We start from the raw sequence: 55,679 nt of genomic DNA on the forward strand, positions 1-55,679 counted from the left end.
CAAGGAAGCCGTCCATGCTGGCGAGGCGCACCGCCTCGGCGAGTTCCGTCGCCGAAGCCTCGGGCCGCGCGAAGCGGATATTGTCCCGGATGGAGCCGGCGAAGATCACCGGCTTCTGTCCGATCCAGGCGGTGAGGCGGGACAGCGCCTGCGGCACGATGCTCGCGATGTCCATGCCGTTCAGCAGCACGCGACCCTGATCGGGGCGGACGAAGCCGAGCAGCACCTCGATGACCGTCGATTTGCCGGCACCCGATGGCCCGGCCAGAACCAGCACCCCTCCGGCCGGCAGGCGGAAGCTCACGCCGTCCAGCGCCGGGCCGCGCGCCTTGTCCCAGGTCAGGTGCACGTCCTCGAACGCGACGGAAATGCCGTGCGCCGCGACCGTCACCGGCGCGGCCGCCGGCGGCTCGGCGCGCTGCATCGCATCCGTCTCGCCGGCCGGGAGCGCGATCAGCGCCTCGGCGGCGGCGCCGCCGGCGCCACGGTCCTGATAGGCGAGCGCGAAGGTGCGGAGCGGCGCGAACATCTCCGGCACCAGCAGTAGCAGGAACAGCGCGCGTCCGGCCTGCTGCACCATGGCAGCCCCCGGTGCCGCCTGCAGGATCAGTCCGCCCTGGTGGATGGCGATGCCGATGAGGGCGACAGCGGCCGCGCAATCCAGCGCGGCGGAGGAGAGGAAGGCGGTGCGCAGCACGCGCATGGTGCGCTGGCGCAGTTCGTCGGCCGAACGCCGCAGGGCCTCCGCCTCGTCCTGCGTGCGGCCGGCCAGGACGATGGTGCCGATCCCGCGAATCCGGTCGAGGAACCGGGCTTCGAGTCGCATCATGGCGGCAAGCTGCGAGCGGCCGGCGATGGAGGCGCCGATGCCGGCAATGGCCTGGGCGAAGGGTACGAAGATGCCACAGGCGGCGAGGATGAGCGCCGAGATCGGGTCGGCGATGGCCGCGGCGATGACGATCAGGATCGGCCCGAGCAAGGCCATCTGGGCGGCCGGCACCCAGCGGGCGAAGAAGCCGTCCAATGCTTCGATACGGTCGACGACGATGCCGGCGAAATGCGCGCTATGGCCCTGGCGCAGCAGGCTCGGCCCGATGGAGAGCAGGCGGGCCAGCGTCTCGCTGCGCAAGCGGCGGCGCCCGGCGGCGCCGGCTGCGAAGGCAGCGCCGTCCGCCGCGATCGTGACCAGCGCGCGGGCCAGCGCCGCGACCGCGAAGACGATGGCGGCAAGGAAGACGGGCTGTCCGTTGCGTTCGATGAGGGCGCGCAGCAGATCCGCCGCGGCGACGGCCTGGAGAATGGCGAGCAGCGTTCCGATGAGCTGGAACAGAAGTGCGCCCGAGGCCGCCCTGCGGCCGATCGCCCCCTGCTGGCGGAGCCAGGCAGAGGCTGCTTTCTTTCTCGCGTCCATGGCCTTGCGGCATAGCGCGGCGGGGCGCGTCTGCCCAGCGCCAAAACCGCCCCATTTCTGCTACAATTTCGTTAGGTTACGGCACGCCGATCATAAAAAAGGGGCGAAGCGGTGGCCCGCCTCGCCCCTTGCCATGGGGGAAGGTTCCTCCCGGTGGTTAGGCCGGCTCCTGCGTATGTGCTTCGAGGAACCACAGCGCCTTGTCGAGATCGCGCGAGGCGGCGGTGAAGATGTCGGCCGTATCAGCGTCCCCCGCTTCGTCGGTGTCGTCGATGGCGCGGCGAGTCGCGTTTGCGACGGCGCCATAACGCTCGATCAGCGCCGCGAGATGATCCTCGATCTTGTAGATGTTGGTCGGGTAGGGCGGCACGGTGGACTGGCCCGCGACGATCTGGCTGGTGCCGAGGGCGGTGCCGCCGAGCTGGGCGACGCGTTCGGCTACCGTGTCGACATGCTCGTCCAGCTGGTCGCGGAACCCGTCGAGCATCTCGTGAATGGCGATGAAGCGCGGGCCCTTGAGGTTCCAATGGGCCTGCTTGGTGATCAGCGCGAGGTCGATCATATCGGCGAGGCGGGCGTTGAGGATTTCGATCGCGACCTTCTTGGCATTGCCTTCGAGATCGTTGACCGTCTTGTGGTTGTGCGTCGGGGCCTTGCTCACGTCGTTCATCTCCACTGTCTGTCGAAGTCGGACCGTCCTTGCTCGTGAGATGGGCCTCCGCCGCGGTGCGTCAATGCGCGCGGTTGAGGGTGTAGGTGCCCACCTCGATCAGAGCGTCGCGCAAGGGCGAGGGCGGAAACAGGGACAGCGCGTCCTGCCCGGCCCGGACGAAATCGGCCGCGCGCTCCAGCGTCCGTGCGATCGCCGCATGGCATTCCAGCAGGCGCATCGCCTCGGCCAGATCCGTCTCGCCCTGCGTGCCGTCTTCCAGCGTGCGGCGCCAGAAGTCGCGCTCCTCCTCCGTCCCCGCCTGATAGGCGATGAGCACCGGCAGGGTGATCTTGCCTTCGCGGAAATCGTCTCCGACCGTCTTGCCCAGCACCGCCTGGTCGGCCGCATAGTCGAGCGCGTCGTCCACGAGCTGGAAGGCGATGCCGAGATTCATGCCGAAGGTCGCCAGCGCGTCCTCCTCCGCGGGCGGCCGGCCGGCGACGACGGCGCCGACCTGGGCCGCTGCCGAGAACAGCGCTGCGGTCTTGCCGCGCACCACGTCCAGATAGCGCTCTTCGGTCGTCGTCAGATCGTGCTGCGTGACGAGTTGCAGCACCTCGCCCTCGGCGATGGTGGCGGAGGCCGCGCAGAGGATGCGCAGCACGTGCAGCGAGCCGTCCTCCACCATCAATTCGAAGGCACGGGCGAACATGAAATCACCCACCAGCACCGGCGTCTTGTTGTCGAAGACGGCATTGGCCGAGGCGAGGCCGCGGCGCAGGCGGCTCTCGTCCACCACGTCGTCATGCAGCAGGGTCGCGGTGTGGATGAATTCGACGCAGGCGGCGAGCTGGACGTGGCGGCTGCCTTCGGTATAGCCGCACATCCGGGCCGCGGCGAGCGTCAGCAGGGGCCGCATGCGCTTGCCGCCGGCCGCCACGATGTGGGCCGCCACCTGGCCGATGAGATCGACCGGGCTGTCCATGCGGGCGACGATGGCCCGGTTGCAGGCTTCCATGTCCGTCTGCAGCAAGGCGAGCAGTTTGGCGAGCGCGTCCGGCGCGGACGCGGCCTCAAGGTCGTCGGTCAAGGATGTCATCCCGGCAGTCATGCCCAAACTCAAGCCCTTCCGGTAGGGGGTCTTCTTCCGGCACCTCGGAAAAGGCGTCTCCGGTCCGGCCGCCACAGGGCCAACTTCGCCATCGCACAAAATCCGCGCGCTCGCTACCACCCGTCGGGAGACGGCGCCTCAACCCGTGGTGACCGGCAGCGGCGGAGGAAGCGGAGATGCAGCAGGCGGCGGTGACGCAGGGTCATCTGCTCAATGGCCGGATCCTCTATGCCCAGCCGAAGGATGGCTACCGCACGGGGATCGAGCCGGTCCTACTGGCCGCGGCCGTGCCGGCCCGCCCCGGCGCGCAGGTGCTGGAAGCGGGCACCGGAGCGGGCGCGGGGCTGCTATGCCTCGCCGCCCGCGTGCCGGGGATCACCGGCCTCGGCATCGAGATCGAGCCGCGGATGGCGGCGCTGGCCGCCCGGAACCTCACCGCCAACGGCCTCGCCAGGCTCAGCATCCGGACGGCGGACGTGCTGGAGATCGCGGGCAATTGGGCGGCCGCGGGCGGCCCCTTCGACCACGCCTTCGCCAACCCTCCCTGGCATCAGGCCGATGGCACGCCCTCTCCGGTGCCGCTGCGCGCCCGCGCCAAGGTGGCCGAGACCGGGCTTGCCGCCGTCTGGACGCAGGCCCTCGGCCGGGCACTCCGGCCGCGCGGCACCCTCACCCTGATCCTGCCGGCGCGCCAGGTGCCGGAGGCGCTGACCGCCCTACCCGCCGCCGGCTGCGGCTCGCCCCGCCTCTTCCCGCTCTGGCCGCGTGCGGGCCAGCCGGCGCGCATCCTGATCCTGCAAGCGGTTCGCGGTGGACGGGCCGAGTTCCGGATGGAGGCCGGACTGGTCCTGCACGAGGGCACGGGTTACACGCCCGCGGCCGATGCGGTACTGCGCGAGGGCGCTGCCCTGACCCTCGGCTAAGCCAGGGCCCTATTTCTTTTTCGTAAAGATATGCAGGTGCGGTGTCGGATCGTCACATTTTCATTTCTTGAGATAACAAAAGAACCCGCCTGAGACGCCTGTCAGGTCACTCGAATTTTACCTTTCTCCCGTTATCAGACCCTAACGCCGCCCGGCGCTATGCACGCCTGAACGGGATTGAGGAGAGCCTGAGTGAAGAACGCACCGATCACCGCCAAGATCATGCTCATCCTGGGCATCTTCGGGCTTTTCGTCCTCGGCATCGCTTTCTACGCAACAGGCGAGATGAAGGTCATCGGCGGAAGCTACGAACGGCTGCTCAACGGCGAGAGCCGAGGGGCGCTGTATCTGGCACGGAGTTCTCGTGCGTTGCAGACGGCGCGGGCCGCGATTGCGGATCTCATGCTGTCCGTCACGCCCGAGGGCAACCAGGCGGCCTTGACGGCCCTGGCCAAGTCGACCGCCGACTTCAAGACCTTCATCGACACGGCGATTGCCGCCGTGCCATCCAGCGCCCCGACGCTCCTCCCGCTGAAGGCCAAGGCGCTGGACGCGATCACGAATGCCTGCGCGCCCGTGATCGCACGGGGGCGGGCGGCGACTGCGGCGACGGACGTGATGGCGGTACAAAGAGATTTCCTCGGCACCTGCCAGCCGCTCTTTCCGCCGCTATCGGACAGCTTCAAGGTTGCGACGGACAGCATCGTCAATGGTGCGCAGACGAAGGTAGGATCCCTCCGCGGCGTTACGCAGCACACCATCTTCCTGACCTTCAGCGGCATCATTCTGGGCCTCATCATCATGGCCGCGATTGGTTTCTTCGGCGCACGCGCCTGGATCATTCGGCCCATCCGCGCGCAGATCGACGTCATGGGGCGGTTGTCGAAGGGTGACTATACCACCGAGGTCGCGGGGGTGGAGCGCAAGGATGAGGTGGGGGCGATCGCCCGTGCCGTCGCGCTCTTCCGCGATGCAGGGCGGGAGAAGGTGCGTCTGGAAGCGGAGACGGCGGAGCAGCGGGCGCATGCGGAGGCGCAGCGCGCCGAGCAGGAAGCGCAGCGCGCCCATGCCGCGCAGCAGGCGACCCTGGTCGTGGATTCCCTTGCCATGGGCCTCGAGAAACTCGCCGGCGGCGATCTTCTCTTCCGCCTCGAGCAGGCCTTCAGCACCGAATACGAAAAGCTGCGCCGCGACTTCAATGCCGCCATGGATAAGCTGCAGCAGACCATGAAGGCCATCTCCACCAATACCCAGGGCGTGCGCGCCGGCGCCGGCGAAATCAGCCAGGCCTCGGACGATCTCTCCCGGCGCACGGAACAGCAGGCCGCGAGCCTCGAAGAAACCGCCGCCGCGCTCGACCAGATCACCGCAACGGTCAAGCGCACGGCGGAGAATGCGAACGAAGCGCGCAACACCGCCTCCGCCGCCAAGACCGACGCCGAACAATCCGGCCAGGTGGTACGCGAGACCGTCACCGCCATGACCGGCATCGAAACCTCCTCCAAGCAGATCGGCAACATCATCGGCGTCATCGACGAAATCGCCTTCCAGACCAATCTCCTCGCCCTCAATGCGGGTGTGGAGGCCGCACGAGCGGGCGAAGCCGGCCGCGGCTTCGCGGTCGTCGCGACCGAAGTGCGGGCGCTCGCGCAGCGCTCGGCCGATGCCGCGAAGGAGATCAAGACGCTCATCTCCGCCTCCAGCCGGGAGGTGGAGAGCGGGGTGCGGCTCGTCGGCGAAACCGGCCGCGCGCTCGACCGCATCGCCGAGCAGGTCACCCGTCTCAACGGCCTCATCAGCGACATCGCGAGTTCGGCGCAGGAACAGTCCACCGGCCTCGCCGAAGTCAATGGCGCGATGAACCAGATGGATCAGGTGACGCAGCAGAACGCCGCGATGGTGGAGGAAGCAACCGCGGCGAGCCACAGCCTGGCCAAGGAAGCCGAGACGCTGAGCCACCTCGTCGCCCAGTTCCGCATCGGCGATACGGGCGACGCCGCCTCCGCCCCGCCGCACGCCGCCGCTGCGCGCCGCCCGGCTGCCCGCCCCGCCCCCGCTCCGGCAAGCAAGGCACCGGCCCGCGCCGCAGCTCCGGCGCGGTCTGCCCCCGCCATGGCCGCCGCAGACGAGGAAGGCTGGAACGAGTTCTAGGCGAATATTCCAGTCCCGGTTCTCTTCAACACCGGTGTGGCGCGCCACACCGGTTCCTTCACAGACTTTTCATCCGACTTCGCAATAAAACTGTTTTCCTCTTGTGCGGTGGGCCATGAAGATAACTCAGAAGATCTCTCTCAGCTTCGCGATCATCAGCCTTCTCGTCGTTCTGCTCACCGTGCTGGTGCTGCGCAATCTCGGTTCGCTTGTTCAGGCGGACAATTGGAATACCCACAGCTATCAGGTGCTCCTCCAGGCCGACAATCTCCTGGAATCCATGATCAATCAAGAAACCGGCGTGCGCGGCTATCTGATCAGTGGCAACCCGGCCTTTCTCGACCCCTATCACAAGGGCGGTGCCGCCTACAAAGACGCCTATGGCCAGCTGCGGCATCTTACGGCGGACAATGCCGCGCAGCAGCAGCGGCTGGACGCGATCCAGAGCTTCGCCGATGATTGGAAGCACAACATCGCCGAGCGCGAAATCAACCTGATGGACAGTTCAGCGACGGCCGCCCAGGCGCGATCGATCGAAGCGAATGGCGCCGGCAAAAAGGCGATGGACGGGCTGCGCGGTGTCCTCTCCGACTTCATCCAGGCCGAAGCCGGGCTATTGGATGTTCGCGCGGCCACCAAGATTTCCGCCGAAACGACGACGCGCTGGGTGATGATCCTCGGTAGCCTCATCACCATTCTTGCCTCCATCGGCTTCGGCATCTTCGCCAATCGTAGCATCGCCCGTCCCGCCACCCGGCTGACCGGCGTCATGCTGCATCTCGCCGACGGCGATCATGCCGTCGACATCCCAGGCCTCGGGCGGAAGGACGAAATCGGCCAGATGGCCAAGGCGGTCGAGGTATTCAAGCAGAACGCCGTCGAGAAGGTGCGTCTGGAAGCGGAGACGGCGGAGCAGCGGGCGCATGCGGAAGCGCAGCGCGCCGAGCAGGAAGCCCAGCGCGCCCATGCCGCGCAGCAGGCGACCCTCGTCGTGGATTCTCTTGCCATGGGCCTCGAGAAACTCGCCGGCGGCGATCTCCTCTTCCGTCTCGAACAGGCCTTCAGCACCGAATACGAAAAGCTACGCCGCGACTTCAATGCCGCCATGGACAAGCTGCAGCAGACCATGAAGGCCATCTCCACCAATACCCAGGGCGTGCGCGCCGGCGCCGGCGAAATCAGCCAGGCCTCCGACGATCTCTCCCGCCGCACCGAACAGCAGGCCGCGAGCCTCGAAGAAACCGCCGCCGCGCTCGACCAGATCACCGCGACGGTCAAGCGCACGGCGGAAAATGCGAACGAAGCGCGCAACACCGCCTCCGCCGCCAAGACCGATGCCGAGCAATCCGGCCAGGTGGTACGCGAGACCGTCACCGCCATGACCGGCATCGAAACCTCCTCCAAGCAGATCGGCAACATCATCGGCGTCATCGATGAAATCGCCTTCCAGACCAATCTCCTCGCCCTCAATGCGGGTGTGGAGGCCGCACGAGCGGGCGAAGCCGGCCGGGGCTTCGCGGTCGTCGCCACCGAAGTGCGGGCGCTCGCGCAGCGCTCGGCCGATGCCGCGAAGGAGATCAAGACGCTCATCTCCGCCTCCAGCCGGGAGGTGGAGAGCGGGGTGCGGCTCGTCGGCGAAACCGGCCGCGCGCTCGACCGCATCGCCGAGCAGGTCACCCGTCTCAACGGCCTCATCAGCGACATCGCGAGTTCGGCGCAGGAACAGTCCACCGGCCTCGCCGAAGTCAATGGCGCGATGAACCAGATGGATCAGGTGACGCAGCAGAACGCCGCGATGGTGGAGGAAGCAACCGCGGCGAGCCACAGCCTGGCCAAGGAAGCCGAGACGCTGAGCCACCTCGTCGCCCAGTTCCGCATCGGCGATACGGGCGACGCCGCCTCCGCCCCGCCGCACGCCGCCGCTGCGCGCCGCCCGGCTGCCCGCCCCGCCCCCGCTCCGGCAAGCAAGGCACCGGCCCGCGCCTCCACCGCGGCCCCTGCCCGCGCCGCAGCTCCGGCGCGGTCTGCCCCCGCCATGGCCGCCGCAGACGAAGAAGGCTGGAACGAGTTCTGAAGCCGGCCGCGCCTGAAGCCGGCCGCGCCTGAAGCCGGCCGCGCCTCAGCCCACGGGAGGCACCTCTGCGGCCGCAATCTCGAGAGCGCGGCGCGCCATGGCCAGCGCTCCCTCGCGGGAGCGGGCTGCGCCCACAAAGCGCCGCACATGCACGAAGACGGCATCCGGCACGGCGCTGGCCTCGGCCAGCGCCTGGGCTTCCAGCCCTGCCCAGGCCTCCGGCAGGGGCACGCGCTGGGCGAAGGAATCCTTCTCCGGCGGCATGGTGTCGATCATCCAATTGCCGTTGGAGGCGGGGCTGACGCAGAAGACCACCGGCAGATCATGGGCGAAGACGGTGTTCTTCCAGGGCATACCCTGCTCCAGCACCAGAATGCGCGGATCGGCCGCCGCCGCATGCGCGGCCAGCACGATGCCATCGGCCGAAAGCCGCGCCCGCAGCCCATCCACGCGCCGCCGCAGCACGCCCTCGGCGAAGACAGAGGCCTCGAGAAAGCCGGCGTCACCCGCGCCCGGCCCATTCGCCTCCGGGCTGTCCCAAAGCGGGTTGAAATCGCCCACCAGGCGGCCGAGCCCCAGACCGTCATCGACCAGCGGCCCCCGCAACGATACGCCGTTGTCGAGCTCGTCGATCCGTCGCAGCATCGTCGAATCGAGTTCGGCGGCGATGGCCTCGGCCATCGCCGGGGGCGCGTCGGCGCCGAGCAGGGCGGAGACGGCCTGCACGCCATAGACCTGCCAGATCAGCCCGGCGGAGGAATAGGGCGTGCCGTCGGCGCGCAACGGCGCACCGCGCTGGTGATGATCGAAGCGGCAGGCCGCGGCATCGTAGATCAGGCCGACGTCCCAGACGATGTCGCCGCTTTCGATGAGCGCACGGTCGCGCGTCCGCAGCAGGCGATGATCCTCCCCCACCCGCCCTAAGCCGAGAGCGAGGCGCAGCACCGCATAGGCGAAAACCTCGTCGCAATGAAATTTGCCGCTATGGGTAACGAGAAGCGGGCGCTGGTCGCCTGTGGGCATCGTGCAGGTCCGTGAAACAGTCTTGGGTCACGCTGCCATAGCGCAAGACGGCCCGCAGGTCTCCTCCTCCTTCCGAAGGCGTCAGGCGGAGTAGATCGACCCCGTCACCGGTTCGACGAAGACCACCTCATCCTGCACCGCGCGGATGCCGGGCACCGTCTCCACCGCGACGCGCAGCGCCGGGCGCAGACGCTCGTCATGGATCACGCCTTGCAGCAGGGCCATGCCGTCCTCCACCGCGACCGCGACGCTCGCATTGTCGAAGAGACCGGCGCGCTCCAAGGCCCGGCGCGCCGCGTCGGCCAGTGCGTCATCCGAGGCGGCGGGGTCACCGGAGGCAATTTCGGCCAGCCGGCGGCCCAGCGCGCGGATCAGATCGGCGCGGGACACGATGCCCACCAGCCGGTCGCCCTGCACCACCGGGACACGGCGGATGTGCTTGCTCTCCATCAGCCGCACCACCTCAACGAGCGACGCCTCTTCCGTGATGGTCACCACCCGCTCCGTCATCAGGTCGCTCACCCGGCGACTGTGGCTGCGCACGTAGTCCAGCGCCTGGCGACCGGAGCCGAAGAGCAGATCGAAGAGAGACCGGCGCGCGGGCTCCTCGGTCGAGGTCTCCACCCGGCGCAGCAGATCGCCTTCGGTGATGATGCCTGCCAACGCGCCGTCGGCCGCCACCACGGGCACGCCGGAGGCGTGGCGCGCCAGCATCACGGCGATCACCGCCTCGATCGTCGCGTCCGGCCTGACCGTTGCGACGTCCCGGGTCATGATGTCTTGCACGCGCATCGGCTGCTCCTTCCCGCTGGCGAAGAGAAATGTGCGCCCGGCCCGTCGCGCTCCGCCTTGATGTCGATCAATCGGCGGCGGGGCGAGGCCGTGGCGACACAGGGCGCCACAAAAAACGGCGGCACCCGCAGGTGCCGCCGTTCGTCGTCGGAACCGCCCGCTCGGGGCGGCGGGCCGCGATCAAACCTTCAGGTTGACCGCTGCCATCTTGCCCTTCTGGCCGCGCTCCAGATCGAAGCTGACCTTCTGGCCCTCGTTCAGCCCCCCCAGGCCGGCACGCTGCACGGCGGAGATGTGCACGAACACATCAGCGCCGCCTTCTTCCGGCTGAATGAAGCCATAGCCCTTGGTAGCATTGAACCACTTAACCGTGCCGACCGACATCGGGTCTCTCCTCGCACCTGGCAACCCGCAACATGCGGGCCAAACTGACTTTTACATTTGGGGGGGAAGGCGCGCGGTGCGCGGAAGGCCCGCAGACCGAAACACTTATAGCCCAGGATGAAAAAGCGCCGCGTGAATCTATGACCGGTTCCCGGCCGGATGGCTAGGCCAAAAAACACGCCGGCCAGCGCCTTTTTCGAGGCCGGCTGTGAAAATTCGATAAGCTCATGAGCAAAAGAGATTGGCCGTGCCCGGCCGGGTCGGTGTCATCATCGGAGGATGATCCGGCTCCGCGCCGGAGCGATTGGAACGGCGGGGCCCGGCAGGGCTGCCTGCGCGGGGAGCGTGGCGATGAGCGACTATGGTGCGATCAAGGCGGCGCTGCAGGCACGCCCGGCACGGCATTCCCTGCCGCAGCGCCTCTACAACGACGAGGCGGTCTTCGCCTTCGACCAGAAGGCGCTGTTCCATCGCAGCTGGATTCTCATCGGCTTCGAGGTCGAATTCCCGGCCGCCGGCAGCTATCAGTCCCTCAAGATCGGCGGAGCGCCGATCATCGTCATCCGCGGCAAGGATGGCGTGTTGCGCGGCTTCCATAACACCTGCCGCCATCGCGGCGCGGAACTCTGCCCCGAGGGCACGGGGAAGGCCGCGCGGCTGGTCTGCCCCTACCACCAATGGACCTATGATCTCGCAGGCAAGCTGATCTTCGCCGGCCGCATGGGGGACGGTTTCGATCCGGCCGCGCATGGGCTGGCGCCGATCCACGTCGAAACCCTCGAAGGCACGGTCTATGTCTGCCTCGCCGAAACACCGCCCGATTTCGCCCCCTATCGGGAGGCCGTCGGGCCGATGCTGGCAGCGCATGATTTCCACAATGCGAAGATCGCGCATGAGGCGACGCTGGTCGAAAAGGCCAATTGGAAGCTGGTGATGGAGAATGCGCGCGAGTGCTATCATTGCGCCGGCCGCCATCCCGAACTCGCCGTCACCTTCCCGATCTTTGCCAAGGGCAATTTCGAGCAGGTGACCGAGCACGAAGCCGCCTTCGACCGCCGCATGGCTGAACTCGGCCTGCCCAGCGCGCCGGTGGAAGGCGAGTGGTGGCAGGCGGCGCGTTTCCCGCTCAATCCCGGCATGGTTTCGATGACGATGGATGGCGGCCGTGGCGTCTCCAAGCTCATGTGTCCGGTGGGCGACGGCGACATCGGCAGCCTGCGCTGGGCCATCGAGCCGCATAGCTTCTGCCATTCGACCGGCGACTTCACCTTCATGTTCACGGTCATTCCGGTCAGCCCGAAGGAGACCCTGGCGCTGGGCAAATGGCTCGTCCACAAGGATGCCGTCGAAGGGGTGGACTACGATCTCGCCAATCTGGTGAAGCTCTGGGACGTCACCAATCTCGAGGACCGGGATCTGTGCGAGCTCAATCAGCGCGGTGTGGACAGCCCCGCCTATCGCCCCGGCCCCTATTCGGAGGTGGCGGAATCGCTCGTGGAGCGATTCACCAGCCACTACGTCCGGCAGGCGCTGGCCTATATCGCCGAGGCCGAGGCGGCAAACCCCGGCGCCGCCACGATGCTCGCGGCCGATTGAGTGGCAGACCACCCCGCCCCTTGGGCCGGTGGTGCCGATCGGCTCCGCTGCCTCTCCGTCGCGCAGGAAGCGCCGGGTGTGAAGACCTTCCGCTTCGCGCCGACGAGTGGGGCGCCCGTGCATTTCCACGCCGGCCAGTTCGTGACCCTGAACTTGCCCCTGCCCGCCGGCCCTGCCTGGCGCTGCTTCACCATCGCCTCCTCCCCCCTGCAGACGGAGGCGATCGACCTCACCATCAAGGCGCAAGGTGGCGGCGAAACGCTGAACGCGTCGGCAACCGCCTGGATGCATGCGCAACTGGCCCCGGGCATGCTGCTGGAGGCGAAGCCGCCAACCGGCCCCTTCTGCCTGATGCATCCACCGGAGCTGCCGCTGCTGCTGGTTTCGGCCGGCAGCGGCGCTACCCCTATGGTCGCGATCGCGCGCTTCCTGCGCGACCGCGGGGACCGCACCCCGGTCCACTACGTGCATCTCGGGCGAAGCGAAGCCGATTGGCTGTTCCGGCCCGAGATCGAAGCGATCGCGGCGGACCTCGGCACCTGGCAGGTTGACTGGCTGACGAGTGCGGCCGGCCGGCCGGATGCCGCGCATTTCGCCCGCCTCACGCCCGATCTCGCGCGGCGGGAGGTGTTCTGCTGCGGTCCGGCAGGTTTCATGGCGGCGGTGGAAGAGGCCCATGCCCGCGCGGGCGGCCCAGCGGCGCGCTTCCGGAAAGAAGCCTTCACCGCCATTCCCATCCCCGAAATGGCGGCGACCGCACCCACGGATGATGGCGCAACCACCTTCACCCTGCGCTTCGAGCCTTCGGGAAAGGAGACGGCCACTGGCCCCGGAGAGACGGTGCTGGCCGCCGCCGCCCGCCTCGGCCTCGCCATTCCTTACGCCTGTGGTGACGGCATCTGCGGGACCTGCCGCATCCGCAAGAGATCGGGGGAGGTCGAGATGAACCATCAAGGCGGGATCGAGGAGGAGGAGATCGCCGACGGCGAGATACTCGCCTGCTGCAGCTATCCCCGCTCGCCCCTCGTGCTGGAGCTTTGATCATGACCAACGACAAGACCCATAAAACGGATGGCCTGTCGCTCGAAACCCTCGCCATCGGAGCGGGCTACGACCCGGCGGAGCATAACGGCTCGGCCAAGCCGCCGATCTACATGACCTCGACCTTCGTCTACCCCTCCGCCGCCGTGGCGCGCGCCGTCCACCAGGCCTTCTTCGACGGCGCGGTGCCGGAGAAATCCGGCAAGAACGGCTTCATCTATGCGCGGCTCGACCATCCCAATCTGGTGATGGCGCAAACCCGTATCGCGCTGCTGGACCGGGCCGAGGATTCGGCCCTCTTCTCCTCCGGCATGGCCGCCGTCTCCACCCTGGCGCAATGCTTCCTCCGGCCTGGGGACAGTGTCCTGCACAGCCGCCCCATCTATGGCGGCACGGACATGCTGCTGCACACGCACATGACGGAGATGGGCGTGCACCCGGTGGGCTTCACCAACGGCGTGGACGAAGCACATCTCACGCAGATGGCCGATGCCGCCATGGCGAAGGGCCCTCTGACCCTGATCATGGTGGAAAGCCCGGCCAACCCCACCTGCGCCATCGCCGACATCGCGCTGATCTCGCGCATCGCCGACCGCGTGGCGCTCGCGCAAGGCCGGCGGCCGATCATCTCGGTGGACAACACCTTCCTCGGCCCCTTCCTGCAGAGCCCGCTGGAACATGGCGCCGACCTCTGCCTCACCTCTCTCACCAAATATGCCGGCGGCCACAGTGATTTCATGGGCGGCAGCATCAGCGGCTCGAACGCCCTCGTCGGCCGTCTGAAGAAACTGCGCACCCTCATGGGCAACCATGCCGATCCGCATAACTGCTGGATGCTGCTGCGTTCGGTGGAAACGATGGCGCTCCGCACCGAACGCGCGGTCGCCAATGCCCGCGCCATCGCGACCTTCCTGCGCGACCATCCAAAGGTGACGCGCATCACCTATCTCGGCTTTCTCGAAGAAGGCACGCCCGAACGCGCGGTCTATGACCGGCAATGCGCCGCACCGGGCTCCACCTTCTCCTTCGACACGGAAGGCGGCGAAGCCGGTGCCTTCCGTTTCCTCGACCGGCTGAAGCTGTTGCGTTTCGCGGTCTCCCTGGGCGGCACGGAGACGCTGATCTGTCATCCAGCGACCACCACCCACTACGCGGTGCCGGAGGAGGCGCGGCGCGCGGTCAACATCGGCCCCGCCACCATGCGCGTCTCCGTCGGCATCGAAACGGCCGAGGACCTCATCGCCGATCTCGCCCAAGCCCTGGAGGCCGTGTGAATGGAAAACGAGACCAATCCCACCGATCAGCACGCGATCGGCGAAAAGCACACCCGGGCCGCGGAAGAGACCGAACTTCTGGTGATCGGCGCGGGTGAAGCCGGCATCACCGCCGCCCTCACCGCCGCGCGCGCCGGTGCGCGCGTCACCCTAGTCGACGAAAATCCGGTGGGCGCCGGGCTGATCGGCATGGACGTGCCGCTGCTCTATGGCAACCGCTGGACAGCGGCGGTGCAGAACCAGGGCCGCATGCTGGAACAGGTGCTTGCCGCCTCCCCCGGCCTGGAAGAGGCCTTCGAGGCGGGGGTGGACGTCCGGCTCGCGACCTATGCTTGGGGCGCCTTCGTCGCGGGCCCCAATCTTCGCTCCCTACCCGAGCCCGTCGTCGGCCTCGCCGACGAGACCCGCTCCTGGCTCATCGGCTTCCGCCGCCTGATCATCGCGAGCGGCGCCCGCGATCTCGTCTATTCCTTCAAGGGTTTCGAGACGCCCGGTGTCCTCGGCGCGCTCGGCATGGCGTCGCTCATCCAGCGCTATGCCGCCTTCAATGGCCGCCGCATCGTCATCCTCGGTAGCGGGGATCTTGCGGTCGCAACCGCGACCCTGGCGCTGGACGCCGGCCTCGACGTCGCCGCTATGGTCGAAGTGCGAGACGCGCCGCAGGCCGATGTCTCGGCGCTCACCGCCCGCGGCGTCGAAATCGTCACCGGCCAGGTCCTTCTCGAAGCCGAGGGCACCGCGGAAGGCGTCACCGCCGCGCGGCTCGTCCCCGTCGCCGGCGGAGACGCGCGCCGTATTGCCTGCGACACGATCTGCCTGGCCATCGGCGCCGTGCCAGTGATCGACCTCGCCGATGTCGCGGGCGCGAAGATGACGCGCGCCGATGGCGCCTTCGTGCCCGGCACGTTGCCGCCCGGCGTCTTCGTCGCCGGCGACGCCGCCGGCCTCGGCGGCGATGCCGCGGCCTCCGGCCGCGCCGCAGCGGCCGCGGCGCTCGCCTCCCTCGGCTATGAAGGGACGGCCGAGCCGCAGCCGGCGGCGCGGCCCGTTCTGCCGGCCGACACCGATGCCTACCGTCTCGATTGGATGCGCGCGCTGCTCGCGACCGGCGGCCAGGACGTCGTCGCCTGCACCTGCGAGGAGGTGACGCGGCGCGACCTGCTGGAGGTGCAGCCGCCGCGCTACCTCGCCGCGCCGACCGAGCGGCACAACAGTCTCACGAGTCTCGCAGCCGATGGACCGGTCAACCAGGACCAGATCAAGCGGCTCACACGCGCCTGCATGGGCCCCTGCCAGGCGCGCCGCTGCCGCGAACAGGTAGCGATGATCATGGCCCTCGGCGCCGATCGGCCGCTCGGCTCCATCGCGCTCGCAGGCTACCGCGCGCCGGTGCGGCCCCTGCCCCTCGGCGTTCTCGCCGCGGCCGAGGAATGCGCGGAGATGGTCGCAGGCTGGAACGTCTGGTTCGGCATCCGCACGCAATGGATTCCCTATGACGACATCGGCACGGAGCGCGAAATCGCGCGCGCCGGCCGCATGAGCCATTTCTGAGAGGCCCGCGCGATGTCCGACATCAAGAAGAGCGCCTCCGTCATCGTCGTCGGTGGTGGCGTCACCGGCCTCTCCGCCGCCTGGTGGCTGGCGCGGGACGGCGTGGACGTGCTGGTCATCGACAAGGGGATCGTCGGCTGGGAGGCGTCGGGCCGTAACGGCGGCGGCTGCACCCATTACCAGAGCCCACTGTTTCACGAGGAGCAGCGCCTCTGGCCGCAGATGGACGAACTGCTCGGCTATCCGACCGAATACCGTCGTGAGCGCGTGATCATGGCGCTGTCGGAAGAACAGCTCGCGCAATACAAAGATCACGGCGATATCTGCGCCGGCATGGGCTACCAGTATGAAGTGCTGGACCCGCAGCAGACGCGGGAGCTCGTGCCCTTCGCGGGGGACAACGTCGTCGGTGCGGTGCATTATCATTTCGGAGGCCAGGCCAATCCGCAGCGCACGGTGCAGGCCTATGCCTGGGCCTTGCAGGATCTCGGCGGCCGTATCCTGCAGCACACCGCCGTTTCCGCCCTCGTCATCGAGGGTGGCCGCGTCACCGGCGTCGAAACCTCCCTCGGCCGCTTCGACTGCGACCATCTGGTGCTGGCAGCCGGCCCGCAATCGGGCGCCCTGCTCGCCTCCATCGGCCTGCATTTGCCCGTGGCGCCGGCGCGGGCGGAAATGATCGTCACCGAACCCCTGCCCCTGATGAGGATCGGCGGGGTGGACGGCAATGGCCTCTACGGACGCCAGACGCTGCGCGGCAACCTCGCCTATGGCGGCGGCCCGCATGAATGGCTGGCCGATACCCCGCCCGAGGGTGGGCCGATCACGCGGCCGGCGACGCAGCTTTTGCAGAACCTCTCGAAACGACTGGTCGAACTCTTTCCGAAGGCAGCGCATGTCCGCGTCATCCGCTCCTGGGCCGGCATCATCGAAAACACGCCGGACGGGCGCCCGGTCATCGAGCGGCTCTCCGACCCGGGCAACCTCACGATCTGCACCATGAGTTCGGTGGGCTTCGGCCTGTCGCCTGCCACCGGCCACGCCATTCGAGACCTCGTGATCGACGGCCGCTGCAGCTTCGCCGAGATCGGCAAGCTGAGCCTCGGCCGCTTCGCCAACCTGCCGCGTGACTGGCGCGTAAGGCAGGGTTGGGTTCCACCGGCCTTTCAGGAGACGCCGTTTCAGGATTATGAATCGGCCCGAGCGTGAACGAGGGCAAGGCCATGGCAGCCAAGGGACGGGTTCTCATCATCGGTGCCGGCATCGCGGGGCTCGCGACAGCCTGGCGCCTGCAAAAGCGCGGTTTCGAGGTCGAAATCTTCGAACAGGGTCCGATCCCGAATCCGATGGGTTCCTCCTGGGACGAGCACCGCATCACCCGCCATGCCTATGGCGAGTTCACGGGCTATGCCCATCTCATGCCTCATGCCTACACCCTGTGGCGGGAGCTGTGGAAAGACCTCGGCGCCTCGCATTACGAGCCGACCGGCGCCACCTATTTCCTGCGCGGCGATTCGCCCTGGTATCACGGCACCACCGAATCCCTCGGCGAGATGAACATCCAGTTTCGCGACCTGCCGCTGCACAAGGCCGAGCGGCGCTACCCGATGATCAAGCTCGACGAGGTCACCAAGGTGATCGAGACGAACGGCGCCGGGCTGCTCTTCCCCTTCCGCATCGTCCGCGGCCTGATCAACATGCTCGGCGCAGGCGGCGCCACCTTCCACGCCATGCACAAGGTCACGGCGATCGACGCCGAGCGCGGCACCTTGACTGCGAATGGCCGCAGCTTCTCAGGCGACCGCATCGTCATCGCGGCCGGCGCCTGGGCCGACCGGCTGGTGCCAGACCTGGCGCCGGAGGCCGTCCCCTCCCGCCAGGCGGTGATGTTCCTGCTGCCGCCGCCCGATTTCGTGGAGGCCTGGTCGGAAGCCCCGGTGATGGCCGATATCGGAGACGCCTCCAGCTGCTACGTGCTGCCGCCGCATCGCGGCACGCGCCTGAAGATCGGCGACCACGTCTTCACCCGCCGTGGGGATGCGGACCAGGACCGCATGGCGACTGACGAGGACGTGGCGCGGCTCCTCAGCGCTCTTCAACTCGTGCTGCGCGATTTCGACCGCTACCAGATCCTGGAACGCAAGGCCTGCTACTACACGGTGACCGAGGACGAGCACTTCATCCAGCGGCCGGTGGGCGCCCGCGGCTGGCTGATCAGCGCCTGCTCGGGCCATGGGTTCAAGCTCGGCACGGTGACGGGCGAACTTGCGGCCCAGGCGCTGGCTGGCGAGCGACCCGCCGAGGACATCACGGAAATCGCTGCCGGCCGCCGCCGCCTGACGTGACGTGCGTGGTGATTGCCGCGGCCTCGGCGCGGGCGTAGCTTCCTTCCGTGCCAAGAACGGCATGGCATTCGCTGAATGAGGACCGCCCCGAGGGCGGCAGGACATGACCGACGCCTATACAGAGACGACGCGGGGCATTCGCGTGACCGTCCGCGCCTTCTATCTCGAGGACCAGTCGCAGCCCGAGGAAGGCCGGTACGTCTGGGCCTATCGCGTGACCATTGAGAACCAGGGGCAGGAGACGGTGCAGCTCGTCAGCCGCAGCTGGCACATCACCAACGGGGTGGGCCGGGTGCAGCACGTCCATGGCGAGGGGGTGGTGGGCGAACAGCCCGTGCTCGATCCGGGGGAGAGCTTCGAATATACCTCAGGCACGCCGCTCGATACGCCAACGGGCTTCATGGCGGGCGCCTATCACATGCTGGCGCCGGCCTCCGGTGAAACCTTCGATGCGCGCATCCCGGCCTTCAGCCTGGATAGCCCGCATCAGGACCTGCGGCTGCATTGAGCGGCAGAGGCTGCCGCCGAGGGGCGGCGGCGGGGCAGGCCCGGCCTGCGCTCAGGCCGCTGGCATGGCCAGCAGATCGATCCTTTTCGCGGCGGGAACATACGGGGCGCGGCGATAGGTGCGGCTTGCCGCTTCCCTGACGTCCGATAGCGCCGTGAAGAGTTGGCCGTCCATTTCCTTCAAGCGGGAATCGACCCCGACGAAGCGGTAGCGGTCCCCATAGCGGGCGGCGGCACCGACGAATATTCCGTCGATCTCGATGACGTGGGACTGTTTCACCGTAGTCTCCTGGCGAAGTCTGAGGCTGCCCGCGGCTCCCTTTTCTGGGCTGCCACGGTCAGCTGGGCTCTAATGGAATTGGGGGGCGCCGGAAAGAAAACTATTTGTGACCAGTGATCTATAACACTGATTTAATGTCACATTTGAGCTATGACACGACAACTCTCGTGAGCGTCGGTCGGTCACGGACCCTGCGTTACGCACGGTCATCCGGGTCGCCGATCCTGCGCGGCGGGCGCACCCCGCGACGGGCTTGCGCGTCGCTCAAATTGTCTGCATGCCCGTGCCGTCAATACACCGATCCTCGCATGGCCGACAGGCCGGGCGCTCGTATGTCACCCCACTGTCACCGGCCCATAGATCACAATGCTGGTTAAAAAGAGCTTCAGCATCGCCGGCCATCGCACCTCCGTCGCCCTCGAACCGGAATTCTGGGCGGTGCTGGAGCAGGCGGCGCGCGTGCGGGACGAACCGCTCGCCGCCTTGGTGATGGGGGTGGATGCCGCACGGGCGCCGGAACGGCCGCTCGCCTCAGCTCTCCGACTGCGCGCCCTGCAAGAGGCTCAGTCGGGTCTGATCACCGAGGGGTAGCGACGGCGGTCGGAACCGGGGCCGGCGCGCGCACCAGCCAGGCGGAGGGCTTGGCGACGGGCCCCTGCAGCACCGCCGTCATCGCATCCGCGCCGCCTGCCGGCTGCAGGGTGAGATCGAGATTGCATACCCCGCGCACGAGATCGATCTGCCCCTTCGCTGCCATGTGGCCGGCCTGCCCCGTCAGGTCGAAAGCATCGACCGAGAGATCCCCCTGCGCGATCGACAGGCTGCCGCGCATCGTGTCGAAGGGCGTCGTGCCGGAAAACAGCGCAGTGTCGTGAATGCGCGCCTTGAGGTCACCCGCCGTCGTCGCGGCAAGGGCGCGTTGCTCCTCCGTGACCTGCGCTAGGCGGATGCCGGAGAGCGTGCCCTGCCCCGCCGTGAACCCGGCTTTGCCCGTCAGGCTGGCAAGCCAGGAGGCGAGGCTGTAGCCCTGCGTCCGCAGTTGCGCCTGCGCATCGAACTCTCCGGCCGTGACGGGCACCGGCAGCCAGTCGGCAAGGCTGCGTGCGCCGACGTCTCCATGCATGGCAAGGCTCGCGCCCGCAAGGCCGAGATCGGCCGAAAGGGTCGGCGGTGTGCCGCTTTCGAGCTTCATCGTGCCGAACAGCGTGCCGCCGGAAAACTCGGCCCGCTCGATGGCGAGCCGCAGCACGCCGCCCGTCACGTCGGCATAGGCGCCGACCTTCTGCACCAGCGGCGTCAGGCCCTGGGTGATGCGCCCGACCTTGAGGGAGAGCCCCGCCTGCCAGCCCCCGATTAGCCCGAGCGGCAGCGGGTCGTTCAGCGTCAGCGCGGGCCAGGGCAGCGTGTCCAAGGTCAGTGCGCCAAGGATTTTCCGCTCCTCCGGCGGCCGTGCGTGGGCGAGCGCGAGCCGCCCGCTGCCGTGCAGCAGGCCGAGGCTGAAGGTAAGCGGGGAGACCGACCAGCCGGCGTGGTCGGCCGTCGCATCGGCCACGACCGAGAGCGATCCCTCCCCGAGCCAAGTGCCGGATTGCCCATAGCCGAGCTGGGTGAGCAGACGCCGCGCGCTCGGGTGCTGCACCGTCAGCACGCCGGTCCAGCCGCCCTTTTGCATGTCGAGCACAGGCTGTGCGGAGAATGCGAGATCGCCCAGCGTGCCCTGCACGGACAGCGCGAGCGCATTCGGCGGCCCGGCGGCCGTCAGGCTGGCTGCGAGCGGCGCCTGCCAGAAGCTCGGATCGAAACTGCTGAGCGGCCGCGGCAGCAGGGAAGCGAGCGGGCTCGCATGCGGGGCGGCCAGCACGACGCGGGCGTCGCGCACGGTGCCCTTGGGGTCCAGTGCGCCAGCCGCGAGAATCTGCATGCCGCCATATTGGCCGGCGAACTGCCGGAGATTGAGACCTTTCGTGCCCAGATCGGCGTCGACCACGGCATGGTCGATCCGGGCACCACCGAGCCAGAGCTGCTGTGCCGAGAGCTGTAGATCGGCCGCGGTGCCGGACAGCGCCTGGGCCAGTTCGGCCGGCTTCGGCAGGCTCGAGAGCCAGGCCGGCGGCAGCCATTGGGTGAGATCGATGCGGCCGAAGGAGAGGCCTGCCGAAATGCGCGCCGAGTTCCCCCGGCTGAGCACGAGGCCGCCCGTCACCGTCGTATCGTTCACCTGGCCCTCGATCCCGGTCAGCGCCACCCGCGCCGGATCGGCATTCACCTTGGCGTCGAGCGCCAGCGTGTCGAGACCGAGCAGCGCGCCCGTGAGATCGGGCAGGAATTTCGCCTCCGTCAGCCAATGCAGGGTGACGAGCGGGGTCGGCAGGTCGAGCTTGATCCGCCCGCTGAAGGCCGCGGCGCCCGGGTCGTAGAGACCAGCCAGCGTCAAGGCCGCTTCGCCGGGCAGCGTCGCCTGCAGGGCATCGACGCGCAGCCGCCGCGCCGAGGTCTGCAGCTTCACGCCGAAATGGCGCAGCAGCCCGTCGCCGTAGACCGCCGCATCCGCCTCGAGATCGAGCGCCATCGGCACGGCGGCGGCGCTGCTCTTAGGAAAGGCGGCGAGCCAGGGGCCAAGATCGAGTAGCGGCGTGTGCAGGCTGACGGTGAGGTTCGGCTTGTCCAGGCTCGCCGCCCGGCTCGGGGTCAGCCGCAGCTTGGCCTTGCCGGCCGCCGGCATCGTGCCAAGGGTTAGATGCAAGTCGGTCAGACGCAGCTGGCGGCCATCCGCCTGCAGCGCGCCCGTCGCATCGAAGGGCTGTGCCGGCGCCGGGAAGAACCGCGCGAGATCGCTGCCATGGGCGGTGAACTGCCCGTCGATCAGCCCATCCGTCGTCATGCGGCCGCGGAAATCGACGGTGCTCGACGCATTGCCCGGGTTCTGCAGCGCGATGCGCAGCGGCGCGGCGCCGTCCGACCCGGTCCAGGACAAGGCGAGATTCGCCTTCCAAGGCATGCCGCCGGCCTGCGCCGTACCGTCGATGGCGAGGGCCGTGTCCGCCCCGCCGGTGACGACGCTGACATCGGCATCGGTGACGCGCAGCGCGCCGATGGAGAAGGTGCCGTTGCTGATGTCGGCCGAAAGCGCGGCGAGCCAGGGCGGCGGCTCGATGGACAGCGGGCCGCCCGGCACCGGCCAGGGCAATTGCACGTCGGGATGATCGAGCACGAGATGCGTGACGGCGATCCGGCCGGTCAGCAGGGCGCCGAGCGACAGGTTGAGTGTCAGCGTGTCGGCGGTCATGTGCAGGCTGTCCGCATCGTCCCGCACTTCCACCTTCTCGGCGGTGATCGAGGGCTGGGGCAGCAGGCTGAGATGGATCGCGCCGTCGATGTCCACGTCGCGGCCGATGAGCTCGCTCGCGACCGCGGCGACAGCCCCGCGATGGGCACTCCAGTCGAGCAGGCGGGGGCCGATCCAGAGCAGCCCGACCAGCAGGACGAGAGCGCAGACCAGCACCGGCAGCAGCGGCCGGGGCCGACGCCGCCGTCGTTCAGGGACTCTGCGCGGGGCTCTCACCGTGCCGCCGCCTCCGCCGCCCGGCCATCGAGGCCGCGATGGCACACCCGGCCCTTCCCTGCGGTCCCCGCCTCCCGGCTGGGCTCGGTTTTCCGTTTCATCGTCATCTGTGTCCGAACTGTCGCCGCTCCGTGCCTTCGGCCCGGCCGGGCGCCGCGCAGAGCCTGTCGTCATACCGGCCCGAAGCCGCGACGAACAGGCGGTTGTTGCCCTTTCCGCCCCCTGCACCTGCGCAAATCGACGTAAACGGCGGCACGCGCTGCGCCTTCGCCTCCCGCCTGCTTGTGATATCGCCCTGGGCGCCGGGTCGTGTTAAAGCCGGGTCATGCTATGGGGAAAGATCATCGGCGGCGTCGCTGGCTTCGCCGTCGGGGGTCCGGCTGGCGCGGTGATGGGCGCAGCCTTGGGGCATGCCGCAGACAGCGGTGCCCTGCCGCAGATTCGCCGCGGCCTGAAGGGCGTGTTGCCCAATGGCGGTTCCGCGCCGCTCAATTCCGCCCGCCTCGCCGCCATGCTGGGCCAGCGTGACCAGCTCTTCGCCATCGCCGCCGTCAGCCTGTCGGCCAAGCTCGCCAAATGCGACGGGCCGGTGAACCGGCAGGAGATCGACGCCTTCAAGCGCAGCTTCCACGTCCCGCCGCAGAACGTACCGCTGATCGGCCGCCTCTTCGACGAGGCGCGGCAGACCGCCCAGGGCTTCGAGCCCTTCGCCGACGAACTCGCCCTCGCCTTCGAAGCGGATAATCGCGTGCTGTTGGAAGAGGTGCTGCGCGCCCTCTTCGTCATCGCCCGGGCGGACGGCCCGGTGAATGCGGCCGAGACACGCTTCCTGCAGGAGGTGCATCGCCGTCTGCGGCTCGACCGCATGGCCTGGGACCAGGCTATGGCAGGCGAACAGCGGGCGCGGGCGACCGATGACGGCGACCCCTATGCCGAACTCGGCCTGACGCGGAGCGCAAGCAACGATCAGTTGCGCGAGGCGCGGAAGCGGCTGATGCGGGAGAACCATCCGGACAGTCTGGCCGCCCGCGGCGTGCCACCGGAATTCGTGGCCCGCGCGACGGAACGCGCCGCACGGGTAAATGCGGCCTGGGACCGCATCAAGCGCGAACGCGGGCTGTGACGCCGCGCGCCGCGCTTCGGCGGGTTCGTCAGAACCCGCCCATCATCGACCGCACGTAGAGTTCCGCGATCAGGCGCTGCAGCGCGCCGAGCAGGAGAATCGCGATCAGCGGGCTGATATCGATATTGCCGAGATAAGGGATGACGCGGCGAATCGGATTGAGGATCGGCGCCGTCACCCGGTCGAGGAAATCCATCACCGTCCAGACGATGCGATTGCGCGTGTCGACCACGCCGAAGGATGCGAGCGTGCTCAGCACCGCGGCGATGATGATGGCCCAGATATAGAGGCTGATCACCTTTTCGATCAGCCAGAAGAGAGCGTTCATAAGGTCCTTTTTCCTTCCGGCGCCGGCGGACCCTACCGGGCCGCCAGGAGCCATGCAACCGACGGCCAGGGGGGTCCGCTTGACATCACGGCTCATCCCCCGCATTAACCCGCCCACGGGAACGGGGCTGTAGCTCAGCTGGGAGAGCGCGTCGTTCGCAATGACGAGGTCAGGGGTTCGATCCCCCTCAGCTCCACCATTCCCGATCTTCCTTTAACAATATTATCAGATCTTTGACGCGCGATGCTGCGTGGCCACCTCAAGATTTGGCCATGATCGCGCCATATCCTCGTCACGTCGCCCCGGTCATCTTTGCCGTATGGAACAGCGCGACGAGACTATTCCCGGACAGAAAGCTCTGGCCGCCGCCGCCACGGTCGCCGAGAGCTACTTGACCCAGCCCGGCAAGGGCGGAGAGACGCCGCACGCAGCCCGTTTCGAGTGGCAGGCGGTACTGCTCCGCTACCTGCCGGACCCACGGGGCCCGCAACACGCCGTCAAGCGCTTCGGGCTCCGCTGAGCCCTGCGGTCTCCTCACGGCGTCACTCAGAAATCGGCAATCCTTCCTTGATAAGACAGACGGGCCTTCCCGGACCTCGTTCCGGAAGCTAAACTGTTTTCGGTAGCGTCTACTTCATGGGATGGCTTCGGCCCGGTGACACGGCCGGAGAGGAAGGGGTCTGCGTGATTGAGAGGAACACGATCGTCGCCCTTCTGCTCGACATGTTCACCTCCGCCCCCGTGCCGATCTGCATCTCCCTGGCCGGCCCCAATTCCCGCTACCTCCAGGTGAACGACGCCTATCTCGCGCTCGTCGGCCGCACCTGGGAGGAGCTGCGCGAACAGGATCTGGTCGCGTCCGGTGCCGCCGTGCCGAGCCCCGAGCGCGAACGCCGCATGCGGCTTCTGGAAGAGCATGGAAGCTACTCCCAGGAGGAAGCGACCATCCGCCATGCGGATGGCCGGCTGTTCTACTGTCTCATCTCCGCCCGCCGCGCGACCGTCGACGGGGAGAGTTACGATGTCGAGATTTTCCTCGACATCACCGAACGCAAGCGGCTGGAGCGGGAGCTCGAATCCTATCTCCGCCACGGCACCACCGGCTGACGGAGGGGCCGGCGGCTCATCGTCCCTGCTTGACCCGGACAGGACCGGCCGCTCTGCTCGGCGGCAGATGCGACCGGAGAAGGTGGCGGCAGGTGGACAGGTCCGAGCTGACGGAGCACATGCGGCGCAGCGAAGCAGTGACGGACATCCGCTTCGCGCAGAGCGACTGGGCGGACCTGGACTGCGAAGGCGCGCAGTTCCGCGACTGTGTCTTCGGCGAAGCGCAGTTTGCCGGGACGCATTTTTCGGATGCCCACTTCACGCGGTGCCGATTCCCGAAGGCGCGTTTCGCCCAAGCCGTGCTCACGGGCGCGCACTTTGCCGAATGCAGCTTCGCCGCCCCCGACCAGGCGATGGGCGGCCCGGCTTTTTTCATGAGCGACTTGCGGCAGGCCAGGTTCACCGCCTGCGACCTGTCCTTCGCACGGTTCGAGCGGTCGGATCTCTACGCGATCGTCTTCGACCAGTGCCAGCTGCGCGGCGCGCGATTCGCCCAGGTCGATTTCAGCCACGCCTTCGGCCGCAAACGGGTCCAGACCCAGGCGACGTTCCGGCATTGCGGTCTCGAGCTCGCCGATCTGGCCGAAGCGTCACTCCCCGGCGCGGATTTCACCGGCAGCCGGCTGCGGGAGACGGACCTCTCCGCCGCCCAGCTGTCAGGCGCCACGTTCCGGGATGCCGACCTGTTCCAGGCCGTGCTGGATGGAGCGGCGCTGGATGGTGCGGAGCTGTGCGGCGCCGAGATCAGCGGGCTCCGGCTGCTCAGCCTCGCGCGCTTCGCCGGGCTGAAGATCACCCAGAGCCAGCAGCATGTTCTCCTGGACGGCCTCGGCATCGACGTCCTGCCCGAGCCCTGATAGCCAGGATCGTCGCGAGGCGCGGAGCACATCATGGAAGGCTTCTGGCAGGATTTCGCGGCGGCGCGCGCCCCCGGGCCGCCCTACGGGGACCGCTACACGGTCGCGATCGGCACCCGGCTGCTGGATCTGCCGATTCGGCCGCTGCCCCAGCCGGGCCGCGCCGTCGCCTCTCTCATCGCCAACCAGGCGAGTTTCACCGTCCTCGACGCGCTGACGGCTGAGATGCTCCCGCTGGCGCGTGGCTTCGCCCCCGATGTCGTCGTCGGCCTGCCGACCCTCGGCCTCGCCTTCGCACCCACCCTCGCCCGCCTGCTCGACCACGGCCATTTCGTGCCGCTCGGCTATTCCCGCAAGTTTTGGTACGAGGACGGGCTCTCGGTGCCCATCCGCTCCATCACCTCCCCGGATGCGGCCAAGCGTCTCTACCTCGACCCGCTGATCCTGCCGCGCCTCGCCGGGAAGCGCGTCTTGATCGTGGATGACGTGGCGAGCACCGGCCGCTCGCTCCAGGCCGCGCGCACCCTGATGCAGAGTGCCGGTGTCAACGTGGCAGGCGCCGTCGTCGCCATGCGCCAGGGCGACGCGGACCCTGCGCAAGATCCCTTCCCCATCGCCCATGTCTTCGCGACCCCGCGCTTCACCCGCCGGGCGGATGGCTGGTGGCCGGAGAATCAGGGCTGAGGCAGGTGGCAGACGGCCTCGATGTTGTGGCCGTCCGGATCGAGCACGAAGGCGCCATAGTAGTCTGCATGGTAGTGGGGACGCAGGCCGGGGGCGCCATGGTCCCGGCCACCGGCCGCGAGGGCGGCGGCGTGGAAGCGGTCCACCGTCGTGCGGTCGGCGACGGTGAAGGCGACATGCGTCCCGGTGAGCGGTCCCGGTTTGAGACCGATCCAGAAGAAGGCTTTCTCGCGATCGCCAAAGCCCGCGTAATCGGCCCCGTCGCTCGCCATTTCGGCGAGGCCCAGCGGCGCCAGCGCTGCCGTATAGAAGGCCCGCGCCCGGGCCAGATCGGTGACCCCGATCGTCACATGGTCGAGCATCTCCGCCCTCCCCTCGATGGAAGACGGGAGGCTAGCACGGAGGCACCGCAGGGATCTGCCAAGTTTCGATGGACGCGCCCCTTCCATCGTCACCCGCTGTGGCGCCCAAACGACGTCGGGGCGCCCGAGGGGGTAGGTGCCCGGCACAAGGCCGGGCACGACGATTCTAAGGAGAGCTTCCCTTAGACCCAGCCCAGCTCGATGGGGGCGTGGCAACCGAGCCGCGCTGACGCCGCTGCCGCCGGCTCAGTCCTTCAGGCGCTCGATCTTCGCGCCGACGGCCGAGAGCTTGCCCTCGACATCCTCATAGCCGCGGTCGAGGTGGTAGACGCGGCTGACGATGGTCTCTCCCTTCGCGGCAAGCCCGGCGAGGATGAGGGAGGAGGAGGCCCGCAGGTCCGTCGCCATCACCGGCGCGCCGGTCAGCTGCGGCACGCCCCGCACGATCGCGGAGGCCCCGTGCACGTTTACCCGCGCGCCCATGCGGGTCAGTTCCGAGACGTGCATGAAGCGGTTCTCGAAGATCGATTCGGTGATCATCGAGGCGCCTTCGGCCACCGTCATCAGGGCCATGAACTGGGCCTGCATGTCGGTCGGGAAGCCGGGATAGGGTTCCGTCATCACGTCCGCACCGTGCAGCCCGTTGCGGCGCTGCACGCGGATGCCGTCCGGCGTTTCCTCGACGGCGATGCCCGCCTCTTCCAGCACACGGGTGACGGCGCCGAGATGATCGAGCCGCGCATCCCGCAGCAGCACCTCGCCGCCAGCAATGGCTACTGCGCAAGCATAGGTGCCGGTCTCGATCCGGTCGGGGATGATGGCATGGGTCGCGCCATGCAGGCGCTCCACGCCCTCCACCACCAGCTCGCCCGTGCCGATGCCCGAGATGCGGGCGCCCATGGCGGTCAGGCAGTGGCAGAGGTCGATGATCTCGGGTTCGCGCGCCGCGTTGCGCAGCACCGTCTGGCCATCCGCGAGGCTCGCCGCCATCAGCAGGTTCTCGGTGGCGCCGACGGAGACCATGGGGAAGATGATGGTGGCACCCTTGAGCCGGCCCGGGACCTTCGCCACGACGTAGCCGCCTTCGAGCGCGATCTCGGCGCCCATCTGCTCGAGCCCCCGCAGATGCAGATCGACCGGGCGGGTGCCGATGGCACAGCCCCCGGGCAGCGACACCCGCGCCTCGCCGCAGCGCGCGAGCAGCGGCCCGAGCACGAGGATGGAGGCGCGCATCTTGCGCACGATGTCGTACGGCGCCTCGGTATTGGTGATGGCGCCGCCGAGCGACAGCACGCGGCCTTCGCCATCCGTCTTCTCGACGGCGATACCGTGACCGGCCAGGAGGTCGCCCATGGTCACGATGTCGGCGAGGCGCGGCACGCGCGTCAGCACCAGCCGCTCGTCCGTCAGCAGGCCCGCGGCCATCAGGGGAAGGGCGGCATTCTTCGCGCCGCCGATGGGAATCTCGCCGTGCAGCGGCTGCCCGCCCACGATCCGGATGCGATCCATCGCTCTGTCAGTCCGGCTGGGTCAGCTCACATGCGCGGAAGCGCGACGCCGCGCTGCCCCATGTATTTGCCGGCCTTGTCGGCATAGCTGACTTCGGGCGCGCCTTCCCCACGCAGGAAGAGGAACTGGCAGATCCCCTCGCCCGCGTAGATCTTGGCCGGCAGCGGCGTGGTGTTGCTGATCTCGATCGTCACCTGGCCTTCCCACTCCGGCTCCAGCGGCGTCACGTTCACGATGATGCCGCAGCGCGCATAGGTGGACTTGCCGAGGCAGATCACCAGCACATCGCGCGGGATGCGGAAGTATTCCACCGTATGGGCGAGCGCGAAGCTGTTGGGCGGGATGATGCAGACCGGCGTCTTGCGATCCACGAAGCTCGACGGGTTGAAGGCCTTGGGGTCCACCACCGCCGAATCGACGTTGGTGAAGATCTTGAAGTCGTCCGCAACCCGCGCGTCATAGCCAAAGGAGGATAGGCCGTAGCTGACGATGCCGTCGCGCTTCTGGGTCTCGACGAAGGGATCGATCATCCCCTTTTCGGTGGCCAGGCGGCGAATCTCGTGATCGGGCAGAACGGGCATAGGGCGGGACTCCGGCGGGACTCGAAGGGCTCAGGCCACGCGGCCCGACGCTCCCTCTAGCTCACTCTGAAATATCTTGAAACAACTTGTGGGTGAGGTTGGGCGCGGCCGCATCCGTCTCCGGCGCCTCCTCGCGGCCGCGTTCCTGCGCCTTGCGGCGGCGCAGATTGGCGCGCAGCGCCGCGGCCCTGCGCGCCTCGCGTTCGGCCTGAGCGGCGCGCGCCGCTTCCCCCAGACGGGGCTTGGGTTTGTTCGCGTCTTCCACGCCGCCGATGTGAAGCGGCCGCCTGGCGATGTCAATTTTCTTGAAAGCCTGCCCCTTCCCGCCGCGTGTTTTTGTCGCCAGCCCAGGAGAGCGTGGCATAGGCTTCTCCGAAACGAGGAGGCGGAGCGCGGTGCAGGAACACGAGTACGCGGCGGAACTGGCGAAGCTCGAGCATCGGGAGGGCGGCTACAAGCATGGCTTGAGCAATCGTCAGATCCAGATGATCGCGATCGGCGGCGCGATCGGCACCGGCCTGTTCCTAGGCGCCGGGGCGCGCCTCCAGATGGCGGGGCCGGCCCTCGCCCTGGTCTATCTCGCCTGCGGCATCATCGCCTTCCTCATCCTCCGTGCGCTGGGCGAACTCGTGATGCATCGCCCGACCTCGGGCAGCTTCGTCTCCTATGCACGGGAGTTTCTCGGCGAGCGCGCCTCCTACGTCGCGGGTTGGCTCTACTTCCTCAACTGGGCGATGACCGGCATCGTCGATATCACCGCCGTCGCCCTCTACATGCATTACTGGCCGGTCTTCGGGCCCGTGCCGCAATGGGTCTTCGCGCTCATCGCCCTCGTCGTCGTCACCGGCACCAACCTCGTCGGCGTCCGCTGGTTCGGCGAGATGGAGTTCTGGTTCGCCATCCTCAAGGTGGCGGCCCTCGTCCTCTTCCTGATCTTCGCGCTCGTGGTGCTCGGCACCGGCATGAAGGTCGGCGACCATCATGCGGGCTTCGCCATGATCTCCCACAATGGCGGCGTCTTTCCCCACGGTCTGCTGCCGGCGATCGTCATGACCCAGGGGGTGATCTTCGCCTATGCCGGGGTCGAGATCCTGGGCGTCGCCGCGGGGGAGACTCAGGATGCGCGGCGCGTGCTGCCACGCGCCATCAACAGCGTCATCTGGCGCATCGCGATCTTCTACGTGGGCTCCGTCGTGCTGCTGGTGCTGCTGCTGCCCTGGTCCGCCTATCGCGCCGGGCAGAGCCCCTTCGTCACCTTCTTCCACACCTTCGGCATCAGCGGCACCGGCAGCGTGATGAACGTCATCGTCATCACCGCCGCCCTCTCCAGCCTCAATTCCGGCCTCTATTCCACGGGCCGCGTGCTGCGCTCCCTCGCCATCGGCGGCTCCGCGCCGCCGATGCTCGCAAAGCTCAACAGCCACGCCATCCCCTATTACGGCATCATCGTCACCGTGAGCGTGTACCTCGTAGGCGTGGTGCTGAACTACCTGGTGCCGAGCGAGGTCTTCGAACTGGTCCTGAACGTCGCCTCCCTCGGCGTGCTCAGCACCTGGGCCTTCATTCTGCTCTGCCAGATGCGGCTGCGCCGGCTTGTGCACCGCGGCGTGGTGCCACCCGTCGCCTTCCGTATGCCTTGGGCACCGGTGACCTCCTGGATCGCCCTGCTCTTCCTTGCCGCCGTTCTGGTGCTGATGGCCTTCGACTGGCCCGACGGCACGGTGACGGTCGCCGCCATTCCGGTCATCGCCGTCATCCTCGCCATCGGCTGGGTGCTGCTGCGACGCCGCGCAGAGGTGATGAGTTCCACCTTGCCCTCGGCGACGCTGACGCGCCGCGTCTTCGATCCGGATGGGCGACGGTGAGAGGGAAGACCCGCGGATTGGGGGGTTGCGCGGCAGCGGGCGACCCCCTATGAAGCGCGCCACACGCCGTGGCGCGCTGCTGTAGCTCAGTGGTAGAGCACTCCCTTGGTAAGGGAGAGGTCGAGAGTTCAATCCCCTCCAGCAGCACCATTCCTGATCGGGCCTGATCCTTCAGCCCGGATCTTCTCGCAGCCGCCGCACCTCCCATCTCCCGGTCATGCTGCGTGTGCTGGCGGTCCTCGCCCTTCTTCTCGGCCTGCCCGCCCTCGCCTTCTGGCGCGGCTGGGTGCCAGCCCCCTACAATCCGTTTCGCCCATTGGACGTGGCCGCTCCCCTCACCGTCGTGACGCCGCTGAAACTGCGCCTGCTCGAGTCCCGGCCCGCACTGTGCCGCGCGGCCCTGGCGCATCTCGCCTTCGCCACCCGGCCGGTGCCGGATACGCATCCGGCCCCAGGCTGCGGCCTGACGGAGGCTGTCCGCTTGTCGCAAGGCGAAAGCCCCGTCGCCCTCGATCCGTCGAGCTTCCTCGCCTCCTGCCCGCTTGCCGTGGAATGGGCGCTCTTTACCCGACAAGTCGTGGAGCCTGCGGCGGAGACCGCGTTCGGGCAGCGTGTTGCCGCCCTTCACCATCTCGGCAGCTACAACTGCCGCAACGTCCGGGACGGGCAGGACAGGTCGGCGCATGCGACGGCGGAGGCCATCGATTTCTCGGGCGTCACCCTCGCCAGCGGCCGGAAGCTCATGGTCAAGGACTGGAGCAAGGGCGGTGAGGACGGCGCCTTCCTGCACCGGTTGCGGAACGGTGCCTGCCGGATCTTCGGCCTCGTCCTGTCCCCGGACTTCAACGCCGACCACGCGAGCCATCTGCATTTGCAAGCGACCGGCTGGGGCTTCTGCCACTGATGGACGGTCAGCAGCCGCGTTTCAGCCTGCTTGCCGATGGTCAGGCTTTTCGATGATGCTGTGTCTCGCGGAGGGCGTCGTAGCCAGGCGTCAGCCGCCGTACTCGGCGTCCGAGACGTGCTCCATCCAGTCGACGGGGCTGCCGTTCAGCTTCTCCTGAATGGCGATGTGGCTCATGGCGGTGGCGGCCGTCGCGCCATGCCAGTGCTTCTCACCCGGCGGAATCCACACCACGTCGCCCGGCCGGATGGTCTCGCGCGGACCGCCGAGCCGCTGCACCCAGCCGCAGCCCGCCGTCACGATCAGCGTCTGGCCAAGGGGATGGGTGTGCCAGGCGGTGCGGGCCCCTGGTTCGAAGGTGACGTGGGCCATGGCGACGCGCGCGGGTTCGGTCGGCGCCGCCAGCGGATCGATGCGAACGGTACCAGTGAAATACTCGGCCGGGCCGCGCCCTGAGGGCTGGGCGCCTGCGCGGATGATGTCCATCTCTGTGTCCTTCGCTGCCGGGCCCATCGCCCGCCGTGAAGGTATAGCGCGGAGACCGGCCGCGGGGCAGCGGCCGGTCCCCGCCGCGCACTGAGCTGCAGGCGGTTACGGGGCGGAGGCGACCACCGCAGGCTGCGTCAGATGGCCACAGGCCAGCGCGAAGCCGTGGCCCGTCGGCTGTGCCGGCTGCCAGGGATGCTGCTGATAGCTGAGCCCCACCAGGCTGCCGGTGGCCATGCGGCCGGAATAGAGTTCCGCAGACAGCGCCCGCTCGCGCGCCGCCGCGCAATTGTATTCGACCTGGATCTTGGCGGAGCGTGCCTGCGCCTGGCCTACCGGCTCCGCCTGCGCGAAATTCTGCATCCGCCAGATCACGGCATAGTCGTCCTTGCGGATCACCGACTGGGTGTTGACGAAGCTGGCGTTGCTCGTGCCGGTCGCAATCCAGTGGTCGGGTGCGGGAGCGTCAGCCGCGATGGCGTAGGCGCACCCGAAGCCGCTCAGAACCGTCGCGAGAAGCGCTGCGCGCGAGATGATCATGGCTGCCCTCGGAAAAATAGAACGCTCCGCCGATATAGACTGTCGTGAGGTTCGCAACAGCGGTCCTGTCTCCGCCTCCCGGTCTTGTGACGAAAAGATGGCAAGCCCATGTGGGGCTGGACGGCAGAGGGCCGCATCCTCCCCATAGGCTGCAGCAATTTTCGGGTCCGGGTGGCGTGCCGCCGGGCCGGCGCAAGGAGTGTCCCATGAATAGTGCCTTCTCGAACGGCGACCACGAGGAAGACGATCTCGACCAGTGGTCCAATGCCATCGGGGACGACGATGCGCTGGATCAGCTATGGGAGGCCCTGATCGCCGCGACCGCCGAGGCTGGCCCGAAGGAGATGGAAAGCGTGCTTGGCCGCTACCTCTCCGGCCTCGGCGCCCGCTCCCGCCGCACGACGGAAGGGCTCATTCTGGCAGTGATGGCCGCCACGGCCGGCGATGACGCGAATTGGGAGGACTGGCGCGTCATCCTGCATCGCCATTTCGCGCTGGACGAGCGGATGGAGGTGAGCGTCGCCGCCGCCATCCTCCTTGAATGGCGAAAGACGGAGATCGCACCCGACTGGCACTCCCAGCCGGAGCAGGTCATGGAGCGCGTCCTCGCCTCCTACGTCCGCGACATGCATAGCAGCCTCTCGCTCCTCGACAAGCCCGAGGAGGCGAGCGCCGCGGCCAGTGATCTCGCCATGCTCGCAAGCCAGCTCTTCGACTTCGCGATCGCCCTCGAAGGCGGCCGGCAGGAGGAGTTGCAGAATTCGGCAGAAAGCGCGCGCCTCCTCTCCGACCTCGAGCGCACGCTGGGCGAGCGGGCGGAGGATCAGCCGAAGGCCGTCGCCGCCGATCTCGGCAAGGCGCGGGCCTTGCTCGAAGTGACGATGCGCCAGCTTGAGATCGACGGTGGGGTCGTGCATTAGCGGTCGGCTGACGCGGCGGGTCACCATCCGCCGCGTCACCTCCCTCTGCCCGAAGGATTTCCATGGCCCTGCTCCGCCGGGTCGCCACCGTCGGCGGCTATACGATGATCAGCCGCGTGCTCGGCTTCGTGCGCGAAATCCTCACCGCCTCGGCGCTCGGCGCCGGCGCCACGAGCGACGCCTTCTTCGTGGCCCTGCGCCTGCCCAACCTCTTCCGCACCCTCTTCGCCGAAGGCGCCTTCTCCGCCGCCTTCGTCCCTCTCTTCTCCGGCATGATCGCCAAGGAGGGGCATGAGCCGGCGATGCGCTTCGCGCAGGATACCTTCTCCGGCCTGCTCACCGCGCTGACCGTCTTCCTCATCCTGGGTGAGGTCTTCACGCCCGCCATCCTGCACGTGGTGGCGCCGGGTTTCGACGCCGATCCCGAGCATTTCCGCCTGACCGTGGAACTGACCCGGATCACCTTCCCCTATCTCGCCTTCATCTCCCTCGCCTCCTTCCAGGGCGGGCTGCTCAACGCGGTGGACCGCTTCGCCGCCACCGCCGCGACCTCCATTCTGCTCAACCTCTTCCTCATCGCCGTGTTGCTGCATTACCCGGTGACGGGGCAGTCGCTCTCCTGGGCCGTCACCGCGTCAGGCGTCGCGCAATGCCTGTGGCTCTCCTGGTCATGCCGGCGGGCCGGGCTGAAGCTCGGCTGGCCGCGCCTGCATGTCTCGCCAGAACTTCGCCGGCTGCTGCGCATCATGCTGCCCGGCGTCTTCGGCGCGGGGGCGACGCAGCTCAATCTGATGGTCTCGACCGCCATCGCCTCCCTCGCGCCGACAGGTTCCGTCTCCTACCTCGCCTATGCCGACCGGCTGAACCAGCTGCCCCTCGGCGTCGTCGGCATCGCGGTCGCCACGGCGATCCTGCCCACCCTCTCCCGCCATATTCGCCGCGGAGAAGACAGCGCGGCCCTGCACACGCAGAACCGCGGGCTTGAACTCGCCCTGCTGCTGACACTGCCGGCGGCGGTCGCCCTGATGCTGGAAAGCCATGCCATCCTGCATGTCCTGTTCCAGCGCGGAAAATTCGGGCCGCATCAGGTGGCGGAAGTGGCGCCCACGCTCTCGGCCTATGCCTTCGGCCTGCCCGCCTTCGTGCTGATCAAGGTGGTGGTGACGGATTTTCTCGCCCGGCAGGATACGCTGACGCCGGTGAAGGTCGCGGCTTCCGCCATGGCGCTCAACATCGTGCTGACCATCACCCTCGGCCTCTATTCCGGCCTCGCCCATGTCGGCATCGCGCTCGCGACCGCGATCGCCGGCTGGGCGAATGCCCTGGCGCTGATGGCCCTTTCCGCACGCCGCCGCCAATTCTCGCTCGACGCGCGCAGCCGGCGCAGCCTGCCGCGCATCCTGCTCGCCGCCATCGGCATGGGGGGCTCTCTCGTCTTCATCCAGCAGGCACTTCAGCCGATGCTTGACGCGCCCCATCTTCTCGCGCGTTTGATTGCACTTTCGTCATTGGTTGGCAGCGGCCTCGCAGCCTTTGCCCTGCTAAGCCTCATCCTCGGCGTGGTTCACCCACGCGAACTGAAACGCATGCTGGGGCGGCGGCGCGTCGCTGCCCCCAAGGCCGAAGGCACCGGCTGACCGGGCAAGCCTGCGGCCAAAGGGAGAGAAAGAATGTCGGGCATCCAGTCGGTCCTGAGCGTTTCCGACGCTTTGAACGCCGCCTATTGGGCCTATGCCCAGGCCGGCACGCCGTATAATGACCGCAACACCGCGCTGCCCACCGGCTTCCACTATTTCGTCGCCGACGGCCAGCCGCTCATCACCTATCTGCCTGATGTCGGCCTCTATGCCGCCGCCCTGGTGAACAGCATCGGCCAGGTGATCATCACCTACGAAGGCACGAACCTCTATACGGGCAACGATACCTTCACGCTGGCGCAGATCGCGGACGACGTCGCGATCACGGAGGGCGTCGATGCCCTCTCCTACGCGCCCGCTGCGGCCTTCGCCATGAAGGTGATCGCGGATGCGCAAGAGCAAGGCTACAGCACCTCCAACATCTTCGTCGCCGGCCACTCGCTGGGGGCGGCGGAAGCGGAATACGTCGCGATCCACACCGGCCTCTCCGGCATCACCTTCGGCACGCCCGGCCTCCCGACCGGCGACATTCCCTCGAACTTCACCCCACCCTTCGTCGACTACGTCGAACGCGGGGACCCGGTCGGCAACTACGCCTATGGCTGGAACGATTTCGCGCTGCTGCAGACCCAGAACGTGCAGCATCTCGGCGACGCCCAGGCCCTCGGCACCTATGAGAGCGCGGCCCTGCTCTATGCCGCCAATGCCACCTATGTCGCTGCGGTCAACGCGCCGACGGTCGCCGAGGAAGTCGCCGGTCTGGTGACGACGGTCGCCCTTCTGGGCGAGGCCGCGGTCGAATATCACGCCCTGCTGACCTATGCCGCCGACCTCGGGGTGACGGTGACGGGTGCGACCGGAAACGCGCTCAGCCTCACCGGCGCCGAGACCGCGCTCGCCGAGGTGATCGGCACGACGCGCGGCCTGACCGTTGCCGCGAATGGCATGCTCGATCTGACGACGGCCGATCTCACCGCGCCAGGCGTGGTCGGCAGTTCGGGCGGCGCCCTCAGCCTGACGCTGGGTTCGGCGAGCGCCAGCCTTTCCCAGCTTGCCAGCTCCGGAATCGGCCTGAGCCTGCAGAGCGACGGCCAGGGCGGCACGCTCATCACCTTCGGCGCCGCCTCGGACGGCGTGGTGCTCGCCGGCAGCAGCGGCGCCACGGTGCAGGGCGACGCCAAGACGCTCAATCTGGTGGGCGGCAGCGGTGCCGTCTCCGTGCTCGGCGGCAGTGGCAACACGACGATGTCGGGGGCGACCAGCAGCACCGCCACCACCTTTCTGATGGGCGGCTCCGGCACCAACCTCCTCTACGGCGGCGCGGGAGCGACCACGCTCTCGGCCGGGCTCGGCGCCTCCACCGTGGTAGGTGGGACCGGCCCCACCCTGATGCTCGCGAACGGCTCGGCGCAGGACATGATGGTGGCGGGATCCGGCGCTACCACCGTCAACGGCACCACCGGCAGCGGCGCGGAGATCGTCTTCGCCGGATCCGGCCCGGCGCTCGTCGCACTCGGCAGTGGCGCCGGCACGCTGATCGGCGGCACGGGGGTTGCCCATGTCACCGGCGGCAGCGGGGCGGACGTCTACGGCTTCATCAACGGCCATGCCGGCGGCAGCGACGTCATTACCGGCCTGAAGGCCGAAGATACGATCGTCTTCGGCGGCTATGGCGGTGACCCGATCACCTCCGAGGGGGTGCTCGCCGGCTCCGATCTCATCACCCTGTCAGACGGCACCGTCATCCTGCTGCAAGGCATCGACCACAAGGTCTTCACCTAGCGCCGGCCCTCCGCCCATTGCGGTTTCGTCATCTCCTGGCAGGACTGCCACAGTCCTCACGCTGCTATGCGGAAGCGCGGGGCTTGTGCCAGGCCTAGGCTTGGAACACATGCTGAGGTGACGCTGCTCCCGTGGAGTCGGCGTCCCGGCCCAAGGAGCAGTGATGACAGAGACCGTTTCCGGAGCGGAGGCTGAGGTGACCACCGGCACGCAGAGCGCCGGCGGTGAGAGTTCCGCGCTCACGCAAGGCTTCCTCGGCATGGGGCTGACGGACGCCTTCGATGCCAGCGCGCCCGGCGCCGTCACGGTCTCCCAGGGGCTGATCATCCTCAACGCCGGCACCGCGGCGCAGGACGCGATGCTGCTCCCCGGTGCCTCGGGCAGCAGCTTCCTCCTTTCGGGCGATCCCTCCACCACCGTGAGCGACGGCGGCTACGTCTTCGCGCCCGTCACCGGTGCGACCGTGGGCGGTGCCTCTGCGGGCCTGCCCTTCCTCGGCGGCAGCGACGCGGTTTCCGTCCTCGGCGGCAATGGCGAGACGACGATGTTCGGCGTGAGCGGCGGCAGCTCGCCCGAGCTCTTCGCCGTGGATGCCCCGGCGGCAGCGCCGGGCGGCACCGGCATGCCGCATGTGCCAGGCGGGACCGGCTCCAACCTCTTCGTCTTCATTGACAGCCATGCGGCCGCCGGGCTGACGCCGAACCTACCGGGCAGCACCACCGCGGGCACCACCGAGCCGGTGATCCCGGCTGGCGGTCTCGGCTCCCAGGGCATGATCACCCTGTCGGACGGCACCATCATCCAGATCCAGGGACTCGATCGCAGCCTCTTCGGCTGACGGGACGCGGCCTCAGTCGCAGCGCAGGGCAGCCTCTCGTCCACGGGCTTGCCCTTTATGTTGCAGCGCACCATGTTCGTAATACCGAACAGACGGCGCCGGGCGCCTTCTCCCAGACAGACGAGGTTCCCGCATGGCCGCTCACCTCAGCCACCACAGTTTCTTCGACCATTGGATGCGCTTGCTTCCCGGGCCTCTCTCGCTAGGCTCGTCAGACGAGCCACACGAGGATGAGGCGGTGCTGACGACGCTACGCGATTTCGGCCCAAATCCCGGCAATCTGCGGCTCCGCGCCTTTCTGCCGGATCCGCTTCCCGCCCAGGCCCCGCTCGTCGTCGTGCTACACGGCTGCCGCCAGACGGCCGCCGAATACGATCTCGGTTCCGGCTGGTCCACGCTCGCCGCCCGACACGGCTTCGCCTTGCTCATGCCGGAGCAGAAACGTCTCAATAATCCGCATCTCTGCTTCGACTGGTTCGAGTCCGAGGACGTGACCCGCGATCAAGGCGAAGTCGCCTCCATCGCCGCCATGATCCGCCACATGATCGCGCGGTATCGGCTGGACCCCGCGCGGGTCTTTATCACCGGTCTCTCCGCCGGGGGCGCCATGACGGCCGCGATGCTCGCAACCTATCCGGAACTCTTCGCCGGTGGCGCCATCATCGCGGGCCTGCCCTATGGCAGTGCCGCCAATGCGCATGAAGCCTTCGGCGTCATGGGCCAGGGGCGCATCCGCACGGCCGAGGAGCTGGCGGCGCGGGTTCGTGCGGCCTCGCCGCATGCTGGCCCCTTCCCGCCGGTCTCCCTCTGGCAGGGCACCGCGGATCACGTGGTCAATCCGGTCAATGCCGACGAGTTGGCGAAGCAATGGGGCGCCGTCCTCGGTGTCTCCGCCACGCCGTCTGAGGAGGATCGGGTCGGCAGTGCGGAGCGCCTGCGCTGGCGCGATGCAGCGGGGCGTGTCGCGCTTGCCCTCTACCGCCTGCCCGGCTTCGGCCATGCGACGCCTATCGACCCGATGGCGGCACGGGCCGAGGCGCGGCTCGGCCTGCCGGGCGCCAGCCCCTACATCCTGCCGAGCGGCATTTCCTCGACCTGGCACATCGCCGACAGTTGGGGCCTGACCCAGCGGCGGCCGGCGGCCAAGCCTGCCGCACAGACGAAAGCCCCGGCCGCCGAGGGCTTCTGGCCGCATTGGCTGCCCCCGGCCGAGAAGCTGCAGGAAGCGGCCCAAGAGGTCGCACGGGATATCGCTGGCCCGAGCACGCCGCTCGGCCGTCTGCTGCGCTCGGCCGGCATCACCCCGCCAGGCAGCCGGCGCGACTGACGAAGGCACGCCGGCGCTTCTGCGCCGGCGCCCTTCTCCCTATGCTCGGTGCATCAGGGAGGCACATCCAATGGGCAAGAAGGACCAGCCGGCGCAAGGCGAAGCTGACGGGGACGATCCGGCCCCCGATTCAGAAGAGCTGCGCGCAACGGTGGAGGTCGACATCGCCGGCCGCGTCCGCTTCCGGGCGACGGCCAGGACGACGCCCGCGGGAGTCGTCGCGGCAGCGCTGGTAACGGCGGCCGCCACCATTCCGCTGATTTGGATCGCCCGCCGGCGCTGAACGGCCTCAGAACCCCCAGCTGACCTCGCGGGAATTGCCCTGGGACAGGTTGCGGTAGCGCGCCATGGCGAGCAGCGGGAAGAACAGCCGGTAGCCGTGGTAGCGAAGGTAGAAGACCTTCGGGAAGCCGACGGCGTTGTAAGGTAGTTCCTCCCACTCGCCGTCCTCCTTCTGCACGCTGGCGAGCCAGGCGATGCCACGGGCGACGGCGGGATGCTCCGATTCGCCGGCGGCCATCAGGCCGAGCAGCGCCCAAGCCGTCTGGGACGGCAAGCTGCGGTCGTATTCGCCCGGGGGCGCCCCCTCGAAGCTCGCGCAATCCTCGCCCCAGCCGCCCTCGGGCCGCTGCTTGTCGAGCAGCCAGGCGACGGCGCGGCGCACCATCACGTCGTCCTTCGAAACGCCCGCCGCATTCAGCGCACACAGCACGGACCAGGTGCCGTAGATATAGTTGGTGCCCCAGCGGCCGAACCAGCAGCCGGCGGCTTCCTGTTCGCGCCGCAGATAGACCAGCGCGCGGTCGATCACCGGCCGGTCTTCGGCATGACCAAGCTGGGCCAGGAAGGAGACGCAGCGCGCCGTGACGTCCGCCGTCGGCGGGTCGAGCAGCGCGCCATGATCGGCGAAGGGGATGTGATTCAGGAAATCATGGTCGTTATCGGCATCGAAGGCGCCCCAGCCGCCGTTCTTGCTCTGCATGCCGATGACCCATTGCCGCGCCCGTTCGATCGCCTCGGCATGGGCCGGGTCGCCGTTCCGGTGCAGCAGCATGCCGACCACGGCGGTATCGTCGACGTCCGGATAATAGTCGTTGTTGTATTGGAAGGCCCAGCCGCCGGGCGGGGCATCGGGCTTGATCTCGGCCCAGTCGCCGCGGACGTTGGTGATCTGCTTTTCGAGCAGCCACTTGGCCGCGGCCTCCACGGACGCCGCGCCGTGGCCCTGCGCTTCCGCCATGGCATGGGCCGCGAGGCCCGTGTCCCAGATGGGCGATAGGCACGGCTGGCAATAGGCCTCGTCGTCCTTGACGGTGACGAGCTTGCGCACCGAAGCCCAGGCGATCGCGGCTTCCGGATGGTCCGGCGGATAGCCCAGCACGTCATACATCATCACGCTGTTGGCCATGGCCGGGTAGATCGCGCCCAGACCGTCCTCGCCGTTCAGGCGCTCGCGCACCCAGGCAACGGCCGCGTCGATATGGCGCTGGCGGCGCTGGCGCGGTACCAGCGGATCGACCTTCTGCAGCACGCCATCCACCGCCTTGAAGAAATGGCCCCAATTGCTGCGGTAGGGGCCACGGAACCAGTCGTCGATCCGTTCCGGCTGGGCCGCGAACAGCTCCGGCACGTGCACGTTCTTCGGGTTCCGCGCGCGGGGCTTGAGCGCCATCAGCACCAGAAGCGGCACGATGACGGTGCGGGACCAGTAGCTCACCTTCAGCAGATGGAAGGGAAACCAGCGCGGCAGGCCCATGATCTCGATGGGCATGACCGGCACGGCCGACCACGGCACCTCCCCGAACAGCGCAAGCTGGATGCGGGTGAAGACGTTGGTGCGCTCGGCGCCGCCGGCCGCGAGGATCGCCTTGCGGGCGCGCGCCATGTGCGGCGCTGCGGGGTCATCGCCGATCGCTTTGAGCGCGAAATAGGCTTTCACGCTGGCCGAGATGTTGAAGGCGCCGCCGTGGTAGAGCGGCCAGCCGCCGTGCTCGCCCTGGATGCGGCGCAGATAGATGCCGATCTTCTGCTCCAGCTCCGGATCGATCCGGTCGAGATAATGTTCAAGCAGAACGTATTCGGCCGGAATGGTCGCATCCGCTTCCAGCTCGAAAACCCAATGGCCGTCCCGGTTCTGCTTCTCGTGCAGCGCACGCTCGGCGCGCGCGATGGCGGTTGCGAGATCTTCGGTGGCGATGGCGGGGTCGAGATGAATATCGTGGGGCATCGGCGCCTTATACATGCCTCAGGAGATAACGCGCGGCGGTTTCACCAGAGAGAATACTGCCCTCGATGGTCGCGGGCAGACCAGTCTCCGTCCAGTCTCCCGCGAGCGCGAGATTGGCAAGACCCGCCCCGTCGACCGCTGGCCTGCGTTTTTGCTGCACCGCGGTAGCGGCGAAGGTCGCCCGCTTCTCTCGCACCACGCGGTAGGTCGGCACCTCCCGCGGCAGGCTGGGATAGGCGGCGCGGCAATCCGCCCAAGCACGCTCCGCCATCTCCTCCTGGCTGAGATCCGCCCAGCGATTGGCCGCGCTGATGGTCACGGAAACCACGCCGGGCTTGACGAAAACCCATTCCGCCAGCCCGCCGACGATGCCGGTGAAGGGCGCCTCACCCGGTATCGCCTTCGCCTTGTAATGGATGTTGGCGATCGCCTCGAAGGCGTCCGGCACGGTGAGATCGGGTAGCAATTGCCCTGCGACGGGTGCCGGCACGGCGAGCACCACGGCCTCCGACGGGCCGATGGCGAGCGGACCGTCACCGAATTGCAACACGGAGATGTGATCGCCGCTCACGGTCACGGATTGCAGGCGCCGGCCGAATTCGACCGTGGCGCCGCGGAGCGCGAGCCAGGTGATGGCGGGATCGACGAAGCTTTCCGAGAGGCCTTCCGCCGGTACGAGTGGGCGGCAGGCGGCCCCGCCCGCCCGGAGCGTCTGCGCGACGATCGCCTGCATCAGCGGGGCATACCCCTCCTCCGGCATCGTATTCAGGGCAGCAATCGCCAGCGGTTCCAGCAGGCGCCGGTAGAGCGGGCCGACATGGCCAATGGCGTCGGCCACCGAGCCGCGAGCGCGCCTCAGGCGTAGCAGCGCGAGATAATCCCGCGCACGCGTGCCCGGCACGCGGCGGCGGCGATCGAAGATCCAGAAGGGAATCCGCCCGGCATCGAGTCGCAGCGTCCAGCGGCTGCCATCCGCCCGGTCGACGAAGGGAAAGACCGGGACCGGCGGCCCCACCATCGTCTGCCTGGCGCTGATCCGCGCCAGGTAGCGGGCGGCGGCGGCATTGCCGGACAGCAGCAGGTGATTGCCGTTGTCGATGCGCAAGCCGAGTTCGCGATCGAAATAGGAGCGGCAGCGCCCGCCTGCCTGGGGCCCCGCCTCGTGCACCACGACGCGCAGGCCGGCCTCCGCCAGCACCATGGCGGCGGAGAGACCCGAAAGACCGGCACCGACGACGTGGACGCGCGACAGCCGCTTGCTCAAGCCGTCAGCATCCTGAAGCCGAACCAGGCCTTCTGCCATTTCGTGAGGCTCACGCGCTCGGCCGGCCGCACGAAGGCGCCGCGCTCCATCCGCGCGAGCAACGCCCGGTAGGGCGCGGCCATCATCCGGGCCGGCTTCATGGCCCGCGGGTCGCAGAGGGCCATCGCCTCCTCCGCCCCGCGGTAGTAGTCTCGCGCGAGCGCCGCGACCCGTTGGCAGACCGCGGGCAGGCCCGGCGCCGTCAGCGCGGCCTGCGGGTTGAGCGGCACGCCCGCCTCCTTCAGCCATTCGCGCGGCAGATAGAGGCGGGAGCGCGCCGCGTCCTCGCCGATGTCGCGCAGGATGTTGGTAAGCTGCAACGCACGGCCGAGACACCAGGCGACGCGATCCGCGGCCGGCGAGGTATCGCCGAAGGCGCGCACGGACAGCCGCCCCACGGCACTCGCTACCCGGTCGCAATAGAGGTCCAGCGTGTCGAGGCTCGGCGCCACGATCTCTCGCTCGGCATCCATCTGCATGCCGTCGATGATGGCCAGGAAGTCGAGGCTGCGCAGGTCGTACTGGCGGCTCGCCAGCAGCATCATGCGGGTGAGCGCGCTGTCCGTCCGGCCTTCCAGAAGGGCATGGACCCGCTCGCGCCAGCCATCGAGCATCTCGCGCTTCGTCACCAGCGCCCCCGGCTCGTCGGCGATGTCGTCCACGACCCGGCAGAAGGCATAGATCGTGTAGACGGCGGCGCGCCGGTCGGGCGGCAGCATGCGCATGCCGTAATAGAAGGAGGAGCCGGAGCGGCGCACCAGCGCCTCGATCTCGGCGAGATCCTGGGCCCGCGCGCCGAGCGGCGGCTGCGGCAGTTTCGCGAGGCTGCTCACAGCACATACCCCAAGGCGCCGAGCAGGGCCCCCACCGCATCCAGCTTCGAGAGCTTGACCCGGCCGGCGACCGGGTCGCCCTGACGGAGACGCCGCGTGAGGCGGCGGGACAGGTTGAGGATCACCCCGGTCTCGAGCCGCAGCCGCCGGTCCCGGCAGGCACGCGGCAGGGCGGCGGCGGTCTCGTTCAGCCCCTCGCACTGGCTCAGCAGATCGTCGAAGACCCGGCGCAGACCCGGGGTTTCCTGGGTGCCCCGAAGATCGGCGGGGCTGGTGCCGTAGGCAGTCATGAGATCCTCGGGCAAATAGCAGCGGTCGAGCGCGGCGAGATCCTTCTGGCCATCCTGCAGATGGTTCAGCACCTGCAGCGCGGTGCATAGCGCGTCCGACGGCGCGAAGGTCGCGGCCTCGTCCTCGCCATGCAGGGCCAGTACGTAGCGGCCCACCGGCATCGCCGAATAGCGGCAGTAATCGTATAACTCTTCCCAGGTGGCGTAGCGCCCCTTGGTCGCATCCTGGCGAAAGGCGATCAGCAGGTCCGTCGCGTGGACCGGGTTCACGCCGGTCTCGGCAAGGGAGGCGCGAAGCGCCGAAGCGCTCGGCGCCCCGCCCTCGCTGCCGCCTAGGAGCACGTCCTCCATATGGTCGAGCCGGCCGATCTTGTCGCCGGCGGACAGCACCGGACTGTCGCCGATGTCGTCGGCATTGCGGGCGAAAGCGTAATAGGCATGGACGTGCCGCCGCAGATCGGGGCGGATGAGCACGCCCACCGGAAAGTTTTCGTCGCCGCGGTCCTTGCCGGACCAGGTCTCGACATTCGGCGGGGCGGCGCCTGCCAGTTCAACGCTCACGACGCACCATCGACATAGACCCGGTTCTTCCACATCACGCTGCGGCCCCGCATGTGGTTGACGGCGGAGCCGACCGTCGCCGCCATGTAGAACAGAGCGACGAGCGGGAGGAAGGGGGCCCAGAGCGACGAGAGATCGTAACGCTTCAGACTCGGGATGTAGCTGCCCGCCATCAGCCCCCAGGCGAGCAGACCGAAGACGCGCGGCAGGCCATGGGCAAAGAGGGCGGCGGCCGGCGGCAGCAGCCAGACCAGCAGCATGCCGAGGATGGTGCCGGCGAGGTTCACCGGCGAGAATTTGAGCTGCACATAGGCGGTGCGCGCGATCATCGCCCAGATGTCGGCGGCATGGGGATAGAGCCGGATGGAGCGCGCCCGCGTCGTGTGCCCGAGCCAGATGCGCCCGCCCGATTCCTTCACCGCGCGGCCCAGCGTCACGTCGTCGATCAGCGCGCCGCGGACGGCCGCGATGCCGCCTGCCCGGTCCAAGGCGCGGCGGCGCAGCAGCACCGTACCGCCGGCGGCCCCGGCCATCCGGCTGTTCGGGTCGGCCACCTTGGCGAAGGGATAGAGGAGCTGGAAGAAATAGACGAAGGCCGGCACCAGAGCGCGCTCGGCGAAGCTCTGGCAATTGAGCAGCACCATCTCGGAGACGAGGTCCAGCCCCTCGCCTTCGGCCTTGGCGACGAGGCGGGCGAGATGGTCGGGTTCGTGGCGGATATCGGCATCCGTCAGCAGCACGAGGTCGGCGGTGCTTTCGGCCACGCCTTGAGAGACGGCCCACAGCTTGCCGCTCCAGCCCGGCGGCTTCTCCGCGCCAGTCAGGATGGTGAGCGGGTTGGGGGCGCCTTCGGCGGCGGCACGGGCGAGTTCGGCCGTGCCGTCCGTGCTGCCGTCGTCCACCAGGATGACGCGCACCTGCGCCGCCCCCGGCACCACCTGGCGCGTCAGCGAGCCGATGGCCTCCGCGATGTAGGGCGCCTCGTCCCGCGCGGGGACCACGATGTCGACGGAGGGGAGGACGGCGCCTTCCGGCACCGGCGGCAGGATCGGCCCCTCCTGCCAGTAGCGCCCGTGGAAGAAGATCATGCCCAGCCAGATGAGCAGGGCGAGCAGCGTGAGGGCCGTGAGAATCGTCATGCCTTCAGATAGCCGTGTCGGTCGAACCAGGAAATGGCATCCCGCACCGCTTCGATCGCCGGGCGGTAGGTATAGCCGAGGGCGCCTTCGGCCTTGGCGGAGGAGAAATACATCATCTTCTTCGCCATCTTGAGGTGGTCGCGCGTCAGCCGCGGCTCCTTGCCCGTCACCCGCGCCACCTGCTCGGCAACGACGGCCGCCGGCATCAGGGGCGCGATGGGCAGCCGCAGGCGGCGCGCGGGCTTGCCCACCACCTCGTCCACCAGCCGCAGCACTTCGCTCATCGGGATGTTCTCGCCGCCCAGAATATAGCGCTCACCGATTTCGCCGCGATCGAGGGCCAAGAGGTGCCCGGCCGCGCAATCCTCGACATGCACGACCGAGAGGCCGGTATCGACATAGGCCGGCATGCGGCCGATCGCGGCATCCCGGATCATCGTGCCGGTCGGCGTCGGCTTCACGTCACCCGGGCCGATGGGCGCCGCCGGATTGACGATGACGACGGGGATGCCTTCGTCGGACAGCTTCAGCGCCATCTGCTCGGCAAGGAATTTGGATTTCTTGTAGGTGCCGACGACCTTGTCATAGGTGATCGGGGTGTTCTCGGTCGCCGGCGGCCCGCCCTTGGGGTTGAGGCCGAGGGCCGCGACGCTACTGGTATAGACGATGCGCTCCACCCCCGCCGCATGGGCCAGGCGCAGCAGCGTCTCGGTCGCGCGCACATTGGTGGCGATCATCGCTTCCGGATCGGGCACCCAGATGCGGTAGTCGGCCGCGACGTGAAACACGTAGCGGCAGCCACGCACGGCCTGGGCGAGGCTCTCGGCATCATTGAGGTCACCCACGGCGAAGTCCGCGTGAAGATCCGCCAGATGTTTGCGGGAGGTGCCTTGCCGGACGAGGAGCCGCAGCGGGTAACCCCGCGCCGCGATTGCCCGGGCAACGGCGGCGCCCACGAAACCGGTCGCTCCGGTCACCAAGGTCAGGTTCTCTTGGGTCAAGGCGTGCTCCTCAAGCCTGGGTGGACGGAGACGAGTTTGGCGCCTCATCGCGGCGCCGGTATAGAGGCCGGATCAGCCATGGGCGCAAGCTCGCATGCGAGGCCACCGCAACTTGACGACAAATCCCGCCTTCCCGCGCGATGTGACGGGATCTTCCCGATGAAGCGGCTTTCCCTCGTCTTCATGCTGGGCGGCGTGCTGCTCGCGATCGGCCTGGTCTTCGGCTTCGGCGCCCATCACGTGCTGGAGGCGCTGCTCTCGGTCGGCTGGGTCGGCTTTCTCTTCCTCATCGCCGCCCAGCTCGCGCTCACCCTCTTTCTCGCCAGCGCTTGGCTGCTCATCATGCCGCAGCAGACGCCGGCGCTCTTCCTCAAGCTCTATTGGGGACGGCTGGTGCGAGAAGCGGGCGGCCGCTTCCTGCCCTTCCTACCCGTCGGCGGCTTCGTCATCGGCGCGCGCGCCGTCGCGCTGACGGGCGTGCCGATGGCGCTGTCCGCCGCCTCGACCCTGGTCGACGTCGCCTCCGAATTCACCGCTGAAGTCATGTTCGCGGCCCTCGGCCTCTGCATCCTGCTCGTCTGGCAGCCGCATTCGGATCTCATCCTGCCGCTCGGCGCCGGCATCGTGGTGGCGGCGCTGGCCGCCGGCACCTTCATCGCCCTGCCCGGCCGGGGCACGCGGCTGGTGCAGAAGCTCGCCGCCCGCATCGGCGCCGGCGAAGGCCGCACCCTCGGCTCGCTCGACAGCATGCATACGCAGCTCGAGGCAATCTATGCCCGCAAGGGCGCGATCGTCGCCGCGGTGCTCTGCCATTTCCTCGGCTGGCTCGCCTCCGCCGCCGTCGCTTGGCTCGCCTACCATCTGCTGGGTGCGCCCATCAGCTTCGCCCAGGCGCTGGCGATCGAAGCGCTGCTGCGCGCCGCCCTCACCATGACCTTCTTCGTGCCCGGCAATGCCGGCGTGCAGGAGGCTGCTTTCGTCGCCCTCGGAGCGATCTTCGGCCTGGCGCCCGAAATCTCGGTCGCCGTCTCACTGATCAGCCGGGCGCGGGATCTCGTCGTCGGCCTGCCCGCCCTGCTGCTGTGGCAGTGGTTCGAATTTCGCGGCCTGCGCGCGGGACGGGAGCCCGCCCTCGCCGCCCGCCGCGCGGAGAACTGATCCCGCCTCGGGGGCTCAGCGCGGGCCCGCCGGCCGCCGCACCCGGGCATTCAACCGGTCGGCGAGCCAGGCCAGGCTGCCGCGCCAGAAGCCGAAGAGCATGGCCTGGTGGCTGCGATAGAGCATTTCATGGCTGAGCTGAGCCAGCCGCCCGCGAAAGGTCATGCCACGAAAGAGGCCGAAACGGCCGAGCGAGCCATAGGCGTCGTAATCGGCGAGCGCCACCAGCATCCCCCGGTCGTGGAAGACGAAATCGGGCACCGGCTGCCGTCCGGTGATCGCCCCCGGCAGGTGGCGGACGAGATGCGCCGCCTGCTGGCTCGCCACTTGGGCCGTGGCGGGAAGAGGCCGCTCCGCGCCCGCCGGCGTCAGGCTCGCGCAATCGCCCACGGCATAGATCGCGGGATCTTCCGTCGTCTGCAGGCTGGGCCGGATCAGGAGCTGGCCCTGCCGCCCCACGGCCAGGCCGTCCAGGTTGGAGAGCAGCGGCGGCGCCCGTACGCCCGCGGCCCAGACCATGAGTGCGGCCGGAACAGGGTCGCCATCGGCCAGGGTGAACCCCCTCTCCGTCGCCTCCGTCACCTGTGCGCCGAGGCGGACGGAGATGCCGAGGCCCCGCAGCCGGGCCAAAGTCGCGGCCGAGATGTCTTCAGGAAAGCCTGCGAGCAGGCGCGGGCCGCTTTCGAGCAGGGTCACCCGCATGCGGCCGCGGAGGCCGGAGGCGCCGAGACCCGCCGAGATATCGACGAGCTGGACCAGTTCGGCGGCGAGTTCCACGCCCGTGGCACCCCCGCCGACGATCACGATCGGCAGGTCCTGCTCCAGTGCCAGGCTCTGCAGCATGCGAATGCGAATCTCGCGGTTGAAGGCCATTGCCTGGCGCCGGCTGTCGATCATCCAGCAATGGGCGGCGACGCCGGGCGTGCCGAAATCATTCGCCTGGGAGCCGACGGCCAGCACCAGCGTGTCGTACGGCAAGCGCCGCTCCGGGACCACGAGCCGCCCGTCCGCGGCTGTGACGGCGCCGACGGTAATCGCGCGTGCCACCCGATCCAGCCCTACGAGCGGCCCCGGCACGTAGCGGAAGCCGGCATCGCGCGCCTGCACGACATAGGCGACCTCCTGCTGCGCCACGTCCCGCGTTCCGGCCGCGATGGTGTGCAGGATGGGCTTCCAGACATGGGCGACGTCGGCATCGACCAGCGCGATGTCGAGCGGGGGCGCGCCGTCGCGACGGCCAAGGGCGGTCGCGATCTCGATGCCGGCGACCCCGCCGCCCACGATCACCAGCCGGTGCTTCTCCCGCCCCTGCATGCCGCTCGCTCTCCTGTCTGTGCGAGAGAGGATGTGGGGCGGGCCCCGGAAGGGTCGAGGTTACGCGGCTGGGCTCAGGCGGCAGAGGCGCCCTGCGCGAGCGGAAACCCCTCGTCGATCCAGCCGGTGATGCCACCCGCCATGATCTTCACCGGCCGCCCGAGTTCGGCGAGACGGAGCGCCCCGCGCGCCGCGCCATTGCAGTGGGGCCCAGCGCAATAGGTCACGAAGATCGTCTCAGCCGGCCAGACCTGCAGCTTCGACGCGGTGATCTTGCCATGCGGCAGGTTGATCGCCCCCGGCACATGGCCAGCAGCGAAGAGTGCCGGGCTGCGCACGTCGAGCAGGACGAAATCCGCCCCGCGCTTGAGGGCGTCCTGCACGTCCCAGCAATCGGTCTCGAAGGCGAAACTCGCGGCGAAATGCGCGCGCGCCACCTCGGGGGCTGCGGGCGAAACGGCGGTGACGGCGCTGGGCATGGCACGCTCTCCTGCGATGAGGGCGCCAGTCTCGCCATCTTCCCCCGGCTGTGCCATTGGCAGGATCGCCAATCTCCAGGAAGATCATGCCAAACACCACAGGCCCGCTGGTCGCGGCACTGCTCTATGACGGGCTCTGCACCTTCGAGTTCGGCATCGCCGCTGAAATCTTCGGCCTGGCCCGGCCGGAGATGGGCGCAGGCTGGTATCGCTTCGCGAGTTGCGCGGTCGAGCCGGGACCGCTGCGGGCCCATGGCGGCTTCACCCTGATCCCCGACCACGGGATCGCACTGCTCGACACGGCGGACATCATCGTGGTGCCGGGCTGGAAAGGCGCCACGGTGCCGGTGCCCGCGGCCCTGTGTGACCGGCTCCGGGCCGCCCATGCCCGTGGCGCGCGCCTCGCCTCCATCTGCTCCGGCGCCTTCGTGCTGGCAGCCACCGGCCTGCCGGACGGCGCCGTCGCCACCACCCACTGGCGCTATGCCGACGCCTTGCGCACGCGCCATCCCCGGGTGACGGTCGATCACACCTCCCTCTATCGCGGCCATGACCGGCTCTTCACCTCGGCCGGCAGCGCCGCCGGAATCGACCTGCTGATCGAGATCGTGCGGCAGGATTTCGGGCCAGAGGCAGCGAACAGCGTGGCGCGCCGGCTGGTCATGCCGGCCCATCGCAGCGGCGGACAGGCGCAGTTCCTCGAGCGGCCGGTGCCGGCGCATCGCCATGCCGAGATCGCCCCTCTGCTGGAGGCGATGCGCGCCGCCCTTGCGGAGGACTGGCCGCTGGCCCGCATGGCGGCCACCTGCCGGATGAGCCTCCGCACCTTTCTCCGCCGCTTCGCCGAAGCGGCGGGCGCCCCACCCGGCGAATGGCTGGTGGCGGAGCGGCTAGAGGAGGCGAAGCGCCTGCTGAGTACGGGACGGCTGGATGTGGAGACGATCGCCGCCGCGACGGGCTTGGGCAGCGCGGACCGGCTACGGCATCATTTCCGCCGGCGCCTCGGCATCAGCCCCGGTGAATACCGCGCCCGCTTCGGCCCGCACGGCTAGTTCAGGCTGCTGCGCAGCCGGCGCATCGCGGCACGCGCGCGCTCGGCATCCGCGCCGGGCGGAATGAGCGCCACGACCTTCTCCAGGCTGCGGAGGGCGGAGGCGAGCTGCCCTGTCTTCTGCTGGAGCACCGCCGCCTGCTGCCACAGGCCGATGTCGGCTGGGGCGATGCGTAGCATGTCCTCGATGCAGGTGAGCGCGCCGGCCAGATCCCCCGCCGACTGCCGGCGAAAGACGATGTTGCGCTGCAGGCGGATCAGCACGTCCCGCTTGCCCATGCGCTCCGCGAAGGCCGCCCCGCGCGTGGGCCGCACGCCCTGGTCCAGCCGGTCGAGCATCGCCTCCAGATCCTCGGCCTCGACGATGCGGCCGCCGGAGAAGACGTCGAGCACGGCGCGCATCTCGCCCGCGCCCAGACCCAGCACGAAATGGCTCGGGAAATTGATGCCGTAGCAATCCCAGCCGGCGACCTCGGCGCAATGCAGCCAGATGATGCCAAGGCCGATCGGCATGCCGCGCCGTCGCTCCGTGACGTGGATCAGGTTGACGTTGCGAAGATCGTCGTAGGTCTCGTAGTCCCCGCTATAGTCATGCCGGGCACCAAGCATGCCGGCGAGCGCTTCCGCCTGCTCCTGCGCATCGTCCCCTACCCAGTCGCGCAGCTCGGCCGCCTCACGCGCGAGCACGGAGAGATGGCTGCGCGCACGCTTCCAATCGGCCCAAGGGGCGTCGAGCCGCGCGAAGAGCAGCGCGGTTTCGGCGAGCGCGATCTCCTCATCCGGCAGGCTGCCCACCGCCTCCAACGCCGCGCGGATCACCGCGGCGTCGTCACGTTTCGGGTCAGTGCTTCGGCTCTTCTCAGGCAGAACGACTCTCCTCCTCAGGCGCCGGCCCGGGGGCCGGCTACAGCGGCAATGGTGCGGCCTTGATGCGCTCCATGGCGAAGCGGCTGGTCACGTTGCGCAGCGGTACCGCGGCGATCAGCCGGCGGTAGAAGGCATCATAGGCGCTGATGTCTGATACCACGACATGCAGGACGTAATCGACATCGCCGCCCATCCGCCAGGCATCGACGATCTCCGGCGTGTCCCGCACCAGATCGGCGAAACGGGCCAGCCATTCGGCGGAATGGTCCGCCGTCTCGACCGAGACGAAGACCGAGACCGGCAGGCCCAGCGCCTGCTGATCCAGCAGCGTGACGCGACCGCGGATCACGCCTTCCTTCTCCAGCCGCCTGATCCGTTTCCAGCACGGCGTCGGCGTCAGATGCACCTCGGCCGCGATCTCGGCGAGGGAGAGGGACGCGTCCCGGGCGATCAGGCGCAGAATCGCCCGGTCGGTCTCGTCCATCGACACGGCGGCTGGCATCTCGGCTGAGGCATCCCTGTTCTGACGGACGCCGGTCGGCGCCTCACGCGGGGCATTTCACCAGAGCGCCGCGACAGACAAAAGGAAATTTTCCGCGGCGGCGCAGCAGGGGCTGATCCGCCCTCAGCCGGGCTCGGCACCGTCCCGCTGCGCTTCGGCCGGGCTGCGCAGGTTCAGCGACAAGGCATGCAGGCCGCTGCGGAACTCTTCCGCCAGGGCTTCGTTCACCGCGCGGGCGCGGTCAACCCGCTTCATGTCAGTGAAGCAATCGGCCACCATGGCGACGTTGAAATGGGTCTGGCCTTCCTTGCCGGCACCGCCAGGATGGCCGCGATGGCCGGCGTGACGGGCGCTGTCGTCCTGCACGGTGAGTGCCAGCGGCACGAAGGCGCGTGTCAGTGTTTCGACGATGCGTGACTTGCGGTCCATGCGCGATTTTCCTCGAAATGGGACCGGCTGTTCAAGCGCCGCGCTCGCCGTTCTGGCCTGCGTTCACGGGATTGCCAAGCGGCGGGGCGGACGACCATATAGCGGCCATGACAACACGACGCGTCCCCCGTGCCCGGGCTTACGCGCCCGACCCGGACGCGCCGGGCCGGCTCTGCGACACGCCCGGCTGTGAAGAGCTGGGCTGCTACCGGGCGCCCAAATCCCGCCTCGCCCTCAACGACTACTACTGGTTCTGTCTCGACCACGTGCGCGCCTACAACGCGAACTGGGACTACTACAAGGACATGACGCCGGGGCAGATCGAGCAGGAACTGCGGGCCGACGCCTCCTGGCAGCGGCCCACCTGGCGGCTGGGCTCCAACGGCACCGCCCATGCCGCGCAGGAGGAGCTTCTGCGCGACCCGATGCTGCACATGGACGGGCGGCGGCCCGCCTCTGCCCATGAAACGATCGAGGCGCCACCGGAGCTGCGCCAGCCGCTCGGCGTGCTCGGCCTCACCTGGCCGGTCAGCCTCGACGCGGTCAAGGCGCGCTACAAGGCGCTCGCCAAACGCCACCACCCGGATGCGAATGGTGGCGGAGACACGGCGGACGATCATCAGATCAAGGCGATCAACAGCGCCTATTCGACGCTCAAGCTGCACTGGCCCGCTGAGGAAAGGCAGGCCGGCCGCGGTTAAGCGGCCCGCCGCCCGAGTATCGTCTCGCGCGCGGCCGCGCCGCGTCTCCGCGTCTTGCGGTGGGGCCGCACTCCGCTAATCTGAAAGCAGCAGGACAGGACAGACTTTTCGATGATGAATGCCGCGACTTCCGGACCCGATTATGCGACGGTCATCGGCGATCTCGGGATGCCCGACGTCAAGCTGAAGGTGCGTGACGTCTTCGGCATCGACAGCGACATGATCGTTCCCGGCTACAGCCGCCGTACGGAGCACGTGCCGGATGTAGACGACACCTACAAGTTTGACCGGGACACGACGCTCGCGATCCTCGCGGGCTTCGCCTACAACCGCCGCGTCATGGTCCAGGGCTATCACGGCACCGGCAAGTCGACGCATATCGAGCAGGTGGCGGCGCGCCTCAACTGGCCCTGCATCCGCATCAATCTCGATAGCCACATCAGCCGCATCGACCTCATCGGCAAGGATGCGATCGTGCTGAAGGATGGCCAGCAGGTCACCGAGTTCCGCGAAGGCATCCTGCCCTGGGCGCTGCAGCACCCGTGCGCGCTCGTCTTCGACGAATACGACGCCGGCCGACCGGACGTGATGTTCGTCATCCAGCGCGTGCTGGAAGTCGCGGGACGCCTGACGCTGCTCGACCAGAACCGCGTCATCCATCCGCACCCGGCCTTCCGCCTCTTCGCGACGGCCAATACGGTCGGCCTCGGCGACACCACCGGCCTCTATCACGGCACCCAGCAGATCAATCAGGGCCAGATGGACCGCTGGAGCATCGTCGCCAGCCTCAACTACCTGCCGCATGCGCAGGAGACGGAGATCGTGCTTGCCAAGCTCGGCGTCGAGCCGGGTGACACCGCCGGCCGCCGGCAGATCGAGGGCATGGTGGCGCTCGCCGACCTCACGCGCGCCGGCTTCATCGCGGGCGACATCTCCACCGTCATGTCACCGCGCACCGTCATCACCTGGGCCGAGAACACGCGCATCTTCGGCGACATCGCCTATGCCTTCCGCGTCACCTTCCTCAACAAGTGCGACGAGGCGGAGCGCGGCACGGTCGCCGAATACTACCAGCGCTGCTTCAACCAGGAGCTGACGACCGGCCTGCGCCGCGCGAGCTGACGCGCGCAGGCCAGGACGCAAGGGCTGATCCCCTCGGGGGTGACGGGGTGGAGAGAGGCGAGAGACAGGCTGTGAGCGGGACGAAGGACGGCAACGAACGCGCAGAAGCGTTCAAGCGCGCAACGGCGGGAACCATCCGGGCGATGTCCGGCCAGCCGGAGGTCGAGGTCGCCTTCCAGGCCGGCCCCGCCAACCTCGCCGGCAAGCGCGCCCGCCTGCCCTCGCCCACGCGCGGCCTGCCGGCGGCCGAGATGGCGCGGCTGCGGGGCGCGGCCGATGCCGTTGCCCTCCGCCTCCGCCACCATGACAGCGCCGTCCATGCTGCGCGCTCCCCCGCCAGCCGCGAGGCACGGGAAGTCTACGACGCCCTCGAACAGGCGCGCGTCGAGACGATCGGCAGCCGGCACATGGCCGGCGTCGCCGCCAATCTGCGCCAGAAGCTGGTCGAACAATGCGAGGCGGAGGGGTGGGATCGGCTGACCCGCAAGGACCAGCTGCCCATGGCCTCCGCCCTCTCCCTCCTCGCGCGGGAGCGCATGTCGGGCGAGGCCGCCCCTGCGGAAGCCAATCGCGTGCTCGATCAGTGGCGCGCCGCCATGGGGCCGGAGGCGCAGGCGGCGCTTGCCGACATGGCCGCGGCCTCAAACGACCAGCAGGAATTCACCCGCGCCGCCCGCCGGCTTCTGAAGGCCTATGACCTCGCCGAGTCAGAGGCGGAAGCCGAGCCCGACCAGGAGCCCGAAGGCGGCGACGAGGCGCAGGAGCAGAGCCCTCAGCAGGACGCTTCCTCCGAGGGCGAGAGCCAGGCGCAGTCGGAAGCCGAGGCCAGCCTCTCTCAGGAGAGCGAGGAGATGGAGGGCGAAGCGACGGCCGACGAGGCGGCCGAGAGCGAGGAGGAAGACGACGCGGCGGAGGCCGATGGCGACGAGCGGCCGGGCGGTCAGCAGACGGCGCGGGATCGGGGCACGGAGGAAAGCACCTACCGCGCCTATACCCGCGCCTTCGATGAGGAGATCGACGCCGCCGAGCTTTGCGACGCCGAGGAACTCGCCCGCCTGCGCCAGCAGCTCGACCACCAGTTGCAGCATCTGCAAGGCGTCGTCTCGAAACTCGCCAACCGGCTGCAGCGCAAGCTGCTGGCCCAGCAGACCCGCGCCTGGGATTTCGACCTGGAG

Annotated in this window: 55 protein-coding genes and 2 tRNA genes (2 of these 57 only partly in view); 31 read left to right on the forward strand and 26 right to left on the reverse strand. The window is 68.6% G+C overall.

What is annotated here, in order from left to right; genetic code table 11:
* The 3 genes from cydD to ACYQ6W_RS01100 form a co-directional block, all read right to left on the reverse strand.
* Positions 1–1,411 carry the 5' portion of a thiol reductant ABC exporter subunit CydD gene (gene cydD, locus ACYQ6W_RS01090; protein ID WP_459673015.1) on the reverse strand. 311 nt of this gene lie to the left of the window's left edge, so the window shows 1,411 of its 1,722 coding nt (coding positions 1–1,411); it begins with the start codon at positions 1,409–1,411; its stop codon lies off the left edge, out of view.
* Between the two features lie 157 nt (positions 1,412–1,568).
* Complete coding sequence (dps, locus tag ACYQ6W_RS01095) at positions 1,569–2,081, reverse strand: DNA starvation/stationary phase protection protein Dps (RefSeq protein ID WP_459673016.1); 513 nt, start codon at positions 2,079–2,081, stop codon at positions 1,569–1,571.
* A 61-nt stretch (positions 2,082–2,142) separates the two neighbouring features.
* Positions 2,143–3,174, reverse strand: a complete 1,032-nt coding sequence (locus ACYQ6W_RS01100; protein WP_459673017.1) for a polyprenyl synthetase family protein — start codon at positions 3,172–3,174, stop codon at positions 2,143–2,145.
* Positions 3,175–3,350: 176 nt separating this feature from the next.
* On the opposite strand from ACYQ6W_RS01100, the gene ACYQ6W_RS01105 reads away from it, so the two are divergent.
* From ACYQ6W_RS01105 to ACYQ6W_RS01115, 3 genes are all read left to right on the forward strand, one after another.
* Positions 3,351–4,097, forward strand: coding sequence for a tRNA1(Val) (adenine(37)-N6)-methyltransferase (locus ACYQ6W_RS01105; RefSeq protein ID WP_459673018.1), 747 nt, complete (start codon positions 3,351–3,353; stop codon positions 4,095–4,097).
* 192 nt (positions 4,098–4,289) lie between these two features.
* A complete protein-coding gene (locus ACYQ6W_RS01110) occupies positions 4,290–6,248 on the forward strand; it encodes a methyl-accepting chemotaxis protein (protein WP_459673019.1) in 1,959 nt (652 codons plus the stop codon).
* Between the two features lie 115 nt (positions 6,249–6,363).
* Positions 6,364–8,322 carry a methyl-accepting chemotaxis protein gene (locus ACYQ6W_RS01115; protein ID WP_459673020.1) on the forward strand — a complete coding sequence of 653 codons (1,959 nt, stop codon included), beginning with the start codon at positions 6,364–6,366 and terminating at the stop codon, positions 8,320–8,322.
* A 45-nt stretch (positions 8,323–8,367) separates the two neighbouring features.
* Here ACYQ6W_RS01115 and ACYQ6W_RS01120 read toward each other — a convergent pair whose 3' ends face one another.
* From ACYQ6W_RS01120 to ACYQ6W_RS01130, 3 genes are all read right to left on the reverse strand, one after another.
* Positions 8,368–9,345 carry an MYG1 family protein gene (locus ACYQ6W_RS01120; protein WP_459673021.1) on the reverse strand — a complete coding sequence of 326 codons (978 nt, stop codon included), beginning with the start codon at positions 9,343–9,345 and terminating at the stop codon, positions 8,368–8,370.
* Between the two features lie 81 nt (positions 9,346–9,426).
* Complete coding sequence (locus ACYQ6W_RS01125; protein WP_459673022.1) at positions 9,427–10,137, reverse strand: CBS domain-containing protein; 711 nt, start codon at positions 10,135–10,137, stop codon at positions 9,427–9,429.
* 180 nt (positions 10,138–10,317) lie between these two features.
* Positions 10,318–10,521, reverse strand: a complete 204-nt coding sequence (locus tag ACYQ6W_RS01130; RefSeq protein WP_459673023.1) for a cold-shock protein — start codon at positions 10,519–10,521, stop codon at positions 10,318–10,320.
* Between the two features lie 351 nt (positions 10,522–10,872).
* Between ACYQ6W_RS01130 and ACYQ6W_RS01135 the strand changes: the two genes are divergently transcribed.
* From ACYQ6W_RS01135 to apaG, 7 genes are all read left to right on the forward strand, one after another.
* Positions 10,873–12,117, forward strand: coding sequence for an aromatic ring-hydroxylating oxygenase subunit alpha (locus tag ACYQ6W_RS01135; protein ID WP_459673024.1), 1,245 nt, complete (start codon positions 10,873–10,875; stop codon positions 12,115–12,117).
* Positions 12,118–13,158, forward strand: a complete 1,041-nt coding sequence (locus ACYQ6W_RS01140) for a flavin reductase family protein (protein ID WP_459673025.1) — start codon at positions 12,118–12,120, stop codon at positions 13,156–13,158.
* A gap of 2 nt (positions 13,159–13,160) precedes the next feature.
* Positions 13,161–14,432 carry a cystathionine gamma-synthase family protein gene (locus ACYQ6W_RS01145; protein WP_459673026.1) on the forward strand — a complete coding sequence of 424 codons (1,272 nt, stop codon included), beginning with the start codon at positions 13,161–13,163 and terminating at the stop codon, positions 14,430–14,432.
* A complete protein-coding gene (locus ACYQ6W_RS01150; RefSeq protein WP_459673028.1) occupies positions 14,433–15,983 on the forward strand; it encodes an FAD-dependent oxidoreductase in 1,551 nt (516 codons plus the stop codon).
* Positions 15,984–15,995: 12 nt separating this feature from the next.
* Positions 15,996–17,192, forward strand: a complete 1,197-nt coding sequence (locus ACYQ6W_RS01155; RefSeq protein WP_459673029.1) for an NAD(P)/FAD-dependent oxidoreductase — start codon at positions 15,996–15,998, stop codon at positions 17,190–17,192.
* Positions 17,193–17,206: 14 nt separating this feature from the next.
* Positions 17,207–18,328, forward strand: a complete 1,122-nt coding sequence (locus ACYQ6W_RS01160; protein WP_459673030.1) for an NAD(P)/FAD-dependent oxidoreductase — start codon at positions 17,207–17,209, stop codon at positions 18,326–18,328.
* A 103-nt stretch (positions 18,329–18,431) separates the two neighbouring features.
* Complete coding sequence (gene apaG, locus ACYQ6W_RS01165; protein WP_459673032.1) at positions 18,432–18,836, forward strand: Co2+/Mg2+ efflux protein ApaG; 405 nt, start codon at positions 18,432–18,434, stop codon at positions 18,834–18,836.
* 51 nt (positions 18,837–18,887) lie between these two features.
* Here apaG and ACYQ6W_RS01170 read toward each other — a convergent pair whose 3' ends face one another.
* The gene (locus ACYQ6W_RS01170; protein ID WP_459673033.1) at positions 18,888–19,115 is read right to left on the reverse strand and encodes a hypothetical protein; all 228 of its coding nucleotides are present in this window, start codon (positions 19,113–19,115) and stop codon (positions 18,888–18,890) included.
* Between the two features lie 366 nt (positions 19,116–19,481).
* Between ACYQ6W_RS01170 and ACYQ6W_RS01175 the strand changes: the two genes are divergently transcribed.
* Positions 19,482–19,706, forward strand: a complete 225-nt coding sequence (locus tag ACYQ6W_RS01175) for a ribbon-helix-helix domain-containing protein (RefSeq protein ID WP_459673034.1) — start codon at positions 19,482–19,484, stop codon at positions 19,704–19,706.
* Here ACYQ6W_RS01175 and ACYQ6W_RS01180 read toward each other — a convergent pair.
* Positions 19,693–22,617, reverse strand: a complete 2,925-nt coding sequence (locus ACYQ6W_RS01180; RefSeq protein ID WP_459673036.1) for an AsmA family protein — start codon at positions 22,615–22,617, stop codon at positions 19,693–19,695. The two genes, ACYQ6W_RS01175 and ACYQ6W_RS01180, sit on opposite strands and share 14 nt — an antisense overlap.
* Positions 22,618–23,002: 385 nt before the next feature.
* Here ACYQ6W_RS01180 and ACYQ6W_RS01185 point away from each other — a divergent pair, with 385 nt between their 5' ends.
* Positions 23,003–23,800, forward strand: a complete 798-nt coding sequence (locus ACYQ6W_RS01185) for a TerB family tellurite resistance protein (RefSeq protein WP_459673037.1) — start codon at positions 23,003–23,005, stop codon at positions 23,798–23,800.
* A 28-nt stretch (positions 23,801–23,828) separates the two neighbouring features.
* On the opposite strand, the gene ACYQ6W_RS01190 is transcribed toward ACYQ6W_RS01185, so the two are convergent.
* A complete protein-coding gene (locus ACYQ6W_RS01190) occupies positions 23,829–24,128 on the reverse strand; it encodes a YggT family protein (RefSeq protein WP_459673039.1) in 300 nt (99 codons plus the stop codon).
* Between the two features lie 123 nt (positions 24,129–24,251).
* On the opposite strand from ACYQ6W_RS01190, the gene ACYQ6W_RS01195 reads away from it, so the two are divergent.
* From ACYQ6W_RS01195 to ACYQ6W_RS01215, 5 genes are all read left to right on the forward strand, one after another.
* A tRNA-Ala gene (locus tag ACYQ6W_RS01195) sits at positions 24,252–24,327 on the forward strand.
* Between the two features lie 120 nt (positions 24,328–24,447).
* Positions 24,448–24,648, forward strand: a complete 201-nt coding sequence (locus ACYQ6W_RS01200) for a hypothetical protein (protein WP_459673041.1) — start codon at positions 24,448–24,450, stop codon at positions 24,646–24,648.
* A 164-nt stretch (positions 24,649–24,812) separates the two neighbouring features.
* Positions 24,813–25,235: a PAS domain S-box protein gene (locus ACYQ6W_RS01205; protein WP_459673042.1), complete on the forward strand. Its 423-nt coding sequence runs from the start codon at positions 24,813–24,815 to the stop codon at positions 25,233–25,235.
* Positions 25,236–25,327: 92 nt separating this feature from the next.
* A complete protein-coding gene (locus ACYQ6W_RS01210; RefSeq protein ID WP_459673043.1) occupies positions 25,328–26,092 on the forward strand; it encodes a pentapeptide repeat-containing protein in 765 nt (254 codons plus the stop codon).
* A gap of 33 nt (positions 26,093–26,125) precedes the next feature.
* Entirely contained in the window at positions 26,126–26,776 is a 651-nt protein-coding gene (locus ACYQ6W_RS01215) for a phosphoribosyltransferase (RefSeq protein ID WP_459673044.1), read from the forward strand.
* Here the strand turns inward: ACYQ6W_RS01215 and ACYQ6W_RS01220 are convergent.
* From ACYQ6W_RS01220 to ACYQ6W_RS01235, 4 genes are all read right to left on the reverse strand, one after another.
* Positions 26,767–27,138 carry a VOC family protein gene (locus tag ACYQ6W_RS01220; RefSeq protein ID WP_459673046.1) on the reverse strand — a complete coding sequence of 124 codons (372 nt, stop codon included), beginning with the start codon at positions 27,136–27,138 and terminating at the stop codon, positions 26,767–26,769. The genes ACYQ6W_RS01215 and ACYQ6W_RS01220 overlap by 10 nt on opposite strands.
* 246 nt (positions 27,139–27,384) lie before the next feature.
* A complete protein-coding gene (murA, locus tag ACYQ6W_RS01225; protein WP_459673047.1) occupies positions 27,385–28,647 on the reverse strand; it encodes a UDP-N-acetylglucosamine 1-carboxyvinyltransferase in 1,263 nt (420 codons plus the stop codon).
* A 26-nt stretch (positions 28,648–28,673) separates the two neighbouring features.
* Complete coding sequence (gene dcd / locus ACYQ6W_RS01230) at positions 28,674–29,228, reverse strand: dCTP deaminase (RefSeq protein ID WP_459673048.1); 555 nt, start codon at positions 29,226–29,228, stop codon at positions 28,674–28,676.
* 61 nt (positions 29,229–29,289) lie between these two features.
* Positions 29,290–29,592: a hypothetical protein gene (locus tag ACYQ6W_RS01235; RefSeq protein WP_459673051.1), complete on the reverse strand. Its 303-nt coding sequence runs from the start codon at positions 29,590–29,592 to the stop codon at positions 29,290–29,292.
* Between the two features lie 31 nt (positions 29,593–29,623).
* Here ACYQ6W_RS01235 and ACYQ6W_RS01240 point away from each other — a divergent pair, with 31 nt between their 5' ends.
* From ACYQ6W_RS01240 to ACYQ6W_RS01250, 3 genes are all read left to right on the forward strand, one after another.
* Positions 29,624–31,093, forward strand: a complete 1,470-nt coding sequence (locus ACYQ6W_RS01240; RefSeq protein ID WP_459673052.1) for an amino acid permease — start codon at positions 29,624–29,626, stop codon at positions 31,091–31,093.
* A gap of 75 nt (positions 31,094–31,168) precedes the next feature.
* Positions 31,169–31,243: transfer RNA gene (locus tag ACYQ6W_RS01245), tRNA-Thr, on the forward strand.
* 67 nt (positions 31,244–31,310) lie between these two features.
* Positions 31,311–31,997 carry an extensin-like domain-containing protein gene (locus ACYQ6W_RS01250; RefSeq protein WP_459673053.1) on the forward strand — a complete coding sequence of 229 codons (687 nt, stop codon included), beginning with the start codon at positions 31,311–31,313 and terminating at the stop codon, positions 31,995–31,997.
* Positions 31,998–32,087: 90 nt separating this feature from the next.
* On the opposite strand, the gene ACYQ6W_RS01255 is transcribed toward ACYQ6W_RS01250, so the two are convergent.
* Both ACYQ6W_RS01255 and ACYQ6W_RS01260 read right to left on the reverse strand, forming a co-directional pair.
* The gene (locus ACYQ6W_RS01255) at positions 32,088–32,483 is read right to left on the reverse strand and encodes a (R)-mandelonitrile lyase (RefSeq protein WP_459673054.1); all 396 of its coding nucleotides are present in this window, start codon (positions 32,481–32,483) and stop codon (positions 32,088–32,090) included.
* A gap of 105 nt (positions 32,484–32,588) precedes the next feature.
* On the reverse strand, positions 32,589–33,023 hold the full coding sequence (locus ACYQ6W_RS01260; protein ID WP_459673055.1) for a surface-adhesin E family protein: 435 nt from the start codon (positions 33,021–33,023) through the stop codon (positions 32,589–32,591).
* 206 nt (positions 33,024–33,229) lie between these two features.
* Between ACYQ6W_RS01260 and ACYQ6W_RS01265 the strand changes: the two genes are divergently transcribed.
* The 6 genes from ACYQ6W_RS01265 (at position 33,230) to ACYQ6W_RS01290 (ending at position 39,810) form a co-directional block, all read left to right on the forward strand.
* Positions 33,230–33,943, forward strand: a complete 714-nt coding sequence (locus ACYQ6W_RS01265) for a hypothetical protein (RefSeq protein WP_459673057.1) — start codon at positions 33,230–33,232, stop codon at positions 33,941–33,943.
* A 62-nt stretch (positions 33,944–34,005) separates the two neighbouring features.
* Positions 34,006–35,580, forward strand: coding sequence for a murein biosynthesis integral membrane protein MurJ (murJ, locus tag ACYQ6W_RS01270; RefSeq protein WP_459673058.1), 1,575 nt, complete (start codon positions 34,006–34,008; stop codon positions 35,578–35,580).
* A gap of 33 nt (positions 35,581–35,613) precedes the next feature.
* Entirely contained in the window at positions 35,614–37,362 is a 1,749-nt protein-coding gene (locus ACYQ6W_RS01275; protein WP_459673059.1) for a hypothetical protein, read from the forward strand.
* 163 nt (positions 37,363–37,525) lie between these two features.
* The gene (locus ACYQ6W_RS01280; protein ID WP_459673060.1) at positions 37,526–38,200 is read left to right on the forward strand and encodes a hypothetical protein; all 675 of its coding nucleotides are present in this window, start codon (positions 37,526–37,528) and stop codon (positions 38,198–38,200) included.
* A 133-nt stretch (positions 38,201–38,333) separates the two neighbouring features.
* Entirely contained in the window at positions 38,334–39,527 is a 1,194-nt protein-coding gene (locus ACYQ6W_RS01285) for an extracellular catalytic domain type 1 short-chain-length polyhydroxyalkanoate depolymerase (RefSeq protein WP_459673061.1), read from the forward strand.
* Positions 39,528–39,597: 70 nt separating this feature from the next.
* Entirely contained in the window at positions 39,598–39,810 is a 213-nt protein-coding gene (locus ACYQ6W_RS01290; protein ID WP_459673062.1) for a hypothetical protein, read from the forward strand.
* Between the two features lie 6 nt (positions 39,811–39,816).
* Here the strand turns inward: ACYQ6W_RS01290 and shc are convergent, their stop codons facing one another.
* From shc to hpnA, 6 genes are read right to left on the reverse strand one after another with little or no spacing between them, the layout of a single operon-like run.
* A complete protein-coding gene (shc, locus tag ACYQ6W_RS01295) occupies positions 39,817–41,754 on the reverse strand; it encodes a squalene--hopene cyclase (protein WP_459673064.1) in 1,938 nt (645 codons plus the stop codon).
* A gap of 7 nt (positions 41,755–41,761) precedes the next feature.
* Positions 41,762–43,018 carry a hydroxysqualene dehydroxylase HpnE gene (gene hpnE, locus ACYQ6W_RS01300; RefSeq protein ID WP_459673065.1) on the reverse strand — a complete coding sequence of 419 codons (1,257 nt, stop codon included), beginning with the start codon at positions 43,016–43,018 and terminating at the stop codon, positions 41,762–41,764.
* Entirely contained in the window at positions 43,015–43,890 is an 876-nt protein-coding gene (hpnD, locus tag ACYQ6W_RS01305) for a presqualene diphosphate synthase HpnD (protein ID WP_459673066.1), read from the reverse strand. Before hpnD ends, hpnE begins: the two co-directional genes overlap by 4 nt.
* Positions 43,887–44,741 (reverse strand): squalene synthase HpnC, encoded by an 855-nt coding sequence (gene hpnC / locus ACYQ6W_RS01310; RefSeq protein ID WP_459673067.1) that lies wholly within the window; start codon positions 44,739–44,741, stop codon positions 43,887–43,889. Before hpnC ends, hpnD begins: the two co-directional genes overlap by 4 nt.
* Positions 44,738–45,880: a glycosyltransferase gene (locus ACYQ6W_RS01315; RefSeq protein WP_459673068.1), complete on the reverse strand. Its 1,143-nt coding sequence runs from the start codon at positions 45,878–45,880 to the stop codon at positions 44,738–44,740. Before ACYQ6W_RS01315 ends, hpnC begins: the two co-directional genes overlap by 4 nt.
* Complete coding sequence (hpnA, locus tag ACYQ6W_RS01320; RefSeq protein WP_459673069.1) at positions 45,877–46,881, reverse strand: hopanoid-associated sugar epimerase; 1,005 nt, start codon at positions 46,879–46,881, stop codon at positions 45,877–45,879. The genes ACYQ6W_RS01315 and hpnA overlap by 4 nt, the downstream gene beginning before the upstream one ends.
* Before the next feature lie 159 nt (positions 46,882–47,040).
* Between hpnA and ACYQ6W_RS01325 the strand changes: the two genes are divergently transcribed.
* On the forward strand, positions 47,041–48,039 hold the full coding sequence (locus ACYQ6W_RS01325) for a lysylphosphatidylglycerol synthase domain-containing protein (protein ID WP_459673070.1): 999 nt from the start codon (positions 47,041–47,043) through the stop codon (positions 48,037–48,039).
* Between the two features lie 15 nt (positions 48,040–48,054).
* On the opposite strand, the gene ACYQ6W_RS01330 is transcribed toward ACYQ6W_RS01325, so the two are convergent.
* Complete coding sequence (locus tag ACYQ6W_RS01330; RefSeq protein ID WP_459673071.1) at positions 48,055–49,353, reverse strand: NAD(P)/FAD-dependent oxidoreductase; 1,299 nt, start codon at positions 49,351–49,353, stop codon at positions 48,055–48,057.
* A gap of 74 nt (positions 49,354–49,427) precedes the next feature.
* Positions 49,428–49,832: a rhodanese-like domain-containing protein gene (locus tag ACYQ6W_RS01335; RefSeq protein WP_459673072.1), complete on the reverse strand. Its 405-nt coding sequence runs from the start codon at positions 49,830–49,832 to the stop codon at positions 49,428–49,430.
* A gap of 86 nt (positions 49,833–49,918) precedes the next feature.
* Here ACYQ6W_RS01335 and ftrA point away from each other — a divergent pair, with 86 nt between their 5' ends.
* On the forward strand, positions 49,919–50,884 hold the full coding sequence (gene ftrA, locus ACYQ6W_RS01340) for a transcriptional regulator FtrA (RefSeq protein WP_459673073.1): 966 nt from the start codon (positions 49,919–49,921) through the stop codon (positions 50,882–50,884).
* Here the strand turns inward: ftrA and ACYQ6W_RS01345 are convergent.
* From ACYQ6W_RS01345 to ACYQ6W_RS01355, 3 genes are all read right to left on the reverse strand, one after another.
* Positions 50,881–51,702, reverse strand: coding sequence for a SirB1 family protein (locus tag ACYQ6W_RS01345; protein WP_459673074.1), 822 nt, complete (start codon positions 51,700–51,702; stop codon positions 50,881–50,883). The genes ftrA and ACYQ6W_RS01345 overlap by 4 nt on opposite strands.
* Positions 51,703–51,787: 85 nt before the next feature.
* The gene (locus tag ACYQ6W_RS01350) at positions 51,788–52,252 is read right to left on the reverse strand and encodes an Lrp/AsnC family transcriptional regulator (RefSeq protein ID WP_459673075.1); all 465 of its coding nucleotides are present in this window, start codon (positions 52,250–52,252) and stop codon (positions 51,788–51,790) included.
* A 123-nt stretch (positions 52,253–52,375) separates the two neighbouring features.
* Entirely contained in the window at positions 52,376–52,681 is a 306-nt protein-coding gene (locus ACYQ6W_RS01355) for a BolA family protein (RefSeq protein WP_459673076.1), read from the reverse strand.
* 107 nt (positions 52,682–52,788) lie between these two features.
* Here ACYQ6W_RS01355 and ACYQ6W_RS01360 point away from each other — a divergent pair, with 107 nt between their 5' ends.
* From ACYQ6W_RS01360 to cobT, 3 genes are all read left to right on the forward strand, one after another.
* Positions 52,789–53,382, forward strand: a complete 594-nt coding sequence (locus ACYQ6W_RS01360) for a J domain-containing protein (RefSeq protein ID WP_459673077.1) — start codon at positions 52,789–52,791, stop codon at positions 53,380–53,382.
* A gap of 168 nt (positions 53,383–53,550) precedes the next feature.
* Positions 53,551–54,504 carry a cobaltochelatase subunit CobS gene (cobS, locus tag ACYQ6W_RS01365; RefSeq protein ID WP_459673431.1) on the forward strand — a complete coding sequence of 318 codons (954 nt, stop codon included), beginning with the start codon at positions 53,551–53,553 and terminating at the stop codon, positions 54,502–54,504.
* Positions 54,505–54,575: 71 nt separating this feature from the next.
* Positions 54,576–55,679, forward strand: partial view of a cobaltochelatase subunit CobT gene (gene cobT, locus ACYQ6W_RS01370; RefSeq protein WP_459673078.1) — the 5' portion only. The gene runs 774 nt beyond the window's last position; only the first 1,104 of its 1,878 coding nucleotides appear in the window; its start codon is at positions 54,576–54,578; the stop codon falls past the right edge of the window.

It is taken from the genome of Acidisoma sp. 7E03 (assembly GCF_054665075.1).

Excerpts from the sequence above, each read along its gene's own strand:
- ACYQ6W_RS01185 (WP_459673037.1), top strand. The coding sequence starts at position 23,003 with ATGCTATGGGGAAAGATCATCGGCGGCGTCGCTGGCTTCGCCGTCGGG.
- ACYQ6W_RS01135 (WP_459673024.1), top strand. The coding sequence starts at position 10,873 with ATGAGCGACTATGGTGCGATCAAGGCGGCGCTGCAGGCACGCCCGGCA.
- murA (WP_459673047.1), bottom strand. The coding sequence starts at position 28,647 with ATGGATCGCATCCGGATCGTGGGCGGGCAGCCGCTGCACGGCGAGATT.
- ACYQ6W_RS01125 (WP_459673022.1), bottom strand. The coding sequence starts at position 10,137 with ATGCGCGTGCAAGACATCATGACCCGGGACGTCGCAACGGTCAGGCCG.
- ACYQ6W_RS01120 (WP_459673021.1), bottom strand. The coding sequence starts at position 9,345 with ATGCCCACAGGCGACCAGCGCCCGCTTCTCGTTACCCATAGCGGCAAA.
- ACYQ6W_RS01175 (WP_459673034.1), top strand. The coding sequence starts at position 19,482 with ATGCTGGTTAAAAAGAGCTTCAGCATCGCCGGCCATCGCACCTCCGTC.
- ACYQ6W_RS01315 (WP_459673068.1), bottom strand. The coding sequence starts at position 45,880 with ATGACGATTCTCACGGCCCTCACGCTGCTCGCCCTGCTCATCTGGCTG.
- shc (WP_459673064.1), bottom strand. The coding sequence starts at position 41,754 with ATGCCCCACGATATTCATCTCGACCCCGCCATCGCCACCGAAGATCTC.
- ACYQ6W_RS01115 (WP_459673020.1), top strand. The coding sequence starts at position 6,364 with ATGAAGATAACTCAGAAGATCTCTCTCAGCTTCGCGATCATCAGCCTT.
- ACYQ6W_RS01215 (WP_459673044.1), top strand. The coding sequence starts at position 26,126 with ATGGAAGGCTTCTGGCAGGATTTCGCGGCGGCGCGCGCCCCCGGGCCG.
- ACYQ6W_RS01330 (WP_459673071.1), bottom strand. The coding sequence starts at position 49,353 with ATGCAGGGGCGGGAGAAGCACCGGCTGGTGATCGTGGGCGGCGGGGTC.
- cobS (WP_459673431.1), top strand. The coding sequence starts at position 53,551 with ATGCCCGACGTCAAGCTGAAGGTGCGTGACGTCTTCGGCATCGACAGC.
- ACYQ6W_RS01190 (WP_459673039.1), bottom strand. The coding sequence starts at position 24,128 with ATGAACGCTCTCTTCTGGCTGATCGAAAAGGTGATCAGCCTCTATATC.
- ACYQ6W_RS01360 (WP_459673077.1), top strand. The coding sequence starts at position 52,789 with ATGACAACACGACGCGTCCCCCGTGCCCGGGCTTACGCGCCCGACCCG.
- ACYQ6W_RS01105 (WP_459673018.1), top strand. The coding sequence starts at position 3,351 with ATGCAGCAGGCGGCGGTGACGCAGGGTCATCTGCTCAATGGCCGGATC.
- ACYQ6W_RS01325 (WP_459673070.1), top strand. The coding sequence starts at position 47,041 with ATGAAGCGGCTTTCCCTCGTCTTCATGCTGGGCGGCGTGCTGCTCGCG.
- dcd (WP_459673048.1), bottom strand. The coding sequence starts at position 29,228 with ATGCCCGTTCTGCCCGATCACGAGATTCGCCGCCTGGCCACCGAAAAG.
- ACYQ6W_RS01130 (WP_459673023.1), bottom strand. The coding sequence starts at position 10,521 with ATGTCGGTCGGCACGGTTAAGTGGTTCAATGCTACCAAGGGCTATGGC.
- ACYQ6W_RS01250 (WP_459673053.1), top strand. The coding sequence starts at position 31,311 with ATGCTGCGTGTGCTGGCGGTCCTCGCCCTTCTTCTCGGCCTGCCCGCC.
- apaG (WP_459673032.1), top strand. The coding sequence starts at position 18,432 with ATGACCGACGCCTATACAGAGACGACGCGGGGCATTCGCGTGACCGTC.
- ACYQ6W_RS01335 (WP_459673072.1), bottom strand. The coding sequence starts at position 49,832 with ATGCCCAGCGCCGTCACCGCCGTTTCGCCCGCAGCCCCCGAGGTGGCG.
- ftrA (WP_459673073.1), top strand. The coding sequence starts at position 49,919 with ATGCCAAACACCACAGGCCCGCTGGTCGCGGCACTGCTCTATGACGGG.
- ACYQ6W_RS01350 (WP_459673075.1), bottom strand. The coding sequence starts at position 52,252 with ATGCCAGCCGCCGTGTCGATGGACGAGACCGACCGGGCGATTCTGCGC.
- ACYQ6W_RS01100 (WP_459673017.1), bottom strand. The coding sequence starts at position 3,174 with ATGACTGCCGGGATGACATCCTTGACCGACGACCTTGAGGCCGCGTCC.
- ACYQ6W_RS01355 (WP_459673076.1), bottom strand. The coding sequence starts at position 52,681 with ATGGACCGCAAGTCACGCATCGTCGAAACACTGACACGCGCCTTCGTG.
- ACYQ6W_RS01290 (WP_459673062.1), top strand. The coding sequence starts at position 39,598 with ATGGGCAAGAAGGACCAGCCGGCGCAAGGCGAAGCTGACGGGGACGAT.
- ACYQ6W_RS01155 (WP_459673029.1), top strand. The coding sequence starts at position 15,996 with ATGTCCGACATCAAGAAGAGCGCCTCCGTCATCGTCGTCGGTGGTGGC.
- ACYQ6W_RS01255 (WP_459673054.1), bottom strand. The coding sequence starts at position 32,483 with ATGGACATCATCCGCGCAGGCGCCCAGCCCTCAGGGCGCGGCCCGGCC.
- ACYQ6W_RS01145 (WP_459673026.1), top strand. The coding sequence starts at position 13,161 with ATGACCAACGACAAGACCCATAAAACGGATGGCCTGTCGCTCGAAACC.
- ACYQ6W_RS01200 (WP_459673041.1), top strand. The coding sequence starts at position 24,448 with ATGGAACAGCGCGACGAGACTATTCCCGGACAGAAAGCTCTGGCCGCC.
- ACYQ6W_RS01260 (WP_459673055.1), bottom strand. The coding sequence starts at position 33,023 with ATGATCATCTCGCGCGCAGCGCTTCTCGCGACGGTTCTGAGCGGCTTC.
- ACYQ6W_RS01160 (WP_459673030.1), top strand. The coding sequence starts at position 17,207 with ATGGCAGCCAAGGGACGGGTTCTCATCATCGGTGCCGGCATCGCGGGG.
- murJ (WP_459673058.1), top strand. The coding sequence starts at position 34,006 with ATGGCCCTGCTCCGCCGGGTCGCCACCGTCGGCGGCTATACGATGATC.
- ACYQ6W_RS01220 (WP_459673046.1), bottom strand. The coding sequence starts at position 27,138 with ATGCTCGACCATGTGACGATCGGGGTCACCGATCTGGCCCGGGCGCGG.
- ACYQ6W_RS01150 (WP_459673028.1), top strand. The coding sequence starts at position 14,433 with ATGGAAAACGAGACCAATCCCACCGATCAGCACGCGATCGGCGAAAAG.
- ACYQ6W_RS01235 (WP_459673051.1), bottom strand. The coding sequence starts at position 29,592 with ATGCCACGCTCTCCTGGGCTGGCGACAAAAACACGCGGCGGGAAGGGG.
- ACYQ6W_RS01280 (WP_459673060.1), top strand. The coding sequence starts at position 37,526 with ATGACAGAGACCGTTTCCGGAGCGGAGGCTGAGGTGACCACCGGCACG.
- ACYQ6W_RS01285 (WP_459673061.1), top strand. The coding sequence starts at position 38,334 with ATGGCCGCTCACCTCAGCCACCACAGTTTCTTCGACCATTGGATGCGC.
- dps (WP_459673016.1), bottom strand. The coding sequence starts at position 2,081 with ATGAACGACGTGAGCAAGGCCCCGACGCACAACCACAAGACGGTCAAC.
- ACYQ6W_RS01265 (WP_459673057.1), top strand. The coding sequence starts at position 33,230 with ATGAATAGTGCCTTCTCGAACGGCGACCACGAGGAAGACGATCTCGAC.
- ACYQ6W_RS01275 (WP_459673059.1), top strand. The coding sequence starts at position 35,614 with ATGTCGGGCATCCAGTCGGTCCTGAGCGTTTCCGACGCTTTGAACGCC.